This is a genomic window from Dongia sp., from assembly GCF_041918875.1.
Taxonomy (GTDB): Bacteria; Pseudomonadota; Alphaproteobacteria; order Dongiales; family Dongiaceae; genus Dongia.
The window spans coordinates 107,533-163,433 of sequence record NZ_JAYRUV010000009.1 but is presented as its reverse complement, the minus strand read 5'-3'; the positions used below and the strand labels follow the sequence as shown (position 1 = coordinate 163,433).

Annotated in this window: 53 protein-coding genes and 1 CRISPR repeat array (1 of these 54 running past the window's edge); of the genes, 22 read left to right on the top strand and 31 right to left on the bottom strand. The window is 63.6% G+C overall.

Annotation, left to right across the window (positions count from 1 at the left end; all coding sequences use genetic code 11):
• The first annotated feature begins 34 nt into the window (after positions 1–34).
• The 5 genes from ACE3TY_RS11705 (at position 35) to infA (ending at position 4,106) form a co-directional block, all read left to right on the top strand.
• Positions 35–1,057, top strand: coding sequence for an ABC transporter permease (locus ACE3TY_RS11705; RefSeq protein WP_374653215.1), 1,023 nt, complete (start codon positions 35–37; stop codon positions 1,055–1,057).
• Between the two features lie 12 nt (positions 1,058–1,069).
• Positions 1,070–1,972, top strand: coding sequence for an ABC transporter permease (locus ACE3TY_RS11700; protein ID WP_374653214.1), 903 nt, complete (start codon positions 1,070–1,072; stop codon positions 1,970–1,972).
• A 14-nt stretch (positions 1,973–1,986) separates the two neighbouring features.
• Positions 1,987–2,850, top strand: coding sequence for an ABC transporter ATP-binding protein (locus tag ACE3TY_RS11695; protein ID WP_374653213.1), 864 nt, complete (start codon positions 1,987–1,989; stop codon positions 2,848–2,850).
• The gene (locus tag ACE3TY_RS11690; RefSeq protein WP_374653212.1) at positions 2,847–3,620 is read left to right on the top strand and encodes an ABC transporter ATP-binding protein; all 774 of its coding nucleotides are present in this window, start codon (positions 2,847–2,849) and stop codon (positions 3,618–3,620) included. Before ACE3TY_RS11695 ends, ACE3TY_RS11690 begins: the two co-directional genes overlap by 4 nt.
• A 210-nt stretch (positions 3,621–3,830) precedes the next feature.
• A complete protein-coding gene (gene infA / locus ACE3TY_RS11685) occupies positions 3,831–4,106 on the top strand; it encodes a translation initiation factor IF-1 (protein WP_374305740.1) in 276 nt (91 codons plus the stop codon).
• 6 nt (positions 4,107–4,112) lie between these two features.
• Here the strand turns inward: infA and ACE3TY_RS11680 are convergent, their stop codons facing one another.
• Positions 4,113–4,961, bottom strand: coding sequence for an LOG family protein (locus ACE3TY_RS11680; RefSeq protein WP_374653211.1), 849 nt, complete (start codon positions 4,959–4,961; stop codon positions 4,113–4,115).
• A gap of 163 nt (positions 4,962–5,124) precedes the next feature.
• Between ACE3TY_RS11680 and ACE3TY_RS11675 the strand changes: the two genes are divergently transcribed.
• Together ACE3TY_RS11675 and ACE3TY_RS11670 are read left to right on the top strand one after the other, a co-directional pair.
• Positions 5,125–7,200: an aminotransferase class III-fold pyridoxal phosphate-dependent enzyme gene (locus ACE3TY_RS11675; RefSeq protein WP_374653210.1), complete on the top strand. Its 2,076-nt coding sequence runs from the start codon at positions 5,125–5,127 to the stop codon at positions 7,198–7,200.
• A 9-nt stretch (positions 7,201–7,209) separates the two neighbouring features.
• Entirely contained in the window at positions 7,210–7,842 is a 633-nt protein-coding gene (locus ACE3TY_RS11670) for an FkbM family methyltransferase (RefSeq protein ID WP_374653209.1), read from the top strand.
• An 8-nt stretch (positions 7,843–7,850) separates the two neighbouring features.
• Here the strand turns inward: ACE3TY_RS11670 and ACE3TY_RS11665 are convergent, their stop codons facing one another.
• From ACE3TY_RS11665 to ACE3TY_RS11585, 17 genes are all read right to left on the bottom strand, one after another.
• Positions 7,851–8,123, bottom strand: a complete 273-nt coding sequence (locus ACE3TY_RS11665; RefSeq protein WP_374653208.1) for a hypothetical protein — start codon at positions 8,121–8,123, stop codon at positions 7,851–7,853.
• Positions 8,120–8,797 (bottom strand): hypothetical protein, encoded by a 678-nt coding sequence (locus tag ACE3TY_RS11660; RefSeq protein ID WP_374653207.1) that lies wholly within the window; start codon positions 8,795–8,797, stop codon positions 8,120–8,122. The genes ACE3TY_RS11665 and ACE3TY_RS11660 overlap by 4 nt, the downstream gene beginning before the upstream one ends.
• Before the next feature lie 98 nt (positions 8,798–8,895).
• Entirely contained in the window at positions 8,896–10,275 is a 1,380-nt protein-coding gene (locus ACE3TY_RS11655; protein ID WP_374653206.1) for an APC family permease, read from the bottom strand.
• Positions 10,276–10,317: 42 nt separating this feature from the next.
• A complete protein-coding gene (locus ACE3TY_RS11650; RefSeq protein ID WP_374653205.1) occupies positions 10,318–10,488 on the bottom strand; it encodes a hypothetical protein in 171 nt (56 codons plus the stop codon).
• Between the two features lie 50 nt (positions 10,489–10,538).
• Positions 10,539–10,970, bottom strand: coding sequence for a hypothetical protein (locus tag ACE3TY_RS11645; RefSeq protein ID WP_374653204.1), 432 nt, complete (start codon positions 10,968–10,970; stop codon positions 10,539–10,541).
• Between the two features lie 53 nt (positions 10,971–11,023).
• Positions 11,024–11,302, bottom strand: coding sequence for a hypothetical protein (locus tag ACE3TY_RS11640; protein WP_374653203.1), 279 nt, complete (start codon positions 11,300–11,302; stop codon positions 11,024–11,026).
• Between the two features lie 315 nt (positions 11,303–11,617).
• Positions 11,618–12,925 carry a type III glutamate--ammonia ligase gene (gene glnT, locus ACE3TY_RS11635; RefSeq protein ID WP_374653202.1) on the bottom strand — a complete coding sequence of 436 codons (1,308 nt, stop codon included), beginning with the start codon at positions 12,923–12,925 and terminating at the stop codon, positions 11,618–11,620.
• Between the two features lie 111 nt (positions 12,926–13,036).
• Positions 13,037–14,374: an FMN-binding glutamate synthase family protein gene (locus ACE3TY_RS11630; protein WP_374653201.1), complete on the bottom strand. Its 1,338-nt coding sequence runs from the start codon at positions 14,372–14,374 to the stop codon at positions 13,037–13,039.
• Positions 14,375–14,388: 14 nt separating this feature from the next.
• A complete protein-coding gene (locus ACE3TY_RS11625; protein WP_374653200.1) occupies positions 14,389–15,087 on the bottom strand; it encodes a protein glxC in 699 nt (232 codons plus the stop codon).
• Positions 15,088–15,089: 2 nt separating this feature from the next.
• Positions 15,090–15,989, bottom strand: coding sequence for a glutamine amidotransferase family protein (locus ACE3TY_RS11620; protein WP_374653199.1), 900 nt, complete (start codon positions 15,987–15,989; stop codon positions 15,090–15,092).
• 192 nt (positions 15,990–16,181) lie between these two features.
• Complete coding sequence (locus ACE3TY_RS11615; protein WP_374653198.1) at positions 16,182–16,943, bottom strand: helix-turn-helix domain-containing protein; 762 nt, start codon at positions 16,941–16,943, stop codon at positions 16,182–16,184.
• Positions 16,944–17,037: 94 nt separating this feature from the next.
• Positions 17,038–18,030 (bottom strand): GlxA family transcriptional regulator, encoded by a 993-nt coding sequence (locus ACE3TY_RS11610; RefSeq protein ID WP_374653197.1) that lies wholly within the window; start codon positions 18,028–18,030, stop codon positions 17,038–17,040.
• A complete protein-coding gene (locus ACE3TY_RS11605) occupies positions 18,027–18,761 on the bottom strand; it encodes a hypothetical protein (RefSeq protein WP_374653196.1) in 735 nt (244 codons plus the stop codon). Before ACE3TY_RS11605 ends, ACE3TY_RS11610 begins: the two co-directional genes overlap by 4 nt.
• A 1-nt stretch (position 18,762) precedes the next feature.
• On the bottom strand, positions 18,763–21,681 hold the full coding sequence (locus ACE3TY_RS11600; RefSeq protein WP_374653195.1) for a 2Fe-2S iron-sulfur cluster-binding protein: 2,919 nt from the start codon (positions 21,679–21,681) through the stop codon (positions 18,763–18,765).
• Positions 21,681–21,995 carry a sarcosine oxidase subunit delta gene (locus ACE3TY_RS11595; protein ID WP_374653194.1) on the bottom strand — a complete coding sequence of 105 codons (315 nt, stop codon included), beginning with the start codon at positions 21,993–21,995 and terminating at the stop codon, positions 21,681–21,683. The genes ACE3TY_RS11600 and ACE3TY_RS11595 overlap by 1 nt, the downstream gene beginning before the upstream one ends.
• Positions 21,996–22,011: 16 nt before the next feature.
• Entirely contained in the window at positions 22,012–23,268 is a 1,257-nt protein-coding gene (locus tag ACE3TY_RS11590) for an FAD-dependent oxidoreductase (protein ID WP_374653193.1), read from the bottom strand.
• A gap of 124 nt (positions 23,269–23,392) precedes the next feature.
• Complete coding sequence (locus ACE3TY_RS11585; protein ID WP_374653192.1) at positions 23,393–24,325, bottom strand: LysR substrate-binding domain-containing protein; 933 nt, start codon at positions 24,323–24,325, stop codon at positions 23,393–23,395.
• Between the two features lie 192 nt (positions 24,326–24,517).
• Between ACE3TY_RS11585 and ACE3TY_RS11580 the strand changes: the two genes are divergently transcribed.
• A complete protein-coding gene (locus tag ACE3TY_RS11580; RefSeq protein WP_374653191.1) occupies positions 24,518–25,711 on the top strand; it encodes an aromatic ring-hydroxylating dioxygenase subunit alpha in 1,194 nt (397 codons plus the stop codon).
• 6 nt (positions 25,712–25,717) lie between these two features.
• Here ACE3TY_RS11580 and ACE3TY_RS11575 read toward each other — a convergent pair whose 3' ends face one another.
• Positions 25,718–26,488 carry a DeoR/GlpR family DNA-binding transcription regulator gene (locus ACE3TY_RS11575; protein WP_374653190.1) on the bottom strand — a complete coding sequence of 257 codons (771 nt, stop codon included), beginning with the start codon at positions 26,486–26,488 and terminating at the stop codon, positions 25,718–25,720.
• 132 nt (positions 26,489–26,620) lie between these two features.
• Between ACE3TY_RS11575 and ACE3TY_RS11570 the strand changes: the two genes are divergently transcribed.
• Positions 26,621–28,327, top strand: a complete 1,707-nt coding sequence (locus tag ACE3TY_RS11570; protein ID WP_374653189.1) for a glycosyltransferase family 4 protein — start codon at positions 26,621–26,623, stop codon at positions 28,325–28,327.
• A 13-nt stretch (positions 28,328–28,340) separates the two neighbouring features.
• Here ACE3TY_RS11570 and ACE3TY_RS11565 read toward each other — a convergent pair whose 3' ends face one another.
• Together ACE3TY_RS11565 and bioB are read right to left on the bottom strand one after the other, a co-directional pair.
• Positions 28,341–29,630 carry an adenosylmethionine--8-amino-7-oxononanoate transaminase gene (locus ACE3TY_RS11565; RefSeq protein ID WP_374653188.1) on the bottom strand — a complete coding sequence of 430 codons (1,290 nt, stop codon included), beginning with the start codon at positions 29,628–29,630 and terminating at the stop codon, positions 28,341–28,343.
• On the bottom strand, positions 29,623–30,603 hold the full coding sequence (bioB, locus tag ACE3TY_RS11560) for a biotin synthase BioB (protein ID WP_374653187.1): 981 nt from the start codon (positions 30,601–30,603) through the stop codon (positions 29,623–29,625). The genes ACE3TY_RS11565 and bioB overlap by 8 nt, the downstream gene beginning before the upstream one ends.
• 109 nt (positions 30,604–30,712) lie before the next feature.
• On the opposite strand from bioB, the gene bioD reads away from it, so the two are divergent.
• Positions 30,713–31,384, top strand: coding sequence for a dethiobiotin synthase (gene bioD / locus ACE3TY_RS11555; protein ID WP_374653186.1), 672 nt, complete (start codon positions 30,713–30,715; stop codon positions 31,382–31,384).
• 110 nt (positions 31,385–31,494) lie between these two features.
• Here bioD and msrP read toward each other — a convergent pair whose 3' ends face one another.
• Complete coding sequence (gene msrP, locus ACE3TY_RS11550; protein WP_374653185.1) at positions 31,495–32,469, bottom strand: protein-methionine-sulfoxide reductase catalytic subunit MsrP; 975 nt, start codon at positions 32,467–32,469, stop codon at positions 31,495–31,497.
• A 132-nt stretch (positions 32,470–32,601) separates the two neighbouring features.
• Positions 32,602–33,072 (bottom strand): Dps family protein, encoded by a 471-nt coding sequence (locus ACE3TY_RS11545; RefSeq protein ID WP_374653184.1) that lies wholly within the window; start codon positions 33,070–33,072, stop codon positions 32,602–32,604.
• Positions 33,073–33,399: 327 nt separating this feature from the next.
• Between ACE3TY_RS11545 and cas9 the strand changes: the two genes are divergently transcribed.
• The 3 genes from cas9 to cas2 are packed head-to-tail and all read left to right on the top strand — an operon-like array spanning position 33,400 to position 37,726.
• A complete protein-coding gene (cas9, locus tag ACE3TY_RS11540; RefSeq protein ID WP_374653183.1) occupies positions 33,400–36,486 on the top strand; it encodes a type II CRISPR RNA-guided endonuclease Cas9 in 3,087 nt (1,028 codons plus the stop codon).
• Positions 36,462–37,400, top strand: a complete 939-nt coding sequence (cas1, locus tag ACE3TY_RS11535) for a type II CRISPR-associated endonuclease Cas1 (protein WP_374653182.1) — start codon at positions 36,462–36,464, stop codon at positions 37,398–37,400. The genes cas9 and cas1 overlap by 25 nt, the downstream gene beginning before the upstream one ends.
• Entirely contained in the window at positions 37,397–37,726 is a 330-nt protein-coding gene (gene cas2, locus ACE3TY_RS11530) for a CRISPR-associated endonuclease Cas2 (protein WP_374653181.1), read from the top strand. Before cas1 ends, cas2 begins: the two co-directional genes overlap by 4 nt.
• A gap of 59 nt (positions 37,727–37,785) precedes the next feature.
• Positions 37,786–39,142: a CRISPR direct-repeat array (repeat unit 36 nt; unit sequence AGCCTACCAGCGGGAAGTCGGTAGGGAAACCACGGC).
• A 113-nt stretch (positions 39,143–39,255) separates the two neighbouring features.
• Here the strand turns inward: cas2 and ACE3TY_RS11525 are convergent.
• Both ACE3TY_RS11525 and ACE3TY_RS11520 read right to left on the bottom strand, forming a co-directional pair.
• The gene (locus ACE3TY_RS11525) at positions 39,256–40,458 is read right to left on the bottom strand and encodes a pyridoxal phosphate-dependent aminotransferase (RefSeq protein ID WP_374653180.1); all 1,203 of its coding nucleotides are present in this window, start codon (positions 40,456–40,458) and stop codon (positions 39,256–39,258) included.
• A 124-nt stretch (positions 40,459–40,582) separates the two neighbouring features.
• Complete coding sequence (locus tag ACE3TY_RS11520; RefSeq protein WP_374653179.1) at positions 40,583–41,473, bottom strand: DMT family transporter; 891 nt, start codon at positions 41,471–41,473, stop codon at positions 40,583–40,585.
• Between the two features lie 113 nt (positions 41,474–41,586).
• On the opposite strand from ACE3TY_RS11520, the gene ACE3TY_RS11515 reads away from it, so the two are divergent.
• The 3 genes from ACE3TY_RS11515 (at position 41,587) to ACE3TY_RS11505 (ending at position 45,423) form a co-directional block, all read left to right on the top strand.
• Complete coding sequence (locus ACE3TY_RS11515) at positions 41,587–43,014, top strand: PLP-dependent aminotransferase family protein (RefSeq protein WP_374653178.1); 1,428 nt, start codon at positions 41,587–41,589, stop codon at positions 43,012–43,014.
• A 187-nt stretch (positions 43,015–43,201) separates the two neighbouring features.
• Positions 43,202–44,119 carry an EAL domain-containing protein gene (locus ACE3TY_RS11510; RefSeq protein ID WP_374653177.1) on the top strand — a complete coding sequence of 306 codons (918 nt, stop codon included), beginning with the start codon at positions 43,202–43,204 and terminating at the stop codon, positions 44,117–44,119.
• A gap of 233 nt (positions 44,120–44,352) precedes the next feature.
• Positions 44,353–45,423, top strand: a complete 1,071-nt coding sequence (locus ACE3TY_RS11505; protein ID WP_374653176.1) for a patatin-like phospholipase family protein — start codon at positions 44,353–44,355, stop codon at positions 45,421–45,423.
• Between the two features lie 43 nt (positions 45,424–45,466).
• Here the strand turns inward: ACE3TY_RS11505 and ACE3TY_RS11500 are convergent, their stop codons facing one another.
• Both ACE3TY_RS11500 and ACE3TY_RS11495 read right to left on the bottom strand, forming a co-directional pair.
• Positions 45,467–46,153 (bottom strand): M48 family metallopeptidase, encoded by a 687-nt coding sequence (locus ACE3TY_RS11500; RefSeq protein WP_374653175.1) that lies wholly within the window; start codon positions 46,151–46,153, stop codon positions 45,467–45,469.
• A gap of 192 nt (positions 46,154–46,345) precedes the next feature.
• The gene (locus ACE3TY_RS11495; protein ID WP_374653174.1) at positions 46,346–47,263 is read right to left on the bottom strand and encodes a bifunctional transcriptional activator/DNA repair enzyme AdaA; all 918 of its coding nucleotides are present in this window, start codon (positions 47,261–47,263) and stop codon (positions 46,346–46,348) included.
• Positions 47,264–47,375: 112 nt separating this feature from the next.
• On the opposite strand from ACE3TY_RS11495, the gene ACE3TY_RS11490 reads away from it, so the two are divergent.
• Together ACE3TY_RS11490 and ACE3TY_RS11485 are read left to right on the top strand one after the other, a co-directional pair.
• On the top strand, positions 47,376–47,795 hold the full coding sequence (locus ACE3TY_RS11490; protein WP_374653173.1) for a DUF1810 domain-containing protein: 420 nt from the start codon (positions 47,376–47,378) through the stop codon (positions 47,793–47,795).
• 126 nt (positions 47,796–47,921) lie between these two features.
• Positions 47,922–48,344: a VOC family protein gene (locus tag ACE3TY_RS11485; RefSeq protein WP_374653172.1), complete on the top strand. Its 423-nt coding sequence runs from the start codon at positions 47,922–47,924 to the stop codon at positions 48,342–48,344.
• Positions 48,345–48,418: 74 nt separating this feature from the next.
• Here ACE3TY_RS11485 and ACE3TY_RS11480 read toward each other — a convergent pair whose 3' ends face one another.
• Together ACE3TY_RS11480 and cobS are read right to left on the bottom strand one after the other, a co-directional pair.
• A complete protein-coding gene (locus ACE3TY_RS11480; protein WP_374653171.1) occupies positions 48,419–49,042 on the bottom strand; it encodes a histidine phosphatase family protein in 624 nt (207 codons plus the stop codon).
• 10 nt (positions 49,043–49,052) lie between these two features.
• A complete protein-coding gene (gene cobS, locus ACE3TY_RS11475) occupies positions 49,053–49,883 on the bottom strand; it encodes an adenosylcobinamide-GDP ribazoletransferase (protein WP_374653170.1) in 831 nt (276 codons plus the stop codon).
• Between the two features lie 98 nt (positions 49,884–49,981).
• On the opposite strand from cobS, the gene cobT reads away from it, so the two are divergent.
• The 3 genes from cobT to ACE3TY_RS11460 all read left to right on the top strand — a co-directional run bounded on the left by cobT (position 49,982) and on the right by ACE3TY_RS11460 (position 53,693).
• On the top strand, positions 49,982–51,007 hold the full coding sequence (cobT, locus tag ACE3TY_RS11470) for a nicotinate-nucleotide--dimethylbenzimidazole phosphoribosyltransferase (RefSeq protein ID WP_374653169.1): 1,026 nt from the start codon (positions 49,982–49,984) through the stop codon (positions 51,005–51,007).
• Between the two features lie 54 nt (positions 51,008–51,061).
• A complete protein-coding gene (locus ACE3TY_RS11465; RefSeq protein ID WP_374653168.1) occupies positions 51,062–52,243 on the top strand; it encodes a DNA glycosylase AlkZ-like family protein in 1,182 nt (393 codons plus the stop codon).
• Positions 52,244–52,382: 139 nt separating this feature from the next.
• The gene (locus ACE3TY_RS11460) at positions 52,383–53,693 is read left to right on the top strand and encodes a sensor histidine kinase (RefSeq protein ID WP_374653167.1); all 1,311 of its coding nucleotides are present in this window, start codon (positions 52,383–52,385) and stop codon (positions 53,691–53,693) included.
• On the opposite strand, the gene ACE3TY_RS11455 is transcribed toward ACE3TY_RS11460, so the two are convergent.
• On the bottom strand, positions 53,647–54,447 hold the full coding sequence (locus ACE3TY_RS11455; RefSeq protein ID WP_374653166.1) for an ABC transporter permease: 801 nt from the start codon (positions 54,445–54,447) through the stop codon (positions 53,647–53,649). The two genes, ACE3TY_RS11460 and ACE3TY_RS11455, sit on opposite strands and share 47 nt — an antisense overlap.
• A 142-nt stretch (positions 54,448–54,589) precedes the next feature.
• A complete protein-coding gene (locus ACE3TY_RS11450; RefSeq protein WP_374653165.1) occupies positions 54,590–55,351 on the bottom strand; it encodes an ABC transporter ATP-binding protein in 762 nt (253 codons plus the stop codon).
• Between the two features lie 150 nt (positions 55,352–55,501).
• Between ACE3TY_RS11450 and ACE3TY_RS11445 the strand changes: the two genes are divergently transcribed.
• A protein-coding gene (locus ACE3TY_RS11445; RefSeq protein ID WP_374653164.1) for an ActS/PrrB/RegB family redox-sensitive histidine kinase crosses the window boundary here: on the top strand, positions 55,502–55,901 show its 5' portion. 1,001 nt of this gene lie beyond the right edge of the window; the window shows 400 of its 1,401 coding nt (coding positions 1–400); its start codon is at positions 55,502–55,504; the stop codon falls past the right edge of the window.

Genomic DNA, 55,901 nt, shown 5'->3' with positions numbered 1-55,901 from the left:
GCTATCGCGTGCCGCAATCGAATAGAATAAGAACATGCTGATCAAATCACGCCGCCTGCGCGGCCTGCTGCGCACCCTGGCGTCCGTTCTGACGACCCTTTTCGGCCTTTTGCTGGTGACCTTCGTCATCAGCCGGCTGCTGCCCGCTGACCCGGTCCTTGCCATTGTCGGCGATCATGCGACCGAAGAATATGTAGCGCGCGTGCGTGAACAGCTCGGCCTCAACAAGCCTATCCTCGTTCAATTCTGGATCTATTTTTCCAACGTCCTCCAGGGCGATCTCGGCCAGTCGATCCGCACCAGCCAGCCAATCGCCCAGGAACTGATGAACGTCTTCCCGGCGACGCTGGAACTGGCGACGCTGGGCACGATCATCGGCATCATCCTCGGCATTCCGCTGGGCGTGCTGGCGGCGGTCAAGAAGGATACGCTGGTCGATCATGTCGTCCGCTTCCTCGGCCTCGTCGGCTACTCGGTGCCGATCTTCTGGCTGGGGCTGATGGGCCTCCTCGTCTTCTATGCCAAGCTCGACTGGCTGCCCGGCCCCGGGCGCCTCGATTTCGGCTACGAGGATATGATCACGCCGGTCACCGGCCTGATGACCGTGGATACGCTCATCGCCGGCGACATGGACCTCTTCAAGAATGCATTGGGCCATCTCATCCTGCCGGCCAGCCTCTTGGGCTATTTCAGCCTCGCCTATATCAGCCGCATGACGCGCTCATTGATGCTGGGCCAGCTCAGCCAGGAATACATCCTCACGGCGCGCGTCAAGGGCGTGTCCGAGGCGCGCATCATCTGGAAGCACGCCATGGGCAACATCCTGGTCCCGCTCATCACGGTGATCGCGCTCTCCTATGGCAATCTGCTGGAAGGCTCGGTGCTGACCGAAACGGTCTTCGCCTGGCGCGGCCTTGGCCTCTACATCACGGATTCGATTTTCGGCCAGGACATGCCGGCGGTCATGGGCGGCACCATCGTCGTGGGCGCCATCTTCATCATCATCAACATGCTGACCGACGTGGCCTACCGGCTGCTCGATCCGCGCGCGAAATAAGGGAGGAGACGCATGATTTCCGCTTCCTTCCGCAACTGGCTGCTGAGCGATGTGCCGGATTCGCGGTTCCAGGCGCGCATGGGCCGCTTCTATCTGGGCTGGCTGACTTTTGCCAAGAACCCGCTCGCCATGCTGGGCCTCTTCATCCTGATCCTGCTGATCGTCATGGCCGTGTTTGCGCCCTGGATCTCGCCGCACAACCCGCTCTCGGGTGAATTGCAGGACCGGTTGCTGCCGCCCAGCGGAAGATTCCTGCTCGGCACCGATGAGAATGGCCGCGATATCTTCAGCCGTATCGTCTTCGGCGCCCGCACCACGCTCTACATCATCGGCCTCGTCGCCGTGACGGCGGCGCCGATCGGCCTCCTCATCGGCACGACCGCCGGCTATCTGGGCGGCTGGGTCGAAACCACGCTGATGCGCCTCACCGATGCCTTCCTCGCCTATCCGAAGCTGATTCTCGCTTTGGCTTTCGCGGCGGCCCTGGGGGCGGGCCTTGAAAACGCGGTACTGGCCATCGCGCTCACAGCTTGGCCGCCATATGCGCGTATCGCCCGCGCCGAGACCCTCACCGTGCGCAACAGCGATTATGTCGCCGCCGCGCGCATGACGGGGGCGGGATCCTTGCGCATCCTTTTCGGCCATATCATGCCGATGTGCATCCCATCGCTCATCGTGCGCGTCTCGCTCGACATGGCCGGCATCATCCTCATCGCGGCCGGTCTCGGCTTCCTGGGGCTCGGCGTCGCCCCGCCGCAGCCGGAATGGGGCTCGATGGTCTCCGAAGGCCGCTCGCAGATTCTCGAGCAATGGTGGGTCTGCACCTATCCCGGCATCGCCATCTGCATCGTCAGCCTCGGCTTCAACCTGATCGGCGACGGCCTGCGCGATGTCCTCGACCCGCGCGGCAAGTAAGGACCGGCAAGCATATGACCGACACACCCGTCCTCGATGTCCGCAACCTCAATGTCCGCTTCGACACGCCCAAGGGCATTTTCCATGCGGTGAAGGATGTCAGCTTCACCATGGGCCGCGAGAAACTGGCCATCGTCGGCGAGTCCGGTTCCGGCAAGACACAGACCGGCCGCGCCATTCTGGGGCTGACCCAAGGGCATATCACTGCCGACAGGATGGCCTTCCACGGCACCAGCCTGCTCGGCCTCTCGCCCTCGGCCTGGCGCGAGATTCGCGGCCGGCGCATCGCCATGGTGATGCAGGACCCGAAATATTCGCTCAATCCGGTGATGAGCATCGGCGATCAGCTGATCGAGGCCGGCAGCCGCCTCCTGGGGCAGGCCGGCGCGCGCCAGCGCGGCCTCGAAATGCTGGAAGCGGTGAAGATCCGCGATCCGATGCGCGTCTTCAAGGCCTGGCCGCATGAGCTTTCCGGCGGCATGGGCCAGCGCGCCATGATCGCCATGATGCTGATGGCCGAACCCGAACTGCTCATCGCCGACGAACCCACCTCGGCGCTCGACGTCACGGTGCGCCTGCAGGTGCTGGCGATCCTCGACGATCTGGTCAAGACCCGGGATATGGGCCTCATCTTCATCAGCCACGATCTCAACCTGGTGCGCACCTTCGCCGACCGCGTCCTCATCATGTATGGCGGGCGCGTCGTCGAAGAACTGCCGGCGCGCGATCTCAACAAGGCGACCCATCCCTATACGCGCGGCCTCCTCGCCTGCGCGCCGGAAGTCGACCGGCCGGCCAAGCGGCTGGCGACGCTCAACCGCGATCCGGCCTGGGCTGAAGTGCCCGGGGCTGTGCCATCGGCGGGAGCCGCGCGATGATCGATATCCAGAACCTCTCGGTCGTTTTCGGCGAGGTCGATAACCGCGTTGTCGCCGTTGACCGGGTTTCGCTGAGCGTCCGGGCCGGCGAGAGTTTCGGCCTGGTGGGTGAATCCGGTTCCGGCAAATCGACCATCCTGCGCGCCGTGGCGGGCCTGGTGAGCAGCGCCCATGGCACGATCAGCATCGAGGGCAGACCGCTGGGCCACAAGCGCGACAAGGGTTTCTACGCCCAGGTGCAGATGGTGTTCCAGGATCCGTTCGGGTCGCTCCATCCCAAGCACACGATCGACCGCATCCTCACCGAGCCGCTGGTCGTCCATGGCATCGCGGACCGCGAAGCCAAGGTCCGCGCCGTTCTCGACCAGGTCCAGCTTGGCCCCACCTTCCGCTTCCGCTATCCGCACCAACTGTCCGGCGGCCAGCGCCAGCGTATCGCCATCGCCCGCGCGCTCATCCTCAACCCGCGCGTCATCCTGCTGGACGAGCCCACGTCGGCGCTCGATGTCTCGATCCAGGCGGAAATCCTCAATCTGCTCGACGATATCCGGACCCAGCTTGGGGTGACCTACCTGCTGGTCAGCCACGATCTGGGCGTGGTGGCGCATATGTGCGACCGCTTCGCCGTGATGCGGCAGGGCAAGCTGGTCGAGGTGGCGGAGAGCAAGGATCTGTCGTCCGGTGCGCTGGCCCATGCCTATTCGCGCCAGCTGCTGCTGGCCAGCAAGGGCTATGACCGCGCGGTGATCGACGCCTTCGCGGACGTGTGATGGGACAAGAAAACCTTATCTTTCATATAGATGGAAGGATAGATCCAGCTCCGCGGGGCAGCCCCGTCCGGATTGGGCTTGAACGGGCCTTAATCCTGCTTTATTTCATCCGCCATCAGCGATGAAACCGCGACGAATCCGGCGTCAGGCCCTTGGCTTGGCGCCGAAATTCCGGCTAGTCGCCACATGGATCCAAACTGAAAGAGACACATGTCCAAAGAAGACGTCATCACCTTTGACGGCACCGTCACGGAGATGCTCCCGGACCTGCGTTATGTGGTGCAGCTCGATAACGGGCACCAGACCCTGGCCTATACCTCCGGCAAGATGCGCAAGAACCGCATCCGTATCCTGGAAGGCGACCGGGTCACCGTCGAAATGACCCCTTACGACCTCACCAAGGGCCGCATCACCTTCCGCTTCAAGGACGAGCGCCCGAACACCGGTACGGGCCCGCGCCCGGCCCCGTTCAAGCGCCGCCACTAAGCTCGATCAGGGGACCGGCCGGCGCTTCTTGCTGGCCGGCTTCAGTCCCCGCGCCTTGAGGGCCGCCCAGGCCTCGGCGCCCGTGTTGACGATGTCGAAGATTCCCATGTCGCCGACCTCGATGAGGCCGCTGTCGATCATGGCGTTGAAGTTGATGACGCTGTTCCAGTAATCCTCGCCCACCAGCACGACCGGGGTCGGCGACGCCTTTTGCGTCTGCTGCAGGGTCAGGATCTCGAACAGTTCGTCCATCGTGCCGAAGCCGCCGGGGAACACGGCCAGCGCCCGGGCCCGCATGGCCAGATGCATCTTGCGCATCGCGAAATAGTGAAAGCGGAAGGTCAGGTCCGGCGTCGAATAGGCGTTGGGTTCCTGCTCGCCCGGCAGCGTGATGTTGAAACCGATCGAAGGGGCGCCCGCCTCATGGGCTCCGCGATTGGCCGCTTCCATGATGCCGGGACCGCCGCCGGTCGCGATGACATTGTCGCGCTGGCCGTCGACGGGTTTCATGGCGCCGCCTTCCTCGGAAACCAGCCGGGCGAAGCTGCGCGCTTCCTGGTAATAGCGCGACCAGGCGCCGAGCTTTTCGGCCTGTGCCCGCGCCTCACCGGGGGCCGCGGCCGCGACGCGCGCCGCCGCCAGTTCGGGCGAGGGGATGCGCGCCGAGCCGAACACGATCACCGTCGAACGCACCCCCCAATCGCGCAGGGTCAGATCCGCCTTGGAATATTCCAGCGCGAAGCGCAGGCCGCGAAGCTCGTCGCGGTTGGCAATGAAATCGGTATCCTGTACCGGCAGCAGATAGCTAGGCGCATTGCGCTGCAGGGAATTGTCGGGGCCTTTGGGGTCGCTCATGATGGGCACTCAATCGGTCGAATCTTGACCGGATCATGCCCTCTGGCGGGCCATTTGTCCCAACGTTTTGTCCCTTGGGCGGGGCAAGGATCAATGGCTGCACGGCACCGTGGCGGGATGGTACAAGAGGGACCGCTCTCGCCCTCCGTTTCCGAGCATGCTCATGAACGATGCCACGGCCACCCTGATCGAGCAGATGCTGGCGCGCGTCCGGGCCGGCTTGCCGGCCCATGACCATGTTCCTCATCTCAGGCGCTGGCTCGACTTCAACAACCATCGTTTCGGCCCCGTGGTGGCGGCACCGCTGGGTCGCGACCATGTGGCGATCCTCGATGCCAGTCTCGCCCCGGAAAGGCTCAGCCATCCCAGCCGCGATGGCGGCGGGAATTTGACCGCATGGTGGCGCGCGGCGGCGGCGCGCGTGGCCCCGCGTATCGGCATCGGCCGCTATGCAGAAGATCGCGGCATCTACGACCATCCCGGCGAGCCGCGCGACGAGAACCCGCGCAGGATCCACCATGCCATCGACATTTTCCTCGCCGCCGGAACGGAAATCCTCTGCCCCTTTCCGGGCACGATCGAGGATTTCGGCAACGATACCGAACGGCACGGCTTCGGCGGCATTCTGATCCTGCGGCATGAGACCGATGAGGGTGCGCCTTTCTGGACCTTCTATGGCCATCTGGCCCCGGCCGGCCTCGCCGCGCTGGAACACGGCCAAGGCGTTGCGCCGGGTGCCGTCATTGGCCGGCTGGCGGCGGAGGCCGAGAATGGCGATTGGCCGCCGCACCTCCATTTCCAGCTGATGACGCATCTGATGGGCTGGAAAGCCGCGCAAGTCATCGGCCTTTCCTGGGCCGGTCAATGGGAATTGTGGCGCGAGATCTGCCCCGATCCCAACATCATCCTGGGCATCGGCGCCGAATGCGCGGCACCCGTCGCGCGCGGCAAGGCGCAGTTGCTGCGTGAAAGGCGGCGCCATCTCGCCCCCTCCTTCAGCCTCGCTTACGCAGCGCCGCTGAAGATCGTGCGGGGGTCAGGCTGCCATCTTTACGATGAAACCGGAAAAGCCTATCTCGACATGGTCAACAATGTCGCCCATGTCGGCCACTGCCATCCGCGCGTGGTCGAAGCGGCCGGCCGGCAGATGCGTGAACTCAATACCAACAGCCGCTATCTGCATGACAATCTGGCGACCTATATCCGGCGCCTTGCCGAAATCCTGCCGCCGGAACTGTCGGTGATCTATCTGGTGAATTCCGGCAGCGAGGCCAACGATCTGGCGCTGCGCCTGGCGCGTGCCCATACGCGCGCTCGCGATGTGGTCGTGGTCGACCATGCCTATCACGGGCACCTCAGCAGCCTGATCGATATCAGCCCTTACAAGTTCGACGGCCCCGGCGGCGAGGGCCGCCCCAGCCACACCTGGGTCGCCGAGATGCCAGATCCTTATCGCGGGCGCCTGCGCGCTGGCGAGAGGGAGATAGGTCCGGGCTATGCCGAAAGCGTCGCCACGCTGGTGATGGATATGGTGGCTTTGGGCCGCAAGCCGATGGCCTTCATCGCCGAATCCATTCAGGGCTGCGGTGGACAGATGCCGTTCCCGCCGGGCTATCTCGAGGCCGCCTACCGAGACGTGCGGCGGGAAGGCGGTCTTTGCATCGCCGACGAGGTACAGGTCGGCTTCGGGCGCGCCGGGACGCATTGGTGGGCCTTCGAAACGCAAGGCGTCGTCCCGGATATCGTCACCATGGGCAAGCCGATCGGCGCCGGCCACCCCTTGGCCGCCGTGGCGACGCGGCCGGAGATCGCGGCCTCCTTCGCCAACGGCATGGAATATTTCAACACGTTCGGCGGCAATCCGGTTTCGGCCGCGGTGGGCCTCGCCGTGCTCGATGTCATCCGCGACGAGCGTTTGCTCGCCAATGCCCGCGCGCGCGGCGCGCAGCTCATGGAGGGTCTGCGCGGCCTCGCCAGGAAGCACAGGGCCATCGGCGATGTGCGCGGGATCGGCCTTTTCATCGGCGTCGACTTCGTCAAGGACCGCAAGACCCTGCAGCCCGACGCTGCCATCTTGGCGCAAGCGATCGAAGCGATGAAGTCGGCGGGTATCCTGCTGTCCAGCGAAGGACCGCACCACAATGTGCTGAAGATCAAGCCGCCGCTGGTCATCGATGCGGCGGCGTGCGCCCATTTCCTGGGCACGCTTGATCGTATCTTGCACGATCTCGGTCTCTAGGAGGCGATCATGACCTTTCCCATCGAAAGCTACTCCTCCTTCGGCGAGGACCGCCTGATCCTGAAATTCCTCGCCAAGCAGCCGGCCGGGTTTTACGTCGATGTCGGCGCCCATGCGCCGATCGATTACTCGAACACCTACGCGCTCTACCGGCGCGGCTGGCGCGGGCTTGCCATCGATCCGGATCCGGAGGCGATCGCCGCCTTCGGAAAAGAGCGGCCAGAGGATATCACCCTGCAGGTGGCTGTCGGCAGCAAGCCCGGCAAGGTGACCCTCCACCTCTTCAACGACCGCTCGATGAACACGGTGGACGACACGCTGTTCGAAAAGACCCTCGACAATCCGCGCAAGCGCCATCAGGGTGACATCGTGGTGGAGCGCCGGACGCTGGCCAATATCCTGGCCCGTCACGTGCCGCCGGGGCGGCAGGTCGATTTCCTCAATGTGGACTGCGAAGGCGCCGATCTCGACGTGCTGCGCTCGAACGATTGGGCGCGCTTTCACCCTCGTCTGGTCGCGGTCGAGGATCTGGAACTGGATCTTGAGCGGGTGACCGAAAGCCGCATCTTCCGCTTCCTGCGCCCGCTCGGCTACCGGCTCGTCTCGCACCTCCACTACACATCTCTCTACCGCCTCAGCTGAGTGCCGCGTTACTTGGAGCCATGTGCCAAGCGGTGACGTACCCAGCGCAGGCGGCCAAGGCGATAGGCGTCGAGGACCGACATGCCGTAGACGATCAGGCCGCCGGACAACCGGGCGAAGATGCTCATTTCCGCCGGTGTCAGCTTCCAGGTGATCCAGCCCAGGATGAACATGAACCAGGCGAACATCACGCCGCGCTGGATGTTGCCCGCCGCCCAATGCCCGCTGCCGGGCGCCACCATGGCGATCAGCAGAACCAGATAGGGATGAACCGGCTTCATGATGCGGCCTCGGCGGCGTTATGGCTGCGCAGAGTATCGGCCAGTGCCAGCGCCCGGTCGAGCAGATCCTGGACCCCACCCCGCGGAACGACAACCGGGCCGAACAGCGATTGGCGCAGCACCAGATATTCCGCCCGCGAAGCCTGCGCCGCCTGACGGACCAGGCGGACCCCCTTGGGCGTGACCAGCAGCTCTTTGACCCGCTCATCCTCAAACAGGCCGATATGGGCCTGCAGCAGGCTCTGCGGTGGCACCGCGTCAGGTACGTCGCACTTGATGGTCAGGTGCTGCGGCCAGTCGGCCGGCAATGGCAGAGCGTGATCGAAGCTGTTCGACGGCGCATAGAATTCGACATTGTGGGCGCGGGCAAGGATATCGCAACTGCCGGCGAAGGGAATGTCGGCCAGCAAGGTTACGCGCAGCCACAGCGACGGCACCTTGCGTACGGACAGATTGTCGAGCACGGCATCGATCACGACCCGGTGGCCGCGGTAGCGGCCGCGCAGGACCGGATAGCTCATCGGTGTTCGGCTGAGTTCGGATTCCGCCAGCAGGCCGCGCAGATCGTCGAACAGCATGGCGCGCTCGGCCTCGAAGCGGCGGCGGTCGCGCCGGTAGACCCAATAGAGGATTCCGGCGGCAACCAGGATTGCCGCCAGGACTTCAAAACGCATGATCCGTTCCCCGACCCATGTTCGATACCGGTGATAGCAAGGCAAAAAGGACCGGGCGAGGGGAATTCGCCCGGTCCTTCGTCACGATTGGGTGGAACCTAGTAACCCTTTGGTCGCGGCCAGTTCATGGTGAACTGATCGGCCCGCCGCACGAACTGATAGCGCCGCAGGCTGAACCAGATGGAAATGATGATATAGAAGGCCATCATCGCCAGAAGCTGTCTTCCGTAACCCAAATAGACCGCAAAGAAGGTGGTCAGGCACAGGATCATCAACACGATGGCCGGGATCGGATGGAACGGGTGTTCATATCCGCGCCGGATCGAGCCCAGCGGCCACATCTTGCGGAACTTCCACACATTGATCGGCATGAAAGTGTAGTTCAGCAAGCCGGAGAGGATCGAGAAGGTGATGATCTGCGCCAAGGGAACCTTGAGCGCGAAGATCGCCGCAACCGGGATCAGAAAGATGATCGAACGAAACGGCGTGCGATAGCGCGGGTGCACCGCGCTGAACCAGGCCGGCAAGTAGCGGTCGCGACCCATCGAGAACCAGGCCCGGGCGGCATCGTTGATGCAGCCATTGGCCGAGGCGATGGCCGAGAAGAGCGTGCCGATGAACAACACCGTCTCCAGGAGAGGCGAGCCGGTGATCTTGGCAGCATCGTAGAGCGGTGCCAGTTCCAGATCCCAGCCGATATATTCCCAAGGCAGCATGCCGCAGGCGAGATACCAGGTGAGAGCCGCGGCGATCAGCAGCGTGATGATCCCAGTCATCGTGCCCAGGGGCAGAGCACGCCCCGGCGACCGCACTTCCTCCGCCGCCTGGCAGGTGCCCTCGATGCCGAGATAGTACCAGATGCCGAAATGCAGCGAGGCAATGACACCGAGCCAGCCGTAAGGAAGGTCGGTGAGCAGCCCTTCATGCATCAGCTGCGCATCCGGATCCCAACCTTGCACCCCGAAGAAGAGAATGAGGATCGAGGCGAAGGCTGCCGCGGTGATGATGAAATTGACCGTCAAGGTCATCAGCACGCCGCGATAATTCAGCCATGCCAGGAACATCAGCGACAGGATCGTGAATGACCACCACCATTCCGCATGCAGGACGGCGGCCCCTTCGGGGTCGATGCGGCCGATGCCGATCTGGACCAACTGGCCTACCACCTGGACGTCGGCGGCTTCGAGCATCGTATAGGCGAGCACCAGGTAAAGGCCGACATTGAAGGCCATCAATGGCCCGATCGTGTGCTTGGCTTGTGCGTATTGGCCACCGGCCGCGGCGACGGTTGAGGTCACCTCGGAATCGATCATGGCGACGCAGGTGTAGAGAAGGCCGATCACCCATGCGGCAATGAGCGCACCAAAGGCACCGCCCTTGCCGACGCCGTAATTCCAGCCCATGAACTCGCCGACCAGCACGATGCCGACGCCCAATGCCCAAACATGCACCGGCCCCAGCACCTTGAGCAAATTCATGCCTGCCCCTTCGGCTTTATCCGCCGTCACATCAGCCATGACTCAGCCCCCCTTAGCCTGGTCGCCGAAGAGGTCGTCGACACCCTCGCGCGAGCTCAATAGCGTTTCTTCGTTATACTGCTGGCTCACCCGCCAGGCATCGGTCAGCATCCAGGCAAACATCAGTGCCGATATTCCCCAGGCTGCCCACTCCAACATCTGCCAGATATTCATGTTCGGCTTCCCCTTGCTTGCGTATTGCGGTCCATTGGCCCGCAAGCCGATCAGTCGAATTTCTCTCGAACCACTTGGCGATACTCCTTGTCGGAGACGCGCAGCACGTAGATGTAGTAGCCGAGGATCACCAATGCCGTGATCAGGATACCGAGATAGTCGATGTCGTATTCGAACGGCATCGTGATGATGTCGGCTGCCGTCTCGGGCGTATAGCCGAGCTTCTCCCATTGCTGCTGCATGGTCGGATTCTGGCCGAGCGCCTCCCAACTCAGGCCCGTCCAGACCTTGGTCTCGGTGCCATCGGCCCCCGCTTGCATCGCATAGGTCATGCCGGCCGGCAGTTTCTCGACGCGCGACGGCACGGCGATCTCCAGCCACAGCGGCAGGAACAGCGCCAGGAAGACGAGGCCGAGCACGACGAAAACGTCGATGATCTGTCCGGCCTTACTTTGTTTGGGTGGTTTGTAGCGTTGCGCCATGTTCCCCTCCCCGGGACAAGTTGCAGCGTTGAACCTGCAACACGCGATGCGGCTCAGTGCCCAGCATCCAGATGCTTGATATCGACGCCATAGACGTGATTGCGGTCTTCGCTGTAGTGCCGCACCATCGCCGTGATCGATGCCGTATTGAACAGCAGCAACAATGCCGCCGCGATCCAGCACACGATCTCAATGCCTGTGTTTGGTATATGATTGTGCACTGCCAGCAGCACGAACAGCACAACGACCCACAGGGCCAGCACGAAGCCATAGGCCCAAAGCCGGTCAAGTTTGAACATGGAATCCACGCGCGACTGAAGGTCGTTCGCCATATCACTCTCCCCTTAAGACGGCGATCGGCTTTTAGGGCCATCGCTTCATCTTCGACTGAACGCCCCGGGTCCTGCCGAGGCGGCACTCCCAATTCACGCGCCCCATTCGGGGTCGTCGCGGCGCTCCACTTGGCGGGAGCTTTCGTCATCCCGAACTGACCCCTTGGGGTCGATTCGGGTGCGTCATCTATGGCTCTTATTAATTCCTAACACGCCATTTATGACTTTACTAGACTTAAATGAAGTTTCCTTTGCGGAAACATCGCAACCCAGAAGAAAACCGCCCGGAGCTTTATCCGGGCGGTCGATCTCGCTTCAGCAATCGAGCGTGTTGTGCCGCTCCCACTCGGTAAGATGCTTGGTGTAGCTGTTCCATTCCTCCGTCTTCATCCGCACATAGGCGTTGACGAAGGAATCGCCGAACTGCTCGCGCACCACCTTGCTGCTATCGGTGAGGCGCAGGGCATCCAGGAGGTTGAGCGGCAGCTTGCGCCCGCCCTTCACCGTGTGCCCTTCGGTATACATATTGATGTCGAGGCGCTTGCCGGGATCGCGGTTGTTGTTGATGCCGTCGAGACCGGAGGCCACGATCCCCGCCTGCAGCAGATAGGGATTGGTCGAGCCGTCGGCGAGGCGCAGTTCGAAGCGGCCCTCATCCGGCACGCGGATCATGTGCGTGCGGTTGTTGCCGGTCCAGGTGATGGTGTTGGGCGCCCAGGTGGCCCCCGACACGGTCCGCGGCGCGTTGATGCGCTTGTAGGAATTGACCGTCGGGTTGAAGAACGAGCAGAGCGCATCGGCATTGTACTGGATGCCGCCCAGCACCTGATAGGCGAGCTTGGAAAGGCCCAGCTCGCCCTTCGGATCGCCGAACAGGTTCTTCTTCCCCGCCATGTCCCAGAACGAGATATGGGCGTGAGCGCCGTTGCCGGTCAGGGTGCTGAAGGGCTTGGGCATGAAGGTCGCGCGCAGGCCGTGCTTTTCGGCGATCGACTTGGCCATGTATTTGAAGAAGACATGGCGGTCGGCCGTCAGCAGCACATCGTCATATTCCCAGTTCATTTCGAACTGGCCGTTGGCGTCCTCATGGTCGTTCTGATAGGGCTTCCAGCCCAGGGCCAGCATGGAATCGCAGATCTCGGTGATGACGTCATAGCGGCGCATCAAGGCGAGCTGGTCATAGCAGGGCTTGTCGGCCGTGTCGGCCGTGTCGGCGATCTCCTTGCCATCCGGCGTGATGAGGAAGAATTCGCATTCGACGCCGGCCTTGGCGCGGAGGCCCTTCTTGCCGGCCTCGGCGATCTTGCGCTTCAGCAGATTGCGCGGGGAGTCCGCGACCGGCTTGCCGTCCATCCATAAATCGGAGGCGAGCCAGCCCACTTCCGGCTTCCACGGCAATTGGATGAGGCTGTCGGGATCGGGCTTGGCGAAGAGGTCGGGATGGGCCGGCGTCATGTCGAGCCAGGTTGCGAACCCGGCGAAGCCCGCACCATTCTTCTGCATTTCCGCGATCGCGGCCGCAGGCACCAGCTTGGCGCGGAGCGCGCCGAAGAGATCGGTATAGGAGATCAGGAAATACTTGATCTTGCGTTCCTTCGCGACCTTGGCGAGGTCGGTTGCCATTTTTAAGCCCCCTTCGTTGTAAAGCCTCAATTCACCTGTTTCGTTTTGTTCCGGCGGCCGCTTGCTTGGGTGCGGCCGCCATCGTTCTTCTGTTCTTCAGTATTTCCCGGTTCAGTATCTTCCCTGGCCCGGGATCCAGTTGGTGCCGGCCAGCGGCACGCCCGCCATCGCCGCGGATTCCACGGTGAGGGCGACCAGATCGTCGGGCTCGAGATTGTGCACATGGCTCTTGCCGCAGGCGCGCGCGATGATCTGCGTCTCCATCGTCAACACGGCGAGATAATTGGCCAGGCGATGACCCGCCTTGACCGGATCGAGGCGCGCGGCCAGGACCGGATCCTGCGTGGTGATCCCGGCGGGATCCCGGCCTTCATGCCAATCGTCATAGGCGCCGGCCGTGGTGCCGAGCTTCTTATATTCGCTTTCCAGCGCCGGCGCATTGTCACCCAGCGCAATCAGCGCCGCCGTGCCGATGGCAACCGCGTCGGCACCCAGCGCCAGGCACTTGGCCACGTCGGCGCCGTTGCGGATGCCGCCGGAGACGATGAGCTGCACCTTCCGGTGCATGTCGAGATCCTGCAGCGCCTGCACCGCCGGACGGATGGCGGCGAGGATGGGCAGGCCCACATGCTCGATGAAGACTTCCTGCGTCGCCGCCGTGCCGCCCTGCATGCCGTCGAGCACCACGACATCGGCGCCCGACTTCACGGCAAGCGCCGTATCGTAATAGGGCCGCGTGGCGCCGACCTTCACATAGATCGGCTTTTCCCAATTGGTAATCTCGCGCAGTTCGGTGATCTTGATGGCGAGATCGTCGGGGCCGGTCCAGTCCGGATGCCGGCAGGCCGAACGCTGGTCGATGCCGATGGGCAGGTTGCGCATCTTGGCCACGCGCTCTGTGATCTTCTGCCCCAGCAGCATGCCGCCGCCGCCAGGCTTGGCACCCTGGCCGATCACGACTTCGATGGCATCCGCCTTCCTGAGATCGTCCGGGTTCATGCCATAGCGCGACGGCAGGAGCTGATAGACCAGGAGATTGGAATGACCGCGTTCTTCGGGCGTCATGCCGCCGTCGCCGGTCGTGGTGCTGGTGCCCATGGCCGACGCCCCCCGGCCCAAGGCTTCCTTGGCATTGCCGGAGAGGGCGCCGAAGCTCATGCCGGCGATGGTGACCGGCGTCTTGATTTCAATAGGCTTCTTGGCGAAGCGGGTGCCCAGCACGACATTGGTGCCGCATTTTTCGCGGTAGCCTTCCAGCGGGTAGCGCGAGATCGAGGCACCGAGGAACAGCAGATCATCGAAATGCGGCACCTTGCGCTTGGCACCGCCGCCGCGGATGTCGTAGATGCCGGTCGCGGCCGCGCGCTGGATCTGGGCGACCGCGTCCGGATCGAAGGTCGCGTTGAAGCGCGGCGGCGTATAGAAAGGGCTATGTTCGTTCGAGGACATTCTATCATTCCCTCTCAATACGCATCGACATTGTCGACGTGGAAGTTGTAGAGGCTCCGCTTGGAGCCATAGCGCTTGAACTTTTTCGGGTCGGCATCGATGCCGGCCTGCTTCAACAGGCGCTCGAGCTTGGCCAGATGATGCGGCGTCATCTTCTTCTCGATGCAATCGGAGCCGAGACTCTCGACCTTGCCCTGCACATAAAGCCGCGCTTCGTAGATCGAATCGCCGAGGCTTGCTCCGGCATCGCCGCAGACGATCAGCGCGCCGCTCTGGGCCATGAAGCCGCTCATGGCACCGACCGAACCCTTGACGACGATATCGATGCCCTTCATGGAGATGCCGCAACGCGTGCCGGCATCGCCTTCGATCACCAGCAGGCCGCCCTGGCCGGTGGCGCCGGCGGCGGAGCTTGCCGTGCCTTTCACGCGCACTTCGCCGGACATCATGTTTTCGGCAACGCCGACGCCGCATTGGCCATGAATGACGACGGTCGCCTTCTGATTCATGCCGGCGCAGTAGTAGCCGATATGGCCGTTGACATGGACCTCGATCGGCTGCGTGAGCCCCACCGCGCAGGCATGCTCGCCATGGAGGTTATTGAGATGCCACACCTTCTCATTGGTGTCGACGGGCAGCGATTGGAGCTTGGAATTGACCTCGCGCAGAGACGTCTTGGTCAGGTCGAAAGCATTCATGTTCGGATTGGACATGATCAGTGGAGGCTCCAGCTATAGACGGTGGCGGGGGCCGGTTCCCAGATCTTGGCCTTTTCGATGTTGGGGAGATAGGCCAGGCTGCGGAATTCCGAGGCCATTGCCACCCAATCGTCGTTTTCGGCCAGAACCGCCGGCTTGCAGGCGATGCCGTCGCGCACGACAGCAAAGCCGTCCTTGGTGCCCATGGTGAAGGTGAAGAAGCCGTCGAGATCGGCAAGGCCCGCTTCCATCGCCTCCTTCAGCGTGGCGCCTTCGCCGAGGCGATGGGCGAAATAGCGCGCCGCCACTTCCGAATCATTGTCGGTGTCGAATTCCTGGCCCTGCTTCCTGAGCCACTTGCGTAAATTGTTGTGGTTCGAGAGCGAGCCATTATGCACCAGGCACATGTCGGAGGCTGGCGTGAAGGGGTGCGAATGCTCGGTCGTCACGGCGCTTTCCGTGGCCATCCTGGTATGGCCGATGGCATGGCTGCCCTGCATGTGCGCGAGGCCGTATTTCCTGGCGACATCGGCCGGCAGCCCCATGTCCTTATAGACTTCCATCAGCTTGCCATAGCCCATGATGCGGATTTCCGGGTGCTTGGCCTTCACCCAGGCGACCACGTCGGCCTCGTTCGTGTCGGCCGTGACCAGGGCATGGTTGCCGCGCTGCTCGACATCAATCTCGACATCGAGGTCGGCGCCGAGATCGCCGATGATTCCGCGCCACGGATAGGCGGTGTCTGCGTTGAAGAGCGTCAGCTTGCTGCGCTTGCCCGAAACCGGGCTGTGGTAGACGGCGATGCCCGCGCTGTCCGGACCCCGGTCGGTCATGCCGATCAGCATGGTTTCGAGATGCTTGCCAAGCGCGGGTTTGAGCGCCGGATTCTTAAGGAACAAGCCAACGATACCGCACATGGCGCATATCTCCCTTGGTGGCGGAAAATGCGGCCTTGAGCCGCGATGCTGCAAAGATAACCGCCTGCCGCCCGCTGTCAAGGGTTATGAAACTTTTTTTACTTACAGGAAACTCTATTCCTGGCGCGAGGCCCGGCACATTTCCGACCCGCCTTGACTGTCAAGCCCGGGCATGACGCGGTTTGCGATGCGTCAGTCGTTATCCCGCGCATAGGTGATGATCGACAGAAACCGGATCGGCAGCTTGATCAGCTGTTCCGGTCCATGCGGCACGTCCGAATCGAAATAGAGGCTGTCGCCGGGGCGCATGTGGTAAAGCTTGTCGCCATGCCGGTAACCGACTTCGCCTTGTAAAATATAGAGAAATTCGACCCCATCATGCTGGAAGATGGGGAATACGTCGGAATTCTCGGTGAGCGTCACCAGATATGGCTCGACCGCCAGGCCCCGGCTGAAACCGTGCCCGAGGAGCTGGTACTGATGTCCCGCGCGGGTGCCGCGGCGCTCGATCGGCAGACCCTGGCCGGCCGAGACGAAGGTCGCCGACCGTTCCTCCTCGAAGCCGCGGAAGAAGGAGGTCACCGGCACCTGCAGCGCTTTTGACAGCTCATGCAGCGTGGCAAGCGAGGGCGAGGTCTGGCCATTCTCGATCTTGGAGAGCATGCCGGCGGACATGGCCGAAGCCTGCGAAAGCTGCGCCACGGTCATGTTGAGCTGGTGGCGGAAATTGCGCACTTCGCGGCCGATGGCTGCCTCCAGCGAGCGCCCCTTGCCCGAGACGTGGTGCGGATCCTGGCTCAGATCGGCGGCGCGCTTGACCTGCTTGGCGGTCAATTTGTCGGGGGCGCCAGCCATGGAGGTGGTCGAGCGGCCTTGCCGCGCCATTGTCGCCTTGGCGGCCTTGCCGTCCTTCTTGCTGCCATTCTCGCGGCTGTTGCCGCGCTCTCGCGCCATGACTTGTCCCACCGATTATTGTCCTGCGACCGACTCAAATGGTCGATGTCAGAGCATAGCGGCAGTTTCCGGCCACGTCATGCCCTCTCGACCGCTACGCCGCTTGGCGATCCTGGCGCGGGCTGACGCTGAACTGTCGGCGATAGGCCTTGGCGAAATGCGACAGCGAGACGAAACCGCAGGCGATGGCGATTTCAGCGACCGACAGCTCGGTCTGGCGCAGCATGCGCCGCGCCCGCTGCAGGCGGAGCTGGGCGTGGAACTTCGCCGGCGTGCAGCCGAGATATCGCTTGGAGAGCCGCTCCAATTGGCGCTGGCTGACGCCCAGTTCATGGGCCAGCCGCGCTGGCGAGACCGGCTCCTCGACAGTGGCTTCCATGCGCTGGACCGCGCGCTGCACGATGGTGTTGCGCACCGCGGCACCCAGCAGTACCTGGCGCTGGCCTTCGGCCGCCCCACGGATGCCGCCATGCAGGAACTGGTCGGCGATCTGGCGTGCCAGTTCCCGCCCGTGATGGCATTGGATGAGTTCCAGCATCATGTCGAGGGCGGCCGTGGCGCCGGCGCAGGTGAGGATGCGCCCGTCGACGACGAAGAGATCGTTCAAGAGATCGACGTCCGGAAAGGCTTCGCGAAAGGAATCGGCATAGTCCCAATGCACCGTGCAGCGCCGCCCGGTAAGGAGGCCGGCCCGCGCCAGCACGAAGCTGCCGGTGCTGACGGAGGCCAGCGCAAGACCCGCCCGGTGCAGCCGCCGCGCCGCCGCCTCCACGGTCATGAAGCGCTTGGTTTCGGCATGGGAAGCGGCGCAGATGATCACCATGTCGAAATCGGCCGGGTCGATTTCGCTCACGGGCCGCGCCGCAACCTCGATCCCGCTATTGGATTCGACACTCTCGGCGCCCGTGCCGAACAGCGCCCACTGATAGAGCTTCCGGCCCGACATGCGGTTGGCCGCCCGCGCCGGCTCGATCGCCGAGGCGAAAGACATCAGCGCGAAGCCGGGAACCAGGATGATGGCAAGACGGAAAGGCGCCGACCCGATGGTGCGGGCCGCCGCGAAATCGGCGATTTCCCGCTCGTTCATCGCTCCAGATCGCGGAGGGCGGTGAGGCCCACCGGCCGGATGCCGAATTCCTTGCCGGCATCCATCAGGCAGGACCAGAGATATTCGGCTGAGGCGATATCGGCCAGCACGTGATAGGCCGCATGCGCCCGCCCGTCCTTCGCCTTGCGGTCGGCGCGGATGATGATGGCGCTCATCTTGGCAACCGATGTCTGGGCGATGCTGCCATCGGCAAAGCGGTCGCGCCGAAGATCGACGCCGCACATCTTGGAGAACATCTCCGGTGCGAATTCGCCGGTCAACATGAACCAGGCATGGCTGTCCTGGCGCGGCAGGGGATAGCCTTGTTGCGGGCGCGGTGCGGCCTCGGCCCATTTCCAGGCAGCATTGAGGCGCTGCATCAGGAGACCGGCCCCGGCCAGGGAATCGAGCAGGAAGATTTCCATCGGCGCCAGGCGCGCCGCCAGCTCGCCGCCGCTTTGCGCATAGGCCTTGTTGGAATCCGGGCCGATGGCGAGGCCCTGCGCGGCCAGCCATTCGACCGTGCCGCGGCCCTTGAAACCGGCATGCGGCATGACCGAAAGATCGGCCAAGGCCAACCGCCCTGCCGAGGCCAGCTCCGCCTCGCGCGAAGCACCAAAATCGAGCGGCACGGCGCCGCCATTCAGTTCGCCGAAATTGGCGCCGAGCTTGACCAGTTCGCGGTAGATGAAACTGCGCCGTTTCAGGCCGGCAGGATTGATCGCGTTCATTTCACATCTCCTGCCGCTTGTTCTCAGGGTCGTAGAATGGATATTTCGTCACCACGCCCGTGATACGCTGGCCGCCATCGACCTTGATGGTGAACTCGCTGCCCGGATTGGCATCGTCGCCATGCACGTAAGCAAGGCCGACGACCTTGCCGAGGCTGGGCGATTTCACCGCCGAGGTCACGCGGCCGACAATCTCCTCGCCGCGAAGCACCAGATGGCATTCTTCCGGACAGACGTCGCTGGCATTCTTCAAGGTGAAGCCGACCAGCTTACGTTGCAGCTTCATCTTGGCCATGATCTCGGTCGAACGGCCGCCCACGAAAAAGGGCTTGGTCTTCGCCAGCGCCCAGGGCATATCGGCTTCCCACACATTGGTGAGGCCGTCCGTGTCCTGGCTGACGATGATGTGGCCCTTTTCCAGACGCAGCACGCGCTGCGCCTCGACGCCGAATGGCCTGATGCCTTCGGGCTTGCCGGCTTCCAGCAAGGCATCCCACAAGGCCTCGCCATAGCCGGCCGGCACATGGATTTCATAACCCAGTTCGCCGACGAAGCCGACGCGCATGAGCCGCGCCGGGATGCCGGCAACCGTGCCCATCCTGACGCCCATATAGGGGAAGGCTTCGGGCGAAAGGTCGATATCGCTGCAGACTTTCTGCAGCACGGCGCGCGATTTCGGCCCGGCGATATTGACGCCGTTCAAGGCCGCCGTCACGTTGGCGACATCGACGTCCAAGCGCCATTGCGCGTTCCAGAACAGCATCTGGCGATAGACCGCATCGACGCCGCTGGTCGTCGCCGTCACATAGAAATGCTCGTCATGGAACCGGCAGGCGACGCCGTCATCGGTGATGACACCGGCATTGTCGGTCATCAGCACATAACGCGAGCGCCCCACCGGCTGCTTGGTGTAGCTGAATGTATACATGCGATTGAGGAATTCGGCCGCATCCGGCCCACGCACGTCGAGGCCGCCCAGGGTCGAGACGTCGATGAGGCCGACATTCTCCCGCACCGCCTTTACTTCCGTGTCGATGGCCTTGCCGCGATCCGATCTGGCGCCGTAATAGGCCGGGCGCCACCAGACGCCGGCCGGCATCATCTGCGCACCCAGTTCCAGATGCCGGTGATGCATCGCCGTGCGCCGTTCCGGGTCGAACACGCGGCCGGCGAGATGGCCGAACTTCTCCGGCGTGTAAGGCGGGCGCTGGGTCGTCACATTCATCCTGGCGATATCGGTGCCGGTTTCACGTGAAACAATGCGCACCGACGTCACCGCCGAATGGCGGCCCTGGCTGGGGCCCATGCCGACGGTCGAATAGCGCTTCAGCAATTCGACATTGTCATAGCCGTCGGCGATGCCGTTGACGAGGTCGTGATATTTGAGGTCTTCGTCGAAATCGATGAAATCGAAGCCGCGCTCATGCGGGAAGATCGGCCAAGGATGCGTGCGGCCGACATTGCCTTTCTCGGCCGGTGCCGCCGGAATGCCGGCAATGTTGAGCCCCGCATCCTTGGCAGCCGCCAGACCGGCGCGCTTCCCATCGGCGATGACGGCATCGAGATCGTAGACATTGTTGACCGAGCCTGCGGCATGGACACCGGCCGGCAGTTCGACCGGCTCGAACATGTGCGACTGATGGCAATAGCCGAATTTGGCGCCGGCATGGTGCAGCAGCTGCCCGGCCGGGCTGAAACCGACCGACATCAGGATGAGATCGCAGGCCACGCTCCTGCCGCCGGTCCCGAGTTTGCCCTCGCCGGCGACGGGTGCCAGCACAGCCCCCGAAATATGCGACTTCTGCGCGTAGAGCGCCTCGCTGATGCCGTGGCCGGCGTCAATGGCAACACCTTGCGCCCGCACCGCCGCCACCAGGGGCGTCGCCGGCACGTCGGCGCGCAGGTCGGCAATGGCCGCCACCTTGACACCTGCGTCGATGAGATCGAGGGCGGCGCCATAGGCGTCGTCATTGGCGGCGAGGATGACCGCGTCGCGGCCCGGCCGCACGCCGTAAAGGCGGATGAGGCGCTGGGCGGCGCTGGCCATCATGACGCCCGGCAGATCGTTGTTGCGGAAGACCGCCGGCTGCTCGATCGAGCCGGTGGCGACCACGATCGATTTGGCGCGCAGCTTGTAGAAGCGATTGCCCTTGATGAGCGGTATCCAATTGTCGGCAAAGACGCCGGAGCAGATGGTGCCGGTCATGACCTGCAAGCCCTTGGCGCCGGCCAGCATGCGGCCGCAATCGCCGAGCAGGGTCTCGGCGCGCGAACCGGCGGCATCGAAACGGGCATAACCCAGCGATCCGCCGATGGCCGCATTCTCCTCGATGAGGATGACCTCGGCCCCCGCTTCCACCGCCGCCCGCGCCGCGGCAAGACCCGCCGGCCCCGCGCCGATCACGGCCACGTCGGCGAAGAGATATTGCTTGTCGTAATAGCTCTCGTGGAAATCGGCCTTGGGGTCGATGGTGCCGAGGCCCGTGAGCGCGCGCACGATCGGTTCCCAGAAGGCCCAGGATTTCTTCTTCTCGTTGAAGGTCTTGTAATAGAAGCCCACGGGCAGGAAGCGGTGCACCAGTTCGACCGCGCGCGCCATGTCGCTGTCGAAGGAACCGAAATAGTTCTGCGCCTTGACCTTGAGGCCATTCCCGGCCGGATATTTGTCGGCCAGGCAATTTGGTTCCTGCGGCAGCTGTACCAGCGTGTTGGCGTCCTGCCCGGCCATGGTCAGCACACCGCGCGGCCGGTGATATTTGAACGAGCGCGAAATCATCCATTGGCCGTTGGCGCAAAGGGCGCTGGCGATGGTGTCACCTCTGAACCCGGTGATGGTGCGGCCTTCGAAATCGAAGGTGACCGTCTCGGCGCGATTGAGGAGACGCCCGAAGGGCGCGGGCAGGCGGTTGATGTCGCTCATCACTTCTTCTCCCCCATCCCGCTCACAGTGGTTTTGGGCGCAAATTCGACCCGGGTCGTGAACAGTTCCGCCGCCGGATAGGTCCTGATGATCTCGTCGGTGATGTTGTTGCGCTCGGCGATGAACCAGAAGGAGGTCGGCACATGGCACCACCATTCGCGCACGATTCCGGCATCGTTATTTTCCAGGAACAGCCAATCGGCCCATTCCTTGTCGCCCAGGGTCGCGGGATCGGGCATCGGCTTCACCTCTCCGCCCCAGGAGAATTCGCTGATGTTGCGCGGGCCGTTCAAGGGGCAATTCATGACTTTCATGGGTCTTTTCCTCCCCTCAATGGCCAACCGAGGCGGCACCCTTTTCGCCGACCTGGGCATAGTCGACGAAGCGGTCGAGATAGAATGGCTTGATGAGATCATGCGGGCTGTCATGGGCGATGGTGTGCGCCATGGTCATGCCGCAGACCGGCGTCGCCTTGAAGCCCCAGGTGCCCCAGCCGCTGTCGATATAGTAGTTCTTGACCGGCGTCAGGCCCATGATCGGGCTGAAATCGGGCGTCATGTCGGTCATGCCGGCCCATTGCCGCATCACCTTCACCTCGCCCAGCATGGGCAGCAGTTCCAGCATGTGGCCGAGCAGGCCTTCCTTGAAGTCGAGGGTCGAACGCGTGCCATAGAGGCCGTAGGGGTCGGTCGAACCGCCCATCACCAATTCGCCGCGCGAGCTTTGGCTGACATAGACGTGGAGCGAGCCGGAGACGATGATCTGGTCGAGGAACGGCTTCAGGGGCACGCTGACGCAGGCCTGCAGCGGAATGGTGCGGATCGGCAGGCGGAAGCCCGCCATCTTGGCCACCACCGACGTGTTGCCGGCCACCGCCTGCATCACCCGGTTCGCATAGACCGTGCCGCGCGATGTTTCGACACCCTTCACCGTGCCGTTTTCGATGATGAGGCCGTTGACCGAAGTCTGCTGGTGAATCTCGACGCCCAACTTGGCGGCACCCCTGGCATAGGCCCAGGCCACGGCGTCATGGCGCGCGATCGATCCCGGCGGATGGAAGAGGGCGCCCATGATCGGATAGCGCACATGGTCCGACATGTTGAGATACGGGCACAATTTGGCGATCTGGTCCGGATAGATGAGCTCGGAATCGACGCCCAATTGCTTGTTGACCTCGGCACGCCAGCGGCTGGTGCGCATGGCGGCATCGGTATGCGCCAGGGTGAAATGCCCGCGCTCCGTATAGAGGATGTTGAAATCGAGTTCCTGGCTGAAGTCGCGGTAGAGCTTCAGCGACTGCTCGTAGAAACGCACACCTTCCGGCGTCAGATAGTTGGAACGGATAATCGCCGTGTTGCGCGCCGTATTGCCGCCGGCCAGATACCCGCGCTCCAGCACGCAGACATTGGTGATGCCGTGCGTATGCGCCAGGTAATAGGCGCAGGCCAGCGCATGGCCGCCGCCGCCGATGATGACGACGTCATAGGATTTCTTCAGATCCTGCTGCTTGGGGATAAATCGCTCGGCCGGGTATTTCTTGCGAAAGCCGTAACGCAGGATCTTCAGGGGAACGAAGGCTGGGATCATCGGATTGCCTCGGCGCATGCAGCGGAATGGCGGCAAGGCTATCTCAGCCGATTTTACGGCATTGTCAATTATCGACCGACGATGACGGAAAATCGTCTGACCGATTTTCAGATGGAAACTGGCTCTAAGGCAGCGGCGTCGCTTCGCTCTCGCGCGCTCGGTCCAGCAGCCATTTCCGCAGCAGGGTTGTGGCCGTGCGCGGACGGGCGCCGATCGGCTCCACCAGATGGAAACCGAACTCGGTCACCATCACCTCATCCACGGGGCGCACCAGGCGCTCATCGTGCAGGAATTCATCGACGAAATAGCGCCAGCCCAGCCCCATGCCCTCGCCGGCGATCGCCGCCTGGACGAGCAGAGGATAGGAGTTGAAGCGAATGCGCGCGGCCGGCAGTTTTGGCCGGTCCGGCATGTTCTGCGCCCAATCCTCCCACGAAAGCCAGCGCGGATCGGCCGATTCATATTCGAGCAATGGCAGCGCGCAGAACTCGTCGAGGCTCAAAGGCAGCTTCTTGCCCTTGATCAAGGCCGGGCTCACGACCGGGAACATCTCGCCGCCGAACATGCGCGTGGCATTGAGCGCCGGCCAATGCCCGTCGCCATAGCGTATCGCCATGTCGATGCGCTCCTCGGCCAGATCCCCCAAGGCATCGGAGGAAACGAGGCGCAGATCGATGCTGGGATTGGCCGAGCGGAAGCCGGGCAGGCGCGGCATGACCCAGAAGGTGGAAAAGCCCAGGCTGGCGCCGATGGTGACGCTGCGCCGCCCCTGCTGCTGCCTGAGCGTCGTCGCCGTGTCGGAGATCGAGGTCAGGCCCGACGTGACGGCACGGTAGAGAATGTCGCCTTCCGGCGTCAGGCGCATGCCGCGGCGCGAGCGGGAAAAGAGCAGTACACCGAGATCGGATTCCAATTGCTGGATCTGCCGGCTGATGGCGGCCTGGGTAAGGCCGAGTTCCCTGCCCGCCGCCGTGAAGCTTTCCAGGCGCCCGGCGGCCTCGAAGGCAACCAGCGAATTCAATGGCGGCAGCGAGCGGCGCAGCGAGGGTCGAGCCATATGCAATCCCATGAGCAGAAGTTCCGTCTTCTATACTGCACGGTCAGGGCAGCATAAAGCCCGCGCATAATCGGGGTCCGGTCATGACGGCTGATCATGCCGGTATCAGCCAAGTCTGCATTTACTTGTCGCCCCGGTCCGGCCAAGACTGCCGTCCGTGCGACCCCAGCGGCGTCCCCAGGAGTATCGCCAGTGCATTCCTTCCAACATTCAATCGGGCTTCAATCGGGCCGGCTTCCTTTCGACCCGGCCGCCATCGCGCGCGTGCTGCAGCCGATCGAACGTGCACGCGGCCTGCCCAACGAAGCCTATGTCAGCCAGGCCTTCCGCGAATGGGAACGCGACCGTGTCATCGCCAGGACCTGGTTCTGCATCGGCTTCGGCCGCGACGTCGCCAATGCGGGCGACGCCTTCCCCAGCGACGTGCTGGGCCTGCCGGTCCTGATGGTCCGCCGCTATGACGGCACGATCGGCGTCTTCCACAATGTCTGCTCGCATCGCGGCGCGCAGCTGGTGACGGAGCCTTGCAGCGTCAAGCGGCGCATCCGCTGCCCCTATCATTCCTGGGTCTACGATCTCGAAGGCCGGCTCCTCGGCACGCCGCATATCGGCGGCCCGCGCACCAACGAAACCGCCGGGTTCGACAAGAGCGAGCATGGCCTCAAACCCGTCCGCCATGTCGTCTTCTGGGACATGGTCTTCGTCAACATGAGCGGCGACGCCGAACCCTTCGCGGACTTCATCAAGCCGCTGGCCGATCGCTGGGGCGATTTCGACATGAGCCATATCCGCCATCCGGGCGATGCTGGCAGCCTCAAGCTCACCGTCGATTGCAACTGGAAGCTGGCGGTCGAGAATTATTGCGAGGCCTATCACCTGCCCTCGATCCATCCCGCCTTGAACTCCTACTCGAAGCTGGAGGATCACTATAATATCGAGGTCGAAGACCGTTTCAGCGGCCAGGGCAGCCACGCCTACACGCCGCTGCTGGTCAAGGACGGGCCGAACCTGCCGCAATTCCCGAACCTCCCTGCCCGCTGGGACAAGGCCTCGGAATATGCCTCGCTCTTTCCCAATGTGCTGCTCGGCATCCATCGCGATCATTTCTTCGCCATCCGCCTGGAGCCGGTATCGCTGAGCCAGACGCGCGAGCATCTGGAAATCTACTATGTCGGCGACGCCTCCGCCGATCCGCATTTCGACGCCGCGAAGCAGGCCAACCTCAATGCCTGGAAGAAGGTCTTCGCCGAAGATGTCGACATGGTCGAGCGCATGCAGAACGGGCGGCGTTCCCCGGCCTATGATGGCGGCGTCTTTTCGCCGGCGATGGACGGTCCCACCCATTGCTTCCATCGCTGGCTGGCAAAACGCCTGCTTGCCGGCTAGGCAGGGCTAGACGCGAACCTCCACGCCCGCCTGTTCCAAGGCCGCGGCCAGCTCGCCCTCCGGCCGCCGGTCGCTGACCAGGAGATCGATGGCGCCGAGCGGGCAGGCTGTCACCAGGCTGGTCTGGTCGAATTTGCTGTGATCGAGCAGGGCCACGCGCTTTTTCGCGCGCGACAGCATCACGCGCTTCACGGCGGCGATGCCGGTATGGCTTTCCTGCAGCCCCTCCCGCGTGACGCCGGTCGAACCGACCAGGGCGATCGTCGCATTATACTGCTGCAGAAAGGCTTCGGTTTCGGCGCCGATGACACTGCCTTCGCGCGTATCGAGAACACCCGGGCAAAGATGCACGGCGATGCTGTCGTTGCGCCCCAGGGTCAGCGCCACTTCCAGGCTGCTTGTGATCACGGTCAGGTCGCGGCCGCCGGCGGACAGCAATTCAGCCAGATGCATGACGGTGGAGCCCATTTCGAGAATCAGGATGTCACCCGGCGCGATCAGGTCGCTGGCCAGCTGGGCGATCTTCCGGCGTTCCTCGCGGAACTCGCCATGGCGGATGCGCCAGTTCGGCTCCTGCAGGATGGGCTTGGCGACGGCACCGCCATAGGTCCGGCTGACGGCGCCCTCGCTGCCCAGTTCGGCCAGATCGCGGCGAATGGTTTCGCCGGAAACGCCCAGCGCCTCGGCCAGCGCTCCCACCCGCACGGCGGCATTCGCTTGCAGCGCTTCCAGAATGCGTTTCTGACGCGCCACCTTGTTCCGCGCACTTCGCCCCATACCCGTTCCCCGAATCCGCCCTCGCGCCGATCATGACATTCTCGGCATCGGTCCGCCAAGCCCGGCCGGCAGCCATCCGACTCGGAAAGAATATCTTTTGGCATGGAACCCGGGCCGTTTATGCTCCCGGCCATGGACGATCCAGCCGACAATCCGAACGAAGCGGCCAACGCCGCCATCTTCTATCAGCCCGAAGGTTACGACACGGGCCGGCAGAAACTGATGGGCCGGCACGCCGCCGGCGAGGGTTTCCTGAAGGGGTTCACCCGGCATGGCGGCGTCGATACGCTTTACTGCTATGCCGCCAGCAAGGAATATGCCGGGCACTTCCAGCGCTTGGTCGGCCAGTTCGGCAACAAGCGCCCCGTGCGCTGGCTGGACGAGCGCGACGCGGCCTCGCCCAAGGCGCCTGGAACATTGTATCTGCCGGATCCCAGCCTTGCCGCCGCCGCTTGGCGCCGGCGCGGCGTCGGGCAGAAGCTCTTTTCGATCACCGGCATCACCCATACGACCGCATCGGCCGGCGCCATGGACTGGATCGTCGGCCTGCTCTCGGCACCGGTGCAGGCCTGGGATGCCTTGATCTGCACCTCGTCTGTGGTGCGCGAGACGATCGACCTCGTTCTCGACCGGCAGCAGGACTATCTGCGGCAGCGCATGGGTGCCGCGCATTTCACGCGGCCGCAGCTGCCCGTCATTCCGCTGGGCGTCGACACGCAATCCTTCGCGCCGGACGCGGACAAGCGCGACGCCGCCCGGGCCGCCCTGGGATTCGGACCCCAGGATGTCGCCGTCCTTTTCGTCGGCCGTCTGTCCTTTCATGCCAAGGCGCATCCCTTGCCGATGTATCTGGGCCTTGAGCGCGCGGCGCAGGCGCTCGCCACGAAGGGGGCGGGCAAGGTCCATCTCATCCAGGCAGGCTGGTTCGCCAACGATTTCATCGAGAACGCCTTCAAGAGCGGTGCGGCGCAATTCTGCCCCAGCGTGAACGCCATCTTCCTCGACGGTAGAAAGCCGGACCAGCGCGCCCAGGCTTGGGCCGCGGCCGATCTCTTCACCTCGCTTTCCGACAATTTCCAGGAAACGTTCGGCTTGACGCCGATCGAAGCCATGGCGGCGGGCCTGCCTGGCGTCGTCAGCGATTGGAATGGCTACAAGGACACGGTGCGCGACGGCATCGACGGCCTGCGCGTGCCCACGCTGATGCCCCGCGCGGGTCTCGGCGCGGATCTCGCCGACCGGCACGCCGCGGGCATCGACACCTACGACCTCTATTGCGGCTTCTCCAGCCAGTTCGTTGCCATCGACCCCATCGCGGCGGGACGCGCCTATTTCAAGCTGATCGAAGATGTCGATCTGCGCCGCCGCATGGGCGAAGCGGCACGGCGGCGCGCGGTCGAAACTTTCGATTGGGCCGTCATCGTCAAGCGCTATCAGGCCCTGTGGCGGGAACTGGATGGCCTGCGCAAGGCAGGCACCGAGAATGCGCCGCGCCGTGCCGGCGAAGCCGCCAATCCGTCGCGGCTCGACCCCTTCGACAGCTTTACCGGCTATCCCAGCGACACTCTGACCGACGGGCATATCGCCGCCGCGATGCAGGGTGCCGACGGTGCCCGGCTGCAGGCCTTGCTGCAATCGCCCCTCATCTCCTTCGTGAAGCCCGTGGCACCGGATCCCGACGATTGCGCGCGCATCCTGGCCGACCTGCAGCGCGGCGGACCTTCAAGCGTGGGCGACATCCTGGCCGATGCACCCGATGCGCGGCGCGACCGCATCGAACGCGGCCTCGTCTGGCTGGCCAAGCTGGGCCTGCTCGGCATCAAGCCGCCTATTCGCTGACCGGACTCGCTGATCAGGCGCGCTCCCGCGACCAGATCTGCAGCACGTCGACAATGGCGCCAGTCAGCTGCGCCAATTCATCCTGCGACACGACGAAAGGCGGGGCCAGATAGACGATGTTGCCGAAGGGCCGGACCCAGACGCCGCGCTCGAGGAAATGGGGCCGCAGCCAGACGCCTTCGCCGGCCCGGTCCAGTTCCACGACGCCGATGGCACCCTTGACGCGCACATCGACGACGCCCTTGAGGGCACGGCAGGGCGCCAGGCGTTCCCGCAGATGCGCCTCGATGGCCGCGACCTGCTGCAGGCGCGGTTCCCGTTCGAAGAGATCGAGCGACGCGTTGGCCGCGGCGCAGGCCAGCGGATTTCCCATATAGGTCGGCCCATGCATCAGCGCCGTATCGGGACGGTCCGATAGAAAGGCGCCGAACACATGGCGCCGCGCGATCGCCGCGGACAAAGGCAGCGTGCCGCCGGAAAGCGCCTTCGACAAAGTCATGATGTCGGGCACGATGCCGGCCTGCTCGCTGGCGAACATGGTCCCCAGGCGGCCGAAACCGGTCATGATTTCATCGAGGATAAGAAGGTGTCCCTGCGCCTCGCTGACGCGGCGCAGGAAAGAGAGCGACGCGGGCTCGTGAAACTTCATGCCGCCCGCCCCTTGCACCAGCGGTTCGACGATGATGCCGGCAATCTCGCCGCCACGCTGTGCCAGCAGGGCTGCAAAGGCTGCTTCGCCGGCCGCGTCGCGCGGCAGGGGCACCACGATCTGTTCGGGCAGATAGCCTTTGAAATGGCCGTGCATGCCTTCGTCCGGGTCGCAGACCGACATGCAGGCCATGGTGTCGCCGTGATAGCCATGGCGAAAGCTGACGAAACGCGTGCGGCCGCGAATGCCGCGGTTGATCCAATATTGGATCGCCATCTTCATCGCCACTTCGACCGAGACCGAGCCGGATTCGCAGAAGAAGACGTGATCGAGATCGCCCGGCGCCAGTTTCGCAAGCCGCGTCGCCAGTACCATGGCCGGTTCGTTGGCAAGTCCGCCCAGCATGACATGCGGCAGCTTTTCCAGCTGGGCCGCGACCGCCGCCCGGATATGCGGATGGTTATAGCCATGCGCCTGCGTCCACCAGGAAGCGATGCCGTCCACCAGCACCGTTCCGTCGGCAAGGAACAGTTTCGCTCCCTCGGCCCGCACGACGGGAAGCGGCGTCGGCGCCGTCTGCATCTGCGTATAGGGCAGCCACAGGTGCTTGAAGCCTTCCCGCAGCCAGTCCGGCGCCGCAGCCGCTTCAGGCATGATGAGCCTGAACCGGCATTGGCTTGAGACCGAGCCTGTCGAACAGGGCTTCGTCCCTCGGCTGCGCCGGATTGGCCGTGGTCAGCAGCTTCGGTCCGCAGAAGATCGAATTGGCGCCGGCGAGAAAGGCCAGCGCCTGCAATTCGTCGCTCATGGTTTCGCGCCCGGCCGAAAGGCGCACCATCGAGGCCGGCATCACGATGCGCGCCACCGCGATGGTGCGCACGAATTCCAGCGGATCGAGCCTCTCGGTGCCGTGGAGCGGCGTGCCCTCGACCTGCACCAGCATGTTGATCGGCACCGATTCCGGATGTTCTTCCATGTTGGCGAGCGTCGCCAGCATGCCGGCACGGTCGCGCCGGCCTTCGCCGAGGCCCACGATGCCGCCGCAACAGACCTTCATGCCGGCCGAGCGGACATGCTGCAGGGTATCGAAGCGGTCCTGCATGGTTCGCGTGGTGATGATTTCGCCGTAATATTCCGGCGAGGTATCGATATTGTGGTTGTAATAGTCGAGCCCCGCTTCGGCGAGGTGCAACGCCTGCGGCTCGGTCAGCATCCCTAAGGTCATGCAGGTTTCGAGCCCCAGATCCTTGACCCCCTTGACGATATCGCAGATCGCATCGACGTCGCGGTCCTTGAGCTCGCGCCAGGCGGCACCCATGCAATAGCGCGAGGCGCCGCCCTCCCTGGCCGCGCGCGCGGCGGCGACCACCTTTTCGACCTGCATCAGTTTGTCGGCTTCGACGCCGGTCTGGTATTGCGCGGCCTGCGGGCAATAGGCGCAATCCTCGGCACAGCCGCCGGTCTTGATCGACAGCAGGGTCGACATCTGCACTTCGTTGGCATTGAAGCGCCGGCGATGGACACTCTGCGCACGGAAGATCAGATCGTTGAATGACAGCGCGAACAAGGCCTCGATTTCGGCCACCGACCAGTCATGACGCAGATCTTCGGCGTTTAAATTGTCCATGTCGCAACAGCCTTTCCCGCTTAACGTCGATCGAGCCGGACGCTAAGCTTGCCCCCAAAGGGTGTCAAGCCGACGGCGGCTTGACCGTTCAACCGAATGACACTGGACCATGACGGGCTATTTCGTCACCGCCACCGGCACCGATATCGGCAAGACCTATCTCGGCGCCGCCTTGCTGCGTCATTGGCGCCGGGAGGAACGCGCCATCGCCGCGCTGAAACCGGTCATGAGCGGCTTCGATCCCGCCGATGTGGCCGGCTCGGACGCCGGGCAATTGCTCATGGCCATGGGCGCGCCGATGGATTCGGGCGGCCTCAACCTCATCTCGCCCTGGCGCTTTGCAGCCCCCCTCTCGCCCGACATGGCGGCCGCGCGCGAAGGCAGGACAATCCCCTATGCCAAACTGGTCGACACCTGCCGCGCGGTTGCCGGCATGATGCCCGAAGAGGGCCGCCTCATCATCGAAGGTGTTGGCGGAATCTTCGTGCCGCTCGACGACAGACATACGGTGATGGATTGGATGAAGGATCTGCAGCTTCCCGTCCTGCTCGTCGCCGGCTCCTATCTCGGCACCATCAGCCACACATTGGCAGCCCTCGCCGCGATGAAGTTGCATGGCCTCGCACCCCATGCGGTCATCGTCAACGAATCGCCGGTCAGTCCCGTACCCATCGCCGAGACCGTCGAAGTCCTGCGGCGCCACGCACCGGACACGCGCATTCTGACACTGAAGCGCAATCCCGACGCAGCCGCCATCGCGGCCCTGGCCGGCGCGCTATGAGCCGCATCCCCCACCCTCTCCCCACTTCGTGGGGTGAGGGAGTTCCGATCGGGCCCTGCCTCTAAGCCCCTCGCCCCGCTTGCGGGGAGAGGGGTTGGGGAGTGGGGTTTTCAGTAGAAATAGTTCCGGTCGTTGAGGTCGGGATAGAGGCCGGCCACGAATTCGCCATAGCCGTTGAAGATCTGCGTCGGCACGCGTTCGCCCGAGCCCAGCAGGCGTTCCGATTCCTGGCTCCAGCGCGGATGCGGGAAGGCCGGGTTCACATTGGCATAGAAACCATACTCGCTGCTCTGCAGCAGCTGCCACAATCCGGTCGGTTCGATATCGGTGAAGGTGATGCGCTGGATGCCCTTGGCGGATTTGAAACCGTATTTCCACGGCACAGCTAGGCGGAAAGGCGCGCCGTTCTGCTTGGGCAGGGGTTTGCCGTAGATTCCGGTGGCGATGAAAGCGAGTTCGTTGGTCGCTTCGGCCAGGGTCAGCCCCTCGACATAGGGCCAGGGATAAAGCGGATCGGTCTGGCCGGGTGCTGCTTGCGTGTTCATGAAGCTTTCGAACCTTACGAACTTGGCGCCCGCCTGCGGTTCGGCCAGCGCCACCAGCGCGCTCAGCGGAAACCCGCTCCACGGCACGGCCATCGACCAGGCCTCCACGCAGCGGTGGCGATAGGCCCGCTCTTCGAGCGGCATCTGCTTCAGAAGATCGTCGATGGCGATGGTCTGCGGTTTGCCCACCATCCCGTCGATGGTGATGGCCCAGGGCCGGATCGGCAAGGCCTGCGCCGCCGCGACGACATCCTTCGAGGTGCCGAATTCATAATAATTGTTGTAGCTGGTGGCATCGCCCTCGGCCGTCATGTCGCGATCCAGCGCGTATCTGGGATTGCGCTGCACGGGATAGAGGCCGGTCGACGGATCGGGCGTGGCATCGCCTTCCGCCGCCGCCTTCTTTTCGCAGGCCAGAAGGGCCGGGGCGAAAATGGCGCCGGCCGCACCCGCCAGGAACCGGCGGCGGTTGCCAAAGACGCTCTCCGGCGTCAGCGCCGATTCCTTCAACTCCCAACCGCGTCTCTTGCGAATCCACATCGCCTTCTCCCTTGGTGTCCTCAAGGAGATACGCAGGCTCTGGGCGATAGATTACAGCGGCGCCTGCCGGCCCCAAAACAAAACCGGCGCGGGAACGGCCCCGCGCCGGCTTAACCCCTCATGAAACTGCGGTTACTTGCTCAGAAGCGCGCGCAGCATCCAGGCATTCTTTTCATGGATCTGCATGCGCTGGGTGAGGAGATCCGCCGTCGGCTCGTCGCCGGCCTTGTCGGCTGCCGGGAACACCGAACGGGCGGTTTTCACCACCGCTTCCTGGCCCTGGACCAGCTTCCGGATCATGTCTTCGGCGGATGGCACGCCCTGCTCTTCCTTGATCGTGGAAAGCTTGGCATAGGCGGCATAGGTGCCCGGCGCCGGATAACCCAAGGCCCGGATGCGCTCGGCGACGAGATCGACCGCGAGCGCCAGCTCCGTATACTGCGTCTCGAACATGAGGTGCAGCGTGTTGAACATCGGCCCTTCGACATTCCAATGGAAATTGTGGGTCTTGAGATAGAGCGTGTAGGTGTCAGCCAGAAGACGCGACAGGCCATCGGCGATGGCTTTGCGGTCCTTCTTGGAAATGCCGATATCGATGTCCATTTTCCGACCCTCGCATTTTGTTCAGGCTCTAAATCTGGCCCTAAGCCATGACAACCGCAAGGCTTTAGACGGTATTCCAGGATCAAAAATGTCGCAGCCGGTGATCGAGCGGATCGATCACCGTGCACTGAATTCTCGCCGCAAATCGATCAATTGTCGGGGCTGTATCCAATAAGAGGAATCCCCCCGGAGCCGAGACTCCGGGGGTAATCCTTCAGTGGAAAAACCACTTTGCCGTGGTTTCCCAACCGACTTCCCGCTCGCAGATTCAGATCTTTACGCGCTAATGTCAAGCGCTTCAATCACGCAATCGATGTGGAGGCCGAGATGGATAGGGGCAAAGTGGTACTACACAAAATTGCGGGCAGCAGCCGGTATCTGGGTCTGGATGTCGGCATCGCTTCATGCGGCTGGGCCGTCGTGGACATCGGCGATCCCGGCAACGGCAAGTTCGAAGGCGCCATTTTGGCCGTGGGTAGCTGGATGTTCGACGCCCCCGAAGACAAGGAAGGGACGCCGACAAACCAAATTCGCCGCCAGATGCGCGGCCGGCGCCGCGTCATTCGGCGGCGCCGACAACGCATGAATGACATTCGCGCTCTCTTTGCAAAAAGGGGCTTGCTGAAGAACAGAGCCAAGGATGCGTTGCATTTCCCCCGGCAGGATCCTTTGGCTTTGCGGGTCAAGGCGCTGGACCATATGTTGTCGCCGGAAGAAATGGCGATCGCCTTGGGACATATCGCTCGCCATCGGGCCTTCAAGTCGAATAAGAAAAGCGATGGCGCCAACGCCGCTGACGACTCATCCAAAATGCTCAAGGCAATCGAGGCCACGCGAGACCGGCTGGCGGCCTTTCGTACAATTGGCGAAATGGTGCAGAACGATGCAGCCTTCGCCGGCAGGCGACGCAATCGGGACGGCGATTATTCGCATTCGCTCCTGCGCAGCGACCTGGAGGCGGAGGTCCGCGCCATCTTTTCCGCCCAAAGGCGATTGGGCAATGCCCTTGCCACGACGGAGTTGGAGACAGAATTTATAACCACGGCCTTTTTCCAGCGCCCACTGCAGGACAGCGAGAATATGGTCGGCCCCTGCCCGTTCGAGGCAGGTGAAAAACGTGCCGCTCGCGTCGCGCCCTCCTTCGAACTGTTTCGCTATCTTTCGCGCCTTGCAGCCCTGCGCCTGCGCAAAGGCCGTCAAGAGCGATCACTGACCGAGGATGAATTCGCCGCTGCCAGCGGCCGGTTTGGCTCGACCGCGACCGTCACGTTCAAGAGCCTGCGCAAACTCATCTGCCTTCCCTCCGATTGGGGTTTCGCCGGCATAAGCACCGAGGATGAGAAGCGCGACGTGACATCGCGGCACGGCGAAGCTGCCTATGGCACGGCCAAGCTACGCAAGGTGCTTGGCGAAACCGGCTGGGCAGTATTGCATCGGCAGCCGGACGTGCTGGACCGTATCGCCTTCATCCTCACCTTTCGCGATTCGCCGGAGCGCATTCAGGTCGGCTTGGCGGAATTGCATTTGGATCCGCTCATCGAAACTGCCTTGATGGATGGCGTGCGGGCGGGCGACTTCGCCAAGTTTACCGGTGCCGGCGGCATTTCGGCCAAGGCTTGTCGCGCTCTCATTCCACATTTGCGCCATGGCCTCGTCTATTCGGAGGCCTGCGCGAGAGCCGGCTACGATCATGCCGCTCAGAATTCCATTACGCTTGCGGATATCGGCTCGCCTGTCGCGCGCAAAGCCATGAGCGAATCCATCAAACAGGTAAAAGCACTGGTGCTGGAATTCGGCATCCCCGATGCGATTCACATCGAACTGGCGCGCGATGTCGGTAAGGGTAAGGAGGAACGGGACAGGATAAAAAGCGGCATCGACAAGCGCAATGCCGAGAAGGACCGCCTTCGCGCGCAATATTTGGACGACATCGGCAACGAGCCGCGCAATGCCGAGGACCTGCTGCGCTATGAATTGTGGAAGCAGCAGAATTGCCGTTGCATCTATTGCGACGACTATATCGATCCGAAGCATATAGCTGCCGGCAGCAATGCGGCGCAGGCCGACCATATCCTGCCATGGAGCCGTTTCGGCGATGACAGTTTCCATAACAAGGTACTGGTCAATGCAAAATGCAATCAGGATAAGCGCGGTCGCACACCCTTCGAATGGTTCGGCACCGACAAGCCGGTTGAGGCCTGGGACGCGCTTACCGCCCGCGTCGAGGCCAGCAAGGCCTTTCGCGGCTTCAAGAAACGCAACCTGCTGCTCAAGAACGCCGATGAGATGGCGGGGAAATTCCGCAACCGCAACCTTAACGATACACGCTATGCCTGCCGCGCGCTCAGTCAATTTCTGACTGAGAAATACCCTCCTGATCCCGGGAAGAGGCGCGTCTTCGCCCGGCCCGGCGCCATCACTAGCAAGCTGCGACAGGCCTGGGGCATTCAGGGGTTCAAGAAGGACGCGGACGGCAACCGACTGAGCGACGACCGGCACCACGCCTTGGACGCCCTGGTTTGCGCGGCAACGACCGAGAGCATGCTGCAGCGCCTGACTGCGGCCTTCAAGGCGGCCGAGGATAAGGGATTGCATCGCGAGTTGACGGAGATGCCCTTGCCCTGGCCCGGCTTCCAGGACGATTTACGTGAAGTTTTCCCAACCATATTCGTTGCCCGCGCTGCCCGTCACCGCGCGCGCGGCAAGGCTCATGACGCCACCATCAAGCAGATCGTCGACACCGTGGACGGCCGGGAAATCTATGAACGCAAAGCCATCGACAAGGTGACGGAAAAGGATCTCGTAAACATCAAGGATCCCGAACGCAACGCACCCATCGTGGCCAACGTCCGTGCTTGGCTCGCGGCCGGAAAACCTAAGGACACGCCGCCCCTTTCACCCAAAGGCGACCCAATTCGCAAGTTGCGGGTGCGCAACAAAGCCAAGGACGGCGTCGCCATTCGCGGCGGGCTTGCCGACCGCGGTGAAATGGCACGCGTCGATGTCTTTCGCAGGCAGAACGCCAGAGGCAAATGGCAGTACTTCATGGTGCCGATCTACCCACATCAAATTGCGGTGGAAGACGTCCCGCCGATGCGTGCAGTTCAGGCCGCAACGGACGAAGTGGATTGGCCATTGATTGACGAAACCTATCAGTTTCTCTGGCCCGTATACTCGATGACCCTGTTGGAACTTGTCACCTCCAATGGCGAGATTCTGCGGGGCTACTTCCGCGGCATGGACAGGTCGACCGGCGCGATCTCGCTTTCCGGCGACCGCTCAAGGAATGCGATTACACGGGGAATAGGTGGACGGACTCTGACTTCCTTCCAGAAATTGATTATAGACCGTCTCGGTCGCGTCTACGAGGTGGCGCCAGAGGTACGCACATGGCGTGGCGCGGCCTGCATATAAGTCGCGAGGCACGATTGCGCCTTTCTGACAATCAACTGGTCGTAACCCAGGATGACGAAGACGTGCGGCTTGCTCTTGAAGATATCGCCTGGATTGTCGTCGACGCGCCGGCCGCCATGTTGAGCTTCGCCCTGATCCGCGCCTGCATGGATAAGGGTATCGTGCTGGTCTTTACCGACGAGAGGCATATGCCGAGCGGTATGGCGCTGCCATTTCACCGACATTTCCGGCAAGCGGCCGTGGCGCAGTTGCAGACTTCACTGACAGCGCCGCTGGCAAAGCGCCTGTGGCAGGCGATCGTGATGCAGAAGATCGACAATCAGGCGGTGGCCCTGTCGCTCTGTGGCCGCCCCGGGAGTAAGACGCTTCTGTCTGCCAGCCGACGTGTCCGTTCGGGCGACCCCGCCAATGTCGAAGCACGCGCCGCAAGATTCTATTTCGGCCGCATGTTCCGCAGGGAAAGCAGCGATGGCAGCAAGATCGGTTTCGTGCGGGCCGACGACGGCGATCTGCGCAATAAGATGCTGAACTATGGCTATGCCATTTTACGCTCCGGCGTAGCTCGGGCACTGGTAGCCTTCGGTTTGTTACCTGGGCTGGGCTTGATGCACGCATCGCAGAACAATGCGTTCAATCTGGCCGACGATTTGGTCGAACCCTTCCGACCTTTTGCCGATATAATGGCACAAAGGCTGATGCTGGGGCGTAGCGATTTCAAAGCCGATCTCACTTTGAACGACCGCCGCAGCTTGGCAAGCCTCCTTCTTGAAAATTGCCTCATTGGCACTGAGAGAACCACTCTTCTCAACGCCACCGAACGCGTCGCCGACACTCTGGTCCGTGCGATGGATGCAAAGACGCCGGCGCTGCTCGAACTGCCCCGCCCCGATCCAGCGACCAAACCGGGATCATGAAAAGCAGCGAGGTACGCATCTTGTGGCTGTTCGTGTTCTTTGATCTGCCTGTCGGCACCAGGGACGAACGCCGCGCCGCGACCCGCTTTCGCAATTTCCTCAAGGACGACGGATTTATGATGTTACAATTTTCTGTCTACGCGCGCATTTGCAGAGGTGAAGAAGCTGCGGGTAAGCATCTTGGGCGCATCACCAAGCATCTGCCGGGCAAGGGCTCTATCCGGACCCTACAGGTGACCGACAAGCAATATGCCCGCATGAAACTATTGCTGGGCGAATCGGGAAAAAATGAGCATGTGGCACCGAGGCAAATGGTCTTGCTATAAAGAAATGCCGCGGCAAAACGGCATTTCTTCAATAAAATTCAATAGCCTATTAGCCACGTAGCCTACCAGCGGGAAGTCGGTAGGGAAACCACGGCTTCTACCACGCCGAGAACCTGCGCGGCGAAAGCCTACCAGCGGGAAGTCGGTAGGGAAACCACGGCACCAGTGTGTGGTCGGCGCTAGTGACGAGGAGCCTACCAGCGGGAAGTCGGTAGGGAAACCACGGCTCGACCAAAGAACACCGTTCAAGACAGGATAGCCTACCAGCGGGAAGTCGGTAGGGAAACCACGGCCAATCGCAACACTTATCGCCACGTTTGGCGAGCCTACCAGCGGGAAGTCGGTAGGGAAACCACGGCGTAGAGCCCATACGCACGAGCGATTGACACAGCCTACCAGCGGGAAGTCGGTAGGGAAACCACGGCAAATGGACCGATGAAACGCATCGAAATTTAAGCCTACCAGCGGGAAGTCGGTAGGGAAACCACGGCCTACCTGTCGACGCAGAGCGACGAGCCGCCGAGCCTACCAGCGGGAAGTCGGTAGGGAAACCACGGCACCTCAGTAGCCTGATCGGCTCTGGCCTAGAGCCTACCAGCGGGAAGTCGGTAGGGAAACCACGGCGGTCAAATCGCGCTGGTTCGCCGGCACCCGAGCCTACCAGCGGGAAGTCGGTAGGGAAACCACGGCAGCGGCGACGAAGCCGATGCGGTCGCCCGGAGCCTACCAGCGGGAAGTCGGTAGGGAAACCACGGCTTGACTGGTGCCGATATCGCAGCGAGGGCAAGCCTACCAGCGGGAAGTCGGTAGGGAAACCACGGCACCAAGCCGGCAACGTGGCCGAGGTGAGGTAGCCTACCAGCGGGAAGTCGGTAGGGAAACCACGGCGCTCATTGCCGATCTTGCGGCGGTCGTTCTAGCCTACCAGCGGGAAGTCGGTAGGGAAACCACGGCGCGACAGGCCGCCTCCATGAAATCGAAATAAGCCTACCAGCGGGAAGTCGGTAGGGAAACCACGGCTATCCACACAACAAGCGATAGAAGCGTGATAGCCTACCAGCGGGAAGTCGGTAGGGAAACCACGGCCCATTTCGGCACATTGCCTAGCGGCCTTCTAGCCTACCAGCGGGAAGTCGGTAGGGAAACCACGGCGATATCGGCCGCGCGATGTTCGAGCGGATGAGCCTACCAGCGGGAAGTCGGTAGGGAAACCACGGCCAGGGATTTGATATCCTCCTGGTCGGGCCGAGCCTACCAGCGGGAAGTCGGTAGGGAAACCACGGCATACGCCTTCAACGTGTGACCGGCGGCATGAGCCTACCAGCGGGAAGTCGGTAGGGAAACCACGGCCAAGTCGTCCGACGAAAACCCGCACGGCGAAGCCTACCAGCGGGAAGTCGGTAGGGAAACCACGGCCAATGGGAAGACGTTGTAACGGGATGATACGATTTGATTGCGCTTGCCAATTTGAGCGCTCTGAACGCCCCCCCCCCCCGCATTATGAACGGAGGGAGAGGCGTTCTCATTTCCTACTTCAATTTCTCGCAGGCGCGGATGATGCGGTTGCAGGCATCCTTCAAGGCCTCGGTCGAGGTGGCGTAGGAGATGCGGAAATGCGGGGAAAGGCCGAAGGCCGAGCCCTGCACCGCCGCGACACCTTCCGCTTCCAGCAGGTAGGTCACGAAATCGTCGTCGGTGGCGATCGTCCTGCCGTCGGGCGTCGTCTTGCCGATGGCACCGGCGCAGGACGGATAGACGTAGAACGCCCCTTCCGGCTTGTGGCAGTGCAGGCCCTTGGCCTTGTTCAGCATCTCCACCACCATGTCGCGGCGTTCCTTGAACGAGACATTGTGCTTGGCGATGAAATCCTGCGGGCCATTGAGCGCCTCGACCGCGGCGGCCTGGCTGATCGACGAAGGGTTCGAGGTCGATTGCGACTGGATCTTGGCAATGGCCTTGATGAGCGGGGCCGGCCCGCCGGCATAGCCGATGCGCCAGCCGGTCATGCAATAGCTCTTGGAAACGCCATTCATCGTGAGCGTGCGCTCATAGAGCTTGGGTTCGACCTCGGCGATCGTCGCGAACTTGAAATTGTCGTAGACGAGATGCTCGTACATGTCGTCGGTCAGCACCCAGACATGGGGATGTTTCAGCAGCACATCGGCGATCGCGCGCAGTTCCTTCGCCGTATAGGCGGCACCGGTCGGGTTGCTGGGTGAGTTGAGGATCAGCCATTTGGTCTTCGGCGTGATCGCCGCTTCCAGCATTTCCGGCTGCAGCTTGAACTGATGGTTCTGGCCGCATTCGACGAAGACCGGCGTCCCTTCCGCCAGATGCACGATGTCCGGATAGGAGACCCAATAGGGCGCCGGGATGATGACCTCGTCGCCGGGATTCACTGTCGCCACCAGCGCGTTGTAGAGCACCTGCTTGCCGCCGGTGCCGACCGTGATCTGGTCGATTCCGTAGTCGAGATTGTTCTCGCGCTTGAACTTGGCGGCGATCGCTTTTTTGAGCGCATCGGTGCCGTCGACATTCGTGTACTTGGTATCGCCCGCATTGATCGCCTTGATCGCCGCCTGTTTGATATTGTCCGGCGTGTCGAAATCCGGCTCGCCGGCACCTAAGCCGATGATGTCGCGGCCCTGCGCCTTCAGTTCGCGCGCCTTCATGGTCACGGCGATCGTGGGCGAGGGTTTGATACGGTCGAGGCGGTCGGCGAGAAAGGCCATTTCGGGTCACCATTCGAGGGGGCAAAAATCGGGCCGGAAGATAGCCCCCACCCCCGATCGCGGCAACCCAAATTGACCCTTCCGGGACGCAAGGCGGCAATGCGCCGCCGAATGATGTGGGCCTTCAGGCGTAACGCCGGGCCCGGGCTACCGAGATTGTCACCATGACACTTCCCGCCAGCAATCCCCAGCCGACCTGCTCGCCCAGGAAAACGGCCGCCAGCCCCAGTCCGATGAAGGGCTGGAACAGCTGGACCTGGCTGACCCGCGCCGTGCCGCCCAGGACCAGGCCGCGATACCAGAACAGGAATCCGATGAACATGGAGAACATGGTCACATAGCCGAGCCCGACCCAGGCCGAGACCGGCACCGGGACCGCGAAATTCGGCCAGGTGAAGATGAGCGCCGGCAGGGTCAACGGCAGGCTCGCCACCAGTGCCCAGGAGATGACGGCTGCCGGCTTCATGTCGTGAGACAATCTGGCCCCTTCGGCATAGCCGATGCCGGTCGCGGCGACCGCACCCACCATCAGCAGATCGGCCAGGCCGAATTTGCCGCCACCTTCGTAGATCGCAAAGGTCGCTACCGACACAGACCCCAGCGCCGTCCAGAACCAGAAGGGACGCTGGGGCCGCACGGTGCCGAGAAAGGCACCGACCAGACAGGTCGCCAGCGGAAAGAAGCCGGCAAAAAGCAGGCTGTGGCTGGCCGGCACGAAACGGAGTGCGATGCCGGTAAAGACCGGAAAGCCGATGACGACGCAAAGGCCCACGACGATGAGGCCGGCCAACTGGCGCTTGCGCGGCAGTGCCTGGCGGTTGAGGAGCAGCCAGATGCCGCCCAGGATCGCCGCGCCCACGGCGCGGGCGGCACTGACGAACCAGGGATCGAGCGCCAGCACGGCCGCCCGCGTCGCCGGCAGCGAGCCCCCGAAGATGATGACGCCGACGAGGCCGTAAGCGAGGCCGCGCGCCGCCGGTCCGATGGCGGCACCTTGCAGAGCTTCTGTGGTCATGTTCCTGCTTCCGATTGCTGACATGCCGGCAGAATGCGTTGCGATGGGCTGGCGCGGACAGGCACACATCCGATACAATCCATCAATCTATACCAGTACAAGAACCGATACAGATGGACATCGACCTCGCCAGCGAAACCGGTCCGCTCAGTTGCCGCATCGCCGCCGCGCTGGGCAAGCGCGTGACGAGCGGCGCGCTGGGTGCCGGCGAAAGACTGCCGTCGGTGCGGCGCCTCGCGGCACGCCTGCGGGTCAGCCCCTTCACCGTGGTCGCGGCCTATGACCGGCTGGTGGCCGATGGGCTGGCGGTGGCGCGCGCCAAATCCGGCTTCTTCGTGGCGCCCCGCGCCCAGGCGGCCAGGCCCCTCACGCTCGATCCGCTGCCCAATGCGCGTATGGGGGTCAATCCGATCTGGATGATGCGCCGCTCGCTGACGCTCGATCCCAGGCAGCCCAAGCCCGGCTGCGGCTGGCTGCCGGAGGATTGGCTGCCGGATGCCGCCTTGCGCAGCGCGCTCCGCGCTCTGTCGCGGGCGCCTGAAACGGGCCTTCTGGAATATGGCGTGCCGCTTGGCTTCCGCCCTTTGCGCGATCTGCTGGCACGGCGGCTCAACGAGATCGAGGTGCCGGTGACGCCCGAGCGCATAGTGCTGATGGATGGAGCATCCCAGGCGATCGATCTGGTGTGCCGCTATCTCGTCGAGCCGGACGATGCGGTCCTGGTCGACGATCCAGGCTATTTCAATTTCCATGCCGCCGTGCGCGCGCAACGCGGCAAGGTGCTTTCCGTCCCGATGACGCCGGCGGGGCCGGACCTTGCCGTCATGGAAGAACTGGCGGCAAGACACCGGCCCAAGCTCTATCTGACCAATGCGGGCCTGCAGAATCCGACTGGAGCCAAGCTGGGCCTGGCCACCGCCCACCGGCTGCTGGCCCTGGCCCAGCGCCACGATTTCCGTATCCTCGAGGACGATATCTTCCGCGATTTCGAAGCCCATCCGGGATTGCGCCTGGGCGCACTCGACGGGCTGCAGCGCGTCATCCATATGGGCAGCTTCTCGAAGACCCTGTCGGCGGCGACACGGATCGGCTTTCTTGCCGCCGACGGCGCCACCGTCGCCGATCTTGCCGACCTGAAGCTCGCCATGAGCTTCGGCAACAACGAACTCTCGGCCCAGCTGGTGCACCGGCTCCTCAGCGACGGATCCTACCGCAGGCATGCGGCCGGCATCCGCGACCGGCTGGCGCGGGTGCGGTTCCAGGTCACGCGGAAACTGGCATCCCTGGGTTTCCAACCTTGGCTGGGGGACGGCGCCGAATCCGGTGAGGGTCTGTTCCTATGGTTGGCATTGCCGACCGGAAGGGGCGGCAAAAGGAAGCTTGCCGCCGACCTGGCGATGACGGCGCAGGATGCCGGCATCATCCTGGCTCCCGGCAACGTCTTCAGCCCGGAAGCGGCCTGGCCCCACCATTTGCGCTTCAATGTCGCGCAGAGCCAGGATTCCCGGATCTTCGCCTTCCTCAAGGCACAACTTTCCTAAGGGCGGCGCATTCCGGCGACGGGGCCGCCGCTGCCCGGGAAAAAGAGCTTGGGGAGCGGATATTCTCCACGCGAATGCCGGGCGGCGGTACTCGGTGACGTTTTTCTGTCGCTCTTGACCGTTTGTACTTGTATCCGTCACTTTGCCCCCCGGGGACGATACAAAATCGCAAGGTCTTAAAGTAGCAATGTCAGGTCGACTGAAACTGAAGCTGCTGGTGTTCGTGATCGCCTTCCTGTTCGGCTTGGCGGCGCCCCTCATCGGTTCCAACAACCCCAATATGCTGCTGGCCTTCGGCGCCATGATCGGCATCATCATGGGCCTGGTGGCCGCCATGGCCGTGGAACGGCCGGAGCCGCTGGCCAAGCAATTCACCCGCGCGATCGAGGAAGGCGGCCTTTCCATGGCCTACCAGCCGATCGTGACGCTGGACGCCAATCACACGATCATCGGTGCCGAGCCGCTGCTGCGCTGGACGACGGAAGTGGGCGACGCGATTTCCCCCAGCGACTTCCTGCCGATGGCCAAGGCGCTGAACCTCACCGCGACACTCAACCAGCGTGTACTCGACATGGTGCTGGCCGACCTCAAGCCGGCGCTGACCGGAGAACGCGAACTCTGCGTGACGCTCAACCTGGAGCCGGACGAGTTCACCGATGTCGCCAAGCGCAATGCGCTGGCGGCCAAGGTCGCCGCTGCCGGCATTCCGCCGCATCGCCTTGCCATCGAGGTGAACGAGATCGACGCCGCCGACCGCCACATCCGCCCGGCCATCTGGGACATGAAGCAGCGCGGCTTCCGCATTTCGATCGACGATTTCGGCATCGGCGGGGGCGACAGCGAATATCTCTCCTCGCTCAATCCGGATCTGGTCAAGCTCAACCGCCGCTTCGTCTCGCTCTCGGCCAATGGCGGACCGGTCTCCGGCCTGGTGGCGGAACTGGTGCGCCTGGCCAAGAAGTGCAACGGGCGCATCGTCATGGTCGGCATCGAAAATGCCGACATCGCACGGCGCGCCAGTGCGCTGGGCGCCGATCTCGGCCAGGGCTTCCATTGGCACAAGCCCATGCCGGCCAGGGACTTCCTGGAATTGCTGCGCGGCTGAGCCGCCCCCATTCGCGGGCAGGGCAATCGCATATACCCAAATTCGCCATGCCCGGACTTGATCCGGGCATCCACTCTCTCAACTGCCGCAGTGGATCCCCGGGTCTTCGCCCGGGGATGACGACCTGTAAAATGCCGAATGCGATTGCCCTGCATTCAGGGGCTTCATGAAAAATAAACCATCCCGGCGGATGATGACGGCGCGCCAGCTTGCTGAAGCACCTTCAGGTTCCGATGGACGGTAAGACAGTGACGCCCGATTCCGGTGACACCACGCCACGGCCGCACAAGCCGGGGGTGAAGCATATCAGCCTCGCCCTGCAGGGCGGCGGGTCGCATGGCGCCTTCACCTGGGGCGTCATGCACCGGCTCATCAGCGAGCCCCGGATCTATATCGACGGCTTAAGCGGCACCAGCGCCGGCGGCATGAATGCGGCGGTCTTTGCCGACGGCTTCCTGAAGGGCAAGCGCCAGGGCGCCATCGATGCGCTGCAGACCTTCTGGATGGGCGTCTCGGAACTCAACCCGCTCCCCCGCACGGTCCCGCGCGGCATTCCCGGCATATCGGAAGGCTGGGATGTCGACCGCGATCCCAGTTTCATATGGCTCGACTTCACCACGCGCCTGCTGGCGCCGCGCCAGATCAACCCGCTGCGCCGGGATCCGTTGGGCGATCTGCTGCGCGACCTGGTGGATTTCGAGAATCTGCGCCGGCACCCGCAGGTGAAGCTGTTCGTCACCGCCTCCAACGTGCGTACCTGCCGTTCGCGCATCTTCCGCACGCCCGAGATTTCGGTCGAGGCGCTGATGGCCTCGGCCTGCCTGCCGCTGCTCTTCGAAGCGGTCGAGGTGGATGGCGAGTTCTATTGGGACGGCGGCTATCTCGGCAACCCGGCGATACATCCGCTGATCCACGAATGCGATTCCTCGGATGTGGTGATCGTGCAGGTCAACCCGATGAACCGCCTGGACGTGCCCGTCTCGTCGCGCGACATCCTCAACCGCATCAACGAAATGACCTTCAATTCGAGCCTGGTGCGGGAGATGGAGGGCTTTGTCACCATCACGCGGCTCATCGAAAGCGGCGAATTGCACAATGACCGCTACACCGCCGTGCGCTTCCACGAAATCAGCGCGGAAGCGGAGCTGGCGGACATGGGCAGCTTGAGCAAGATGAACACCGAACGGCCGTTCCTGGAACATCTCCACCAGCTCGGCTATGAAACCGCGGACAAGTGGATCACGCAGAATTTCGACCGCATCGGCTGGGAAAGCACGATGGATCTCACCGCGAAGTTCGGGTGAAGACCATTGCCCGCACGCCGCCGGGGCTGGCGGCCCGGAGAACTCAGAACCGGCCGTAGCGGTAAAGGTCGGTCCCGTGATTTTCGAGCCACAGGCGCGCCGAATCCATCGAGCGGCAGATCTCGCCGCAGAGCTTCCAGAATTTGGGGCCGTGATTCATTTCCCGGAGATGCGCCACTTCATGGGCGATCACATAATCCATGACGTGACGCGGGGCAAAGATGAGGCGCCAGGAGAAGGCGAGTTCGCCTTCGCTGGTGCAGGAGCCCCAGCGGCTCTTGGTATCGCGGATCGTGATCTTCTTGATCTTCTTGCCGACGCTCTCGGCCTTTTGAAAGGCGCGCGTCTCGATCTCGCGCTTGGCTTCCAGCTTCAGCCAGTCCTGGATGCGGCGCGGCACATGCTCCTCATGCCCGGCGACATGGATCTCTTCCGATTCGCACCAGACGACGCCGCGCGCATTCGGCTTGTGGCGGATGCGATGCGGTGTGCCGAGAATGGGAATGACATTGTTGTGCAGGAAAGGCACCGGCTCGTGCAGCTGATCGAGTCGCTGTTCGATCCAATCCTTGTTGCTTAACGCAAATCGCTTGCCTTCGTCGCGCGAAGTGCGTTTCGGCAGCACCACGATGATCGACGAATTGCCGTGATCGAGCCGCAGGATGATGCGCTGTGCGCGCTTGTTCTGCTTGAAGACCAGCGGCACCTTGCGGCTCTCGAAAGAGAGCATGTGAATGTCGGTCGCTTCCGCAATGCGCCGACGCTTTGCGCGCGGCTTATCAACCGCCTGGGCGCGCGGGGAGATTAACGACTTAGCCAGATTTTTCGCGACTTTCCGCATGGTGGTCAAAAACAATCCACATATCCCCAGGGTTACCCAAATTCCCCTGGCGACCACTTTACGGCCTGCCTCAAGGCGCTTTCAACCGCTTACTCTTTTTTTGCGAGCCACCCTGCCATGCGTCGTTAACGATGCCGATTCGGCCTGTATAAGGGCCTGTTTTCGCTCGGAACCCCAGGCGTAACCGCCGATTGCCCCATCGTTACGCAGTACGCGGTGACACGGAATGGCGATCGCCACGGGATTGCGCCCGCAGGTGTTGCCCACGGCGCGGGCCGCGCCGGGCTGGCCGATCGCCGCCGCCACGGCCCCGTAGGTGCTGGTTTCACCCACCGGGATCCGGGTCAGGGCCGCCCAGACCTGGCGCTGGAAAGCGGTCATGCGGATATCGAGCGGCAGATCCGCCTGGGACGCCTTGCCCGACATGCGCCGCAGGATTTCCGCGACATAGGTTCCGAGCGCCCGCTCGTCGCGGGCGATGCTGCTGGCCTCGGGGAATTCGGCTTCGAGATCCGCGACGAGGGCATCGTCGTTCTCGCCCATTTCGACCCGGCAGAGGCCCTTTCGGGTCGCCGCCACCAGCACCCGCCCCAGGGGCGAGCCGGTCAGGGCATAGCGGATATCGGCACCCTTGCCACCGCCGGCGTAGGAGGCCGGCGTCATGCCGAGCGCCGTTCCGGCGCGCTCATAGACACGGCTCGACGAGCCGAACCCGGCATCGAAGGTGGCTGCCGCCACGCCGGCACCGGCGCGCAGGCCCTTCTTGAAGCGCGCCAGGCGCAGGCTTTCCTCGTAATCGCGGGGACTGACGCCCATCGCGCGCTTGAACTGGCGCTGCAGATGCCAGGGCGACATGCCGCAATGGCGGGCCAGCTCCTCCAGCGTGATCGGCCCGTCCGCCTCGGATTCCTGGCGGGCCTCGATATAGGCGGCGGCGCGCTTCACCAGCGTGGCGGCGCCCACCTTGCCATGAGATTCCAGAACGCTTGCTTCGGGCATTTTCGACCGCCTGTTTGTCATATCATCCTGCCCTGATGGGATATGCTGGTTTAGGCCCTGTGCGCTATCCGGGTCTTGCGGCCCGATGATAGCCCGAAAGAAAGGTCGGCGGATGGAAGATACCTATCATCTGCAACGCTTCGTCGAGGCGCAGGACGCGGTCTACCCGGCCGTGCTCGACGAACTGCGAGCGGGGCGCAAGGCCAGCCATTGGATGTGGTTCATCTTCCCGCAAATGGCGGGCCTGGGGCGCAGCGACACGGCCCGCTTCTTCGCCATCGGCAGCCGCGCCGAGGCCGCCGCCTATCTGTCCCATCCGCTGCTGGGGCAGAGGCTGCTGAAATGCACGCTCATCGTCAATGCCCTGGCGGGGCACGACGCCCATGCCGTTTTCGGCAGCCCGGACGATCTCAAATTCCGCTCCTCCATGACCCTCTTCGCCGCGGTGGCGCCGGCCGGTTCGCCATTTGCGGCGGCCCTCGACAAATATTTCGGCGGCGCGCCCGACCCGGCAACCCTGGCGCTGCTTTAGACCCCGCTCCTTTAGACGGGGTGGTCCGTCAGCTTCCTGTCAGGCTAGACTGACAAATTGACGGAATGAGCGGCCGGGCATGGCGCCCGGGATTTCCGGATCCGGGACTTCTGGAGTTGCGCGAAAATGTCCATCCCATTGTTTCACCTAGCTTTCCCGGTCCATGACATGGCCGCCACCGAAGCCTTCTATGCCGACCTCCTGGGCTGCAGGATCGGCCGGCGCGACCTCAAATGGATCGATTTCGATTTCTTCGGCCATCAGATTTCGGCGCATCTCAAGCCGGAAGAGACGTCCATCGCCGGCACCAACCAGGTCGACGGCGATAATGTGCCGGTGCGCCATTTCGGCGCCATACTGCCCTGGGGCGACTGGCACCGCCTGGCCGACAAGCTGAAGGCCGCCGGTATCGACTTCATCATCGAACCGCATGTGCGCTTCAAGGGCGAGGTCGGGGAGCAGGCCACCATGTTCTTCCGCGACCCCAGCGGCAACGCGCTGGAGTTCAAATCCTTCGAGGATCCGGCACAGGTCTTCGCGGTGGCGTGAGGGACGGCGCAGCCCATTGCTAACCTGTCATGCCCCGGCTTGGCCGGGGCATGACAACGTCCTATGAGCCCGACTCACAGCCTTCTGTTCACGAACGCGACGCGCCAGGCGGCGCCGAAGCTCTGGCCTTCGATGTGATCGAGGCGCGTCACCGAAAGATTGTCGACCGAGAAGCCCAGCGCGCGTTCAGGCTCGATATCGAGGGCCGCGGCGAGGGCCGCGCGGATCGAGCCGCCATGGGCGACCACCACGATATCCTGCCCCGCATGCGCCAGCGTCAGGCGCAGCAGCGCCTTTTCCACCCGCGCCACGACATCGGCGAAGCTTTCGCCACGCGGCGGCCGCTCGGTCGCGGGCGCATGCCAGAAGCGATGATAGGCACCGTCGCGGCTGGCATCGAGTTCGGCATAGGTGAGACCCTGCCAATCGCCGAAATGCTGCTCGGCCAGATCCTGTTCGATCTGCGGCGGGATGGGATCGAGCCCCCGTCCCCTATGCACGGCGGCGAGCGTCTGGTGCGTGCGCTTCAATTGCGTCGCCACCCAGATGGGCGAGACCGGCAGGAAGCCGGCCAGCGCCTGGAAGGCCGCTTCGTCGCTGCAATCGGCTTCGAGATCGTCCTGGCCGTAGATGCGGCCGAGGGCGCCGATGACGGGTGCGTGGCGCACCAGCCAGAGTCGGGTTTCGGTATGATCCATTCGACTTCGCTTACGCCAGGGTCACCAGATTGACGAGGATCGCCATCTCCGCCACCTGCTCGATGGCGCCCAGCACGTCGCCGGTATAGCCGCCGAACTTCTTCTGCGCCAGCTTGGCGACCGCCCAAGTGGCAGCCAGCGCCGCCACCAGCGCCACCAGGGCCGCGATCGGCGCCACGGCGATGACGCTGATGACCAGCGCCACGGTCAGCGACCAGTTGGCGGCGGCGAGGCTGGGGCGCCCGGCATCCACCGCCAGGCCGTTGGCTCTGGCCAGCGGCATGCGCGCCATCACCAGCGGCAAAACGCCGCGGCCCAGCGCGTGGGCGGCGATGAGGGCGCCGGCCACCAGCTCCGGAGCACCCAGATTGGCGATCGCCGCGACCTTGATCGAGGTCGAAAAGATGAGGGCGAGGCCGCCATAGGAGCCCAGCCGGCTGTCGCGCAGGATCTCCAGGCGCTTTTCGACGCCGCCGCGGGCGCCCAGAGCATCGCAGACATCGGCCCAGCCATCTTCATGGAGTGCCCCCGTCACGATCGCGGTCGCGGCCACGGCAAGCAATGCCGCGAGCAGGCCAGAGAGGCCGATCTCCATCGCCACAAAATAAACCAGGGCACCGATCAGCCCGACCACCAGGCCCGCGAAAGGAAAGGCGCGGGCCGCATCGCCCAGATTGCCGGCCGTGGCCGGGATGGGCAGCCGCGTGAAAAAGCCGAGCACCAGCCAGACATCGCGCCGCCAAGCGGCCAGGAGCGAGGTCGCCGCGTGTCCCTCGTGCGGACCGGGCCGTGGGCTGGCCGCAGGGTCCTCCTGCGGAAATGGCTGGTTGGCTTCGCTCATGGCTTCTTCGGTTTCGCTGCCGCTGGTGGTGGGGCCGTTACCGTTGTATCAGGAACCGCGCCCCGGATATAGGACGGGCGATATTGGAGTTACAGGACATGCTAGACCATCAGTCGATCGCCAGTTTTGCCGAAATGCGGCGCATTGTGTCGGAATTTCCCGGGCCCGATCTCGCCGCCGCCCAGGAAGCCCAGGCGCGCGAAGGGCAATTGACCAAGCCCGCTGGTGCCCTGGGGCGCCTCGAAGAGCTGGCCGCCTGGCTGGCGACCTGGCAAGGCAAGGCGCCGCCCGCCATCAATCACCCGCGCGTCGCCGTCTTCGCCGGCAATCACGGCGTCGCCGCCCTTGGCGTCTCGGCCTTCCCGGCGGAAGTCACGCGGCAGATGGTGCTGAACTTCACCCATGGCGGCGCCGCGGTGAACCAGCTCTGCAGGAATGCCGACGCCGATCTGCGCGTCTATGAAATGTCGCTCGACCAGCCGACGCGGGATTTCACGCAAGGGCCGGCGCTGGGCGAAGTGGATGCCGCCCGCGCCATGGCTTACGGCATGATGTCGGTCGAGCCCGGCATCGACCTCCTCTGCGTGGGTGAAATGGGCATCGCCAACACGACCGCGGCATCGGCGATCGCCGCCGCCTTGTTCGGCGGCACCGGCACGGATTGGGCCGGGCCCGGCACCGGCGTCCATGGGGCGCAGCTCGCCCGCAAGGCGGAAGTGATCGATCTGGGCCTTGCCAGACACAAAGCGAGCTTCGACGATCCGCTGGCGATCCTTGCCAATCTCGGCGGCCATGAACTGGCGGCCATCGCCGGCGCGGTCATCGCCGCGCGCATCGCCCGCGTGCCGGTGATCCTCGACGGTTTTGCGACCACGGCCGCCGCCTCGGCACTCCTGAAGCTCGATCCCCATGCGCTCGATCATTGCGTCGTCGCGCATTGCTCGGCCGAGCCCGGCCACAAGCGGCTTTTGGAAAAAATTGCGAAAAAGCCGCTGCTTGATTTCGGCATGCGCTTGGGCGAGGCTTCCGGCGCTGCCCTGTGCATTCCGATTCTGCGCGCGGCGGCCCTCTGCCACAGCGGCATGGCGACCTTCGCCGAAGCCGGGGTGAGCGACAAGGGATAGTGGACTCCCTCGTCGTCCCCGGGGCGTGGCGTTATTGGAGAATAGCGGAGCAGCATGTCCCAAGACCTCGCCCGCGCTTTTCTGCTCGACCGGCTGGGCCTGCGCGGTCCCTTTTGGCCGCGTGCCGAAGCCGCCGGGCGCGCCGTGGGCCTCGGCATGATGCAGATCGACAGCATCCGCTCGACGGGCCTCAGAAATCACGAGATCGCCTGGGCGACGCGCACCGACGCGCCGATTTCCGACCTCTACGATGTCTATTACCGCGACCGGCAGATGCTGGAGACGCATTATCCGCTCTTTGCCACCAGGCGCGACTGGGTGCCCTTCTTCCTCAAGGATTTCGCCAAGGCGGTCAATCAGGCCCGCTTGAAGGAAATGCGCCCGCTGATGCGCAAGGTGAAGCAGCATATCGAGGAGAACGGGCCCGTCTCGCCTGCAGATCTTGAATCCGAGCGCGTGGTCGGCGGTTTCAACACCATCAAGGCGACGACGCGGGCACTGGAATATCTCTATCACACCGGCCAGGTGCAGATCAGCGGGCGCAACAAGAATTTCCACCGCCTGTTCGACCTGACCGAACGCGTGGCGCCCGAATTGCTGGCGCCGGTCGAGGATTATCGGGCGCGGCACAAGGCCTTCTTCGTGCAATCCGCGCTGGAGGTGCTGAAGCTGGCGACGCCGCAGCAGCTGGCCGAGCGCGTCTCGCATCATATGGGCACCTGGCGCGGCGGCGGGTTGCCGGTGGCACGCAAGCTGATCGAGGAGGCACTCGACCATCACCAGATCGACTGGATCGAGACATTGGAAGGCGAGACGCAGCATCGTTTCCTGGCGCTGAAATCCGATCTCGACCGGTTCAAGGCCGAGGCCAGGCCGCAGGACGAGACCGTCCGCCTGGTGCCGCCGCTCGACAATCTGATGTTCAGCCGGCGCCGCTTCACCGAACTGTTCGGCTTCACCTACAAGTTCGAGGCCTATACGCCGGAGGCCCAGCGCCGCTTCTACTTCGCCATGCCGCTGCTCTACCGCGACCGCGCCGTGGGGCTGGTCGACGGCAAAAAGGAGGAGGCCGATTGGCGCATCACCGGCCTCGATCTCCACAGCGAGGTTCCGCTCGAGAGCTTGCGCGCCGCCATCCACCGTTTCGCCCGCATCGCCGGCTGCATGCGGGTCACCGGCAATCGCGGCTTGAGCAGGGCGCTGCGCAGCGGCCTGACGGGAAAGATCGATGCTTGACCCCCTGCCCGTCCTGGGCAGGGAATCGCGGCGAGAAATCCGTTCGAGTTGACGGAATTGATCCGAACACAGACCATGATGTGATTCCTTCCTGCGGCTGTCATCCCGCTGTCATGAGCCGCATGGCACAAAAACGGCCATGTTGCAGACGAAGGTGGACATGAAGCCGGAGCCGCAAGAACGGAGCGAAGCTGAGCTGCGCCCCGCGGAGATTGCGGCAAGCGAAGCGGCGACAAAGGTTCGTGCCTTCACGCTGATGGCGCGCCAGCTCGCCTCGGACGCCCCCGTCATCCGCCCGGAGACAACGGGCGCCAAGGTGCTGGAACTCTTCCGCAGCAACACCGCCTTGCCTCTCCTTGCCGTTGCCGACGAAACCGGAATCGTCTACGGGGCGGTCGAGCGCGACCGGCTGCTTTCCGTCTTCGCCCAGCCGCTATGGTTCGACGTTTATTTCAAGCGCCCGGTCCTGCCGCTGATGAACCGCCAGCCGCTGGTGGTCGATGAGGAGACGCCGCTCGACGAGATCAAGCGCCTCATCACCGCGAGCTATCCCGATGCCATTCAGTCGGGGTTCCTGGTGACCAGGGATGGCCGCTTCAGCGGCATCGGCACGATGGCGAAACTGCTGGAACTGACCGTCGAGCAGGCGCACCGGCGCCTGGAGCAGCTCGACGAGGCGCGCCACGCAGCCGAATTCGCGGCCAGTTCGCGCGCGCGCTTCCTCGCCACCATGAGCCATGAATTACGGACCCCCTTGAACGCCATCATCGGCTTTTCGGAACTGCTGCTGGGCCTGCCCGGTGCCGGGCGCGATGCGCCACAGCTGCCCGATTACATCGGCGACATCCGCCAGAGCGGCAAGCACCTGCTGGGCCTCATCAACGACATCCTCGACTATTCCAAGCTGGAGGCGGGTGCGCTCACGCTGAACGCGCACGAGTTCCAGCTCGACGAGATGCTGCAGTCGGCGCTGGGCGTCACGCGCGGCCAGGCGGCGGCGCGCAATGTCCGGCTGGAGCTGGAGGCGATGTCCGCGCTCACGGTCATGGCCGACGAACGGCGCCTGCGGCAGGTGGTGATCAACCTGCTCTCGAACGCGATCAAGTTCTCGGCGGGCGGCGAGATCGTCAGCTTGCGCGCGCATTGCGACCTTGCCGGTTCGCCGGTGATCGAAGTGGTCGATCAGGGCCTCGGTATCGCGCCGGAGGATCTGGAACGCGTCTTCGAGCCGTTCGTCCAGGTGGAGAACCATCTCAACCGCAAGAATGAGGGGACGGGGCTGGGCCTGCCCCTTTCGCGCCAGATCATGGCGCTGCATGGCGGCACGCTGCATCTTGAATCGGCCCCCGGACTCGGCACGACCGCCATCATGACGCTGCCGCCGCAGGCCCTGACCCAGCCCGCTATTCCCCAACCTGCAGCAGCAGGCCCAGCTTGCGCGCCTTGCTGAAGCAGAAAAGATAGAGCGCGATGCCGACCAGGCAGAGCAGCGCGTTGAGCCCGACCGCCGCCAGGAAGTGACCCCACAGGAATGTGTCGTGGAACAGGACCGCGCGCATGCCCTCGAAGACATGGGTCGAGGGCAAGGCAAGCGCCAGGGCCCGCGCCCAGCCGGGCAGCACCGTCACCGGATAATAGGCGCAGGAGAAGGGCGCCAGGAAAAAGACCAGGAACCAGGCCATGTTCTCGGCGGCGAGGCCGTAACGCAGGATCATGGCCGTGACCATGAGGCCCAGCGCGCAACCCATGAAGAGCAGGTTGAAGAAGAAGGCCAGCAGCGGCACGCCCAGCGTGAAGATGGAGAAATCGTAGAACGGGATGGCCAGCAGCATCGCCGGCACGACGCCGATGACGGCCCGCACGAAGGACATGGCGACCAGCGAGAGAATATGTTCCAGCGGCGTCAGCGGCGAGCAATAGAGATTGGCCAGGTTGCGCGACCACAATTCCTCGATGAAGGAAAGCGAGAAGCCGAGCTGGCCGCGAAACAGCACGTCCCACAGCATGACACCGGAAATGAGCACGCCGAAGGCGCCGGCGATATAGGAGCTGTTGGTGGCCAGGAACTGCGACAGGAAACCCCAGATCACCATCTGCATGGTTGGCCAGTAAGCCATCTCGACGAGGCGCGGCCAGGAACGGCGCAGCACATAGAAATGCCGCTGGCACATGGCGCCGACACGGGCGAGCGAGAGGGCGGTCATGCTTCTCCTCCTCCCCCCTTCAGGGGGGAGGTCGGGAGGGGGGCGGTGCTGGAAATATTCTGCAAGAGCCATCGCCCAGGCCCCCATCTAACTTCCCCCTGAAGGGGGAGGGACTGAACCGAGTTACCTCCGACAGGGCTCATCACGCCTCCAGCTTCGGCGCGTCACCCACGCGCCGGTCGCGGGCGATGTCGAGGAACACTTCTTCGAGATTCTGGCGGCCGAAGCGATAGATGAGGTCGTCCGGCGTGCCCCGATCGACGATCTTGCCCTTCCGGAGCATCAGCACCTCGTCGGCCAGGCGCTCGACCTCGCCCATATTGTGCGAGGCCAGCAGGATGGCGGCACCGTGCTCGCGCTGATAGGTCTCGAGGTAATGACGCACCCAGTCGGCCGTGTCGGGATCGAGCGAGGCGGTCGGTTCGTCGAGCAGCAGCAATTCGGGACGATTGAGCAGCGCCTTGCCCAGGGCCACGCGCGTCTTCTGTCCGGCCGAGAGCGATCCGGTGCGGCGGTCGAGCAGGGCTTCGAGGTCCAGCGCCTTGGCGATTTCCCCAATCCGGCCCGCGACATCCTTGATGCCGTAGAGCTTGGCGAAGATGGTGAGATTTTCGCGCGCCGAGAGACGATGCGGCAGGTCGACATAGGGTGAGGAGAAATTCATCCGCCCCAGTACCCGGTGGCGATGGCGGGCGATGTCGATGCCGAACAGCGCAATGCGCCCGGCACTGGGCATCAGCAGGCCCAGCAGCATGGAGATGGTCGTCGTCTTCCCGGCCCCGTTGCCGCCCAGCAGCGCCACGGTATGGCCGGCCGCCACCGTGAAATCGAGCCCGTCCACGGCCCGCAAGGCGCCGAAATCCTTGGCAAGCTGATCCACGTCAATGATGCAGCTGGAATCCATGATACGGGTCGGTTCGGAATTATTCTCAATTAAAGAAATAGGCATGACTTCCAGCCCCTTGATAGCCGATTCAACATGTTGGTGTAAAATCGGCCGATTGCGACTCCTGGCCGACCTGCCATTGATGCCCCATCACGAATATACCCTGTCATGAGTGAGGTTACTTCACCCCCCATATCCGAGACGGAAGCTGCCCGCCGGCGGGCAAGCCGCCGCCCGGCTCGCGGCCGGGTCCGGCTGCGCACGCTTCTGGCCATCCGCTGGGTCGCGGTGACCGGCCAGGCGGCCTCGCTCCTTTTCGTCGATTTCGTTCTGGGCTATCCGATCCCGCTGCTGCTGGCGGTGACCGCGGTGGCGGCGCTGGCCGCGGCCACCCTGGTGCCGCAGATCCGGCGCAAGGCCAATGCCCGCCTCAACGACCGCGAATCGGCGCTCTATTTCGCCTTCGACATGGTGCAGCTTTCGGTGCTGCTGGCGCTCACCGGGGGGCTTCATAACCCCTTCTCGCTGCTGCTCCTGGCGCCGGTGACGGTCTCGGCTGCGGCCCTCA

Bases quoted from the DNA above. Each gene is read 5' to 3' on its own strand.
- ACE3TY_RS11450 (WP_374653165.1), bottom strand. From the start codon at position 55,351: ATGGATTCCAGCTGCATCATTGACGTGGATCAGCTTGCCAAGGATTTC.
- cas2 (WP_374653181.1), top strand. From the start codon at position 37,397: ATGAAAAGCAGCGAGGTACGCATCTTGTGGCTGTTCGTGTTCTTTGAT.
- ACE3TY_RS11565 (WP_374653188.1), bottom strand. From the start codon at position 29,630: ATGCCTGAAGCGGCTGCGGCGCCGGACTGGCTGCGGGAAGGCTTCAAG.
- ACE3TY_RS11520 (WP_374653179.1), bottom strand. From the start codon at position 41,473: ATGACCACAGAAGCTCTGCAAGGTGCCGCCATCGGACCGGCGGCGCGC.
- ACE3TY_RS11660 (WP_374653207.1), bottom strand. From the start codon at position 8,797: ATGCGTTTTGAAGTCCTGGCGGCAATCCTGGTTGCCGCCGGAATCCTC.
- ACE3TY_RS11525 (WP_374653180.1), bottom strand. From the start codon at position 40,458: ATGGCCTTTCTCGCCGACCGCCTCGACCGTATCAAACCCTCGCCCACG.
- infA (WP_374305740.1), top strand. From the start codon at position 3,831: ATGTCCAAAGAAGACGTCATCACCTTTGACGGCACCGTCACGGAGATG.
- cas9 (WP_374653183.1), top strand. From the start codon at position 33,400: ATGGATAGGGGCAAAGTGGTACTACACAAAATTGCGGGCAGCAGCCGG.
- ACE3TY_RS11625 (WP_374653200.1), bottom strand. From the start codon at position 15,087: ATGTCCAATCCGAACATGAATGCTTTCGACCTGACCAAGACGTCTCTG.
- ACE3TY_RS11700 (WP_374653214.1), top strand. From the start codon at position 1,070: ATGATTTCCGCTTCCTTCCGCAACTGGCTGCTGAGCGATGTGCCGGAT.
- ACE3TY_RS11665 (WP_374653208.1), bottom strand. From the start codon at position 8,123: ATGAAGCCGGTTCATCCCTATCTGGTTCTGCTGATCGCCATGGTGGCG.
- bioD (WP_374653186.1), top strand. From the start codon at position 30,713: ATGACGGGCTATTTCGTCACCGCCACCGGCACCGATATCGGCAAGACC.
- ACE3TY_RS11490 (WP_374653173.1), top strand. From the start codon at position 47,376: ATGGAAGATACCTATCATCTGCAACGCTTCGTCGAGGCGCAGGACGCG.
- ACE3TY_RS11460 (WP_374653167.1), top strand. From the start codon at position 52,383: ATGTTGCAGACGAAGGTGGACATGAAGCCGGAGCCGCAAGAACGGAGC.
- ACE3TY_RS11680 (WP_374653211.1), bottom strand. From the start codon at position 4,961: ATGAGCGACCCCAAAGGCCCCGACAATTCCCTGCAGCGCAATGCGCCT.
- ACE3TY_RS11545 (WP_374653184.1), bottom strand. From the start codon at position 33,072: ATGGACATCGATATCGGCATTTCCAAGAAGGACCGCAAAGCCATCGCC.
- ACE3TY_RS11570 (WP_374653189.1), top strand. From the start codon at position 26,621: ATGGACGATCCAGCCGACAATCCGAACGAAGCGGCCAACGCCGCCATC.
- ACE3TY_RS11605 (WP_374653196.1), bottom strand. From the start codon at position 18,761: ATGAACGCGATCAATCCTGCCGGCCTGAAACGGCGCAGTTTCATCTAC.
- ACE3TY_RS11615 (WP_374653198.1), bottom strand. From the start codon at position 16,943: ATGGCGCGAGAGCGCGGCAACAGCCGCGAGAATGGCAGCAAGAAGGAC.
- ACE3TY_RS11515 (WP_374653178.1), top strand. From the start codon at position 41,587: ATGGACATCGACCTCGCCAGCGAAACCGGTCCGCTCAGTTGCCGCATC.
- ACE3TY_RS11655 (WP_374653206.1), bottom strand. From the start codon at position 10,275: ATGAATTTGCTCAAGGTGCTGGGGCCGGTGCATGTTTGGGCATTGGGC.
- ACE3TY_RS11690 (WP_374653212.1), top strand. From the start codon at position 2,847: ATGATCGATATCCAGAACCTCTCGGTCGTTTTCGGCGAGGTCGATAAC.
- ACE3TY_RS11585 (WP_374653192.1), bottom strand. From the start codon at position 24,325: ATGGCTCGACCCTCGCTGCGCCGCTCGCTGCCGCCATTGAATTCGCTG.
- bioB (WP_374653187.1), bottom strand. From the start codon at position 30,603: ATGGACAATTTAAACGCCGAAGATCTGCGTCATGACTGGTCGGTGGCC.
- ACE3TY_RS11455 (WP_374653166.1), bottom strand. From the start codon at position 54,447: ATGACCGCCCTCTCGCTCGCCCGTGTCGGCGCCATGTGCCAGCGGCAT.
- ACE3TY_RS11500 (WP_374653175.1), bottom strand. From the start codon at position 46,153: ATGCTCTCTTTCGAGAGCCGCAAGGTGCCGCTGGTCTTCAAGCAGAAC.
- ACE3TY_RS11630 (WP_374653201.1), bottom strand. From the start codon at position 14,374: ATGTCCTCGAACGAACATAGCCCTTTCTATACGCCGCCGCGCTTCAAC.
- ACE3TY_RS11640 (WP_374653203.1), bottom strand. From the start codon at position 11,302: ATGGCGAACGACCTTCAGTCGCGCGTGGATTCCATGTTCAAACTTGAC.
- ACE3TY_RS11595 (WP_374653194.1), bottom strand. From the start codon at position 21,995: ATGAAAGTCATGAATTGCCCCTTGAACGGCCCGCGCAACATCAGCGAA.
- ACE3TY_RS11505 (WP_374653176.1), top strand. From the start codon at position 44,353: ATGGACGGTAAGACAGTGACGCCCGATTCCGGTGACACCACGCCACGG.
- glnT (WP_374653202.1), bottom strand. From the start codon at position 12,925: ATGGCAACCGACCTCGCCAAGGTCGCGAAGGAACGCAAGATCAAGTAT.
- ACE3TY_RS11695 (WP_374653213.1), top strand. From the start codon at position 1,987: ATGACCGACACACCCGTCCTCGATGTCCGCAACCTCAATGTCCGCTTC.
- ACE3TY_RS11670 (WP_374653209.1), top strand. From the start codon at position 7,210: ATGACCTTTCCCATCGAAAGCTACTCCTCCTTCGGCGAGGACCGCCTG.
- ACE3TY_RS11645 (WP_374653204.1), bottom strand. From the start codon at position 10,970: ATGGCGCAACGCTACAAACCACCCAAACAAAGTAAGGCCGGACAGATC.
- ACE3TY_RS11610 (WP_374653197.1), bottom strand. From the start codon at position 18,030: ATGAACGAGCGGGAAATCGCCGATTTCGCGGCGGCCCGCACCATCGGG.
- ACE3TY_RS11705 (WP_374653215.1), top strand. From the start codon at position 35: ATGCTGATCAAATCACGCCGCCTGCGCGGCCTGCTGCGCACCCTGGCG.
- ACE3TY_RS11465 (WP_374653168.1), top strand. From the start codon at position 51,062: ATGTCCCAAGACCTCGCCCGCGCTTTTCTGCTCGACCGGCTGGGCCTG.
- cas1 (WP_374653182.1), top strand. From the start codon at position 36,462: ATGGCGTGGCGCGGCCTGCATATAAGTCGCGAGGCACGATTGCGCCTT.
- ACE3TY_RS11485 (WP_374653172.1), top strand. From the start codon at position 47,922: ATGTCCATCCCATTGTTTCACCTAGCTTTCCCGGTCCATGACATGGCC.
- cobT (WP_374653169.1), top strand. From the start codon at position 49,982: ATGCTAGACCATCAGTCGATCGCCAGTTTTGCCGAAATGCGGCGCATT.
- ACE3TY_RS11650 (WP_374653205.1), bottom strand. From the start codon at position 10,488: ATGAATATCTGGCAGATGTTGGAGTGGGCAGCCTGGGGAATATCGGCA.
- ACE3TY_RS11675 (WP_374653210.1), top strand. From the start codon at position 5,125: ATGAACGATGCCACGGCCACCCTGATCGAGCAGATGCTGGCGCGCGTC.
- ACE3TY_RS11495 (WP_374653174.1), bottom strand. From the start codon at position 47,263: ATGCCCGAAGCAAGCGTTCTGGAATCTCATGGCAAGGTGGGCGCCGCC.
- ACE3TY_RS11510 (WP_374653177.1), top strand. From the start codon at position 43,202: ATGTCAGGTCGACTGAAACTGAAGCTGCTGGTGTTCGTGATCGCCTTC.
- msrP (WP_374653185.1), bottom strand. From the start codon at position 32,469: ATGTGGATTCGCAAGAGACGCGGTTGGGAGTTGAAGGAATCGGCGCTG.
- ACE3TY_RS11480 (WP_374653171.1), bottom strand. From the start codon at position 49,042: ATGGATCATACCGAAACCCGACTCTGGCTGGTGCGCCACGCACCCGTC.
- cobS (WP_374653170.1), bottom strand. From the start codon at position 49,883: ATGAGCGAAGCCAACCAGCCATTTCCGCAGGAGGACCCTGCGGCCAGC.
- ACE3TY_RS11575 (WP_374653190.1), bottom strand. From the start codon at position 26,488: ATGGGGCGAAGTGCGCGGAACAAGGTGGCGCGTCAGAAACGCATTCTG.
- ACE3TY_RS11620 (WP_374653199.1), bottom strand. From the start codon at position 15,989: ATGTGCGGTATCGTTGGCTTGTTCCTTAAGAATCCGGCGCTCAAACCC.
- ACE3TY_RS11590 (WP_374653193.1), bottom strand. From the start codon at position 23,268: ATGATCCCAGCCTTCGTTCCCCTGAAGATCCTGCGTTACGGCTTTCGC.
- ACE3TY_RS11600 (WP_374653195.1), bottom strand. From the start codon at position 21,681: ATGAGCGACATCAACCGCCTGCCCGCGCCCTTCGGGCGTCTCCTCAAT.